Origin of the sequence: Streptomyces sp. NPDC102490 (genome assembly GCF_044765285.1) — a bacterium.
In the GTDB taxonomy this organism is placed as follows: Bacteria; Actinomycetota; Actinomycetes; order Streptomycetales; family Streptomycetaceae; genus Streptomyces.
On sequence record NZ_JBIWJU010000002.1, the window covers coordinates 452,615 to 508,727 of the forward strand.

A 56,113-nucleotide genomic window follows, 5' to 3' on the forward strand; every position below is an offset into this window, starting at 1 on the left:
AGGACCGGGACCGGGCCGTGGACGCCCTGCGCGCCTGCGCCGTCCTCGGGGTGGTCCTCGGGCACTGGCTGGTGACGGCGCTGGTCGCCGACGGCGGCGGCCTGCACGCGGCCAGCCCGCTGCGGGGCCTGCCCTGGCTCGCCCCGGTCTCCTGGGCCTTCCAGACCCTCGCCGTGTTCTTCCTGGTCGGCGGTCATGTCGCCACGCGGGGGTACGCGTCGGCCCGGGCCCGCGGCGAGTCCTACGGCCGCTGGCTGACCGCCCGGCTGTCCCGGCTCTTCCGCCCAGTGCTGGCCGTCCTCGGTCTGTGGGCGGTGACGGCGGCGCTGCTGCTCCTGACGGGCGCGGACTTCGTGACCGTCCACACGCTGGTGAAGCTGGCGCTGTCCCCGATGTGGTTCCTGCTGGTCTTCGCCGCGCTGACCGCGGCGACGCCGTTGCTGACCCGGCTGCATCCGCTGTGGCCGCTGGTCGTCGTCCTCCACATAGACCTGCTGCGCTTCGGGTTCGGCGCCCCGGCCTGGCTCGGCTGGGTCAACCTCGCGGCCGGCTGGCTGGTCCCCTACACCCTGGGCGCCGCCTGGACCCGCGGTGAACTGGACCGGCGCCGATCCGGTTGGCTCCTGCTGACCGGCGGCATGGCGGCCACCGCGGCCCTCGTCGCCTGGGCGGGCTACCCGGCGTCGATGGTCGGTGTCCCCGGCGCGTCGGTGTCGAACCTCAACCCGCCCACCCTGGCCGCGGTCACCTTCGGCCTGGCCCAGTGCGGGCTCGCCCTGCTGCTGCGCGAGCGGCTGCGCCGTGCGATGCGGCGCCCGGTGGCCTGGGCCGGGGTCGCGCTGGTCAACCTCTCCGCGATGACGATCTTCCTCTGGCACCAGACGGCGCTGATGGCGACCACGGCCACCGGTCTCCTCGCGGGCCGTCTGCCCGGCCTGCACACAACCCCCGACGGCCTGGACTGGGTCGCGGCCCGGCTCGCCTGGCTTCCGGTGTTCGCGCTGGTCCTGGCCGGCTGCTGGGCCACGTTCCGCACCTTCGAGCAGCGCGGCCGCGGACGGCCACGCTCCCGGGTCGTGCGGGCGCACCGCCCGCGGCGCCGGGCGACCACGGCGGGTGCACGCCATGTCTAGGGTGGAGCCCGTGAGGCGATGGGGGAAGCGGCAGTGGGCCCGGTCACGGGCCCGGGCCGGGGGCATGCTGGGCGTGCTCCACGACGACCTGTGGACCTGGCGGGCCGATCCGCTGCCGCCGTCGGTGTGGTTGCGCTGGTTCCCGCACGGGATCGTGTGTCTGGCCGCGTTCGGCGTGCTGCTCGGCGACGCCGCCCAGCTCGGCGACAACGGCGGGGTCGAGCCGGGATTCGGGTTCCTCATCGCTCTCGCCCAGGCCGGGGCCATGGTGCTCGCGCTGTGGCGGCCGGTCGCGGCCTGGTGGCTGTCGATGGCGGGCATGCTGGTGGGGGCCTTCGCCGTGCGGGCCGAAATGACCCCGGGTGGCTACGAGTTCACCTGGCCCTGGACGGCCGCCGGGCTCATCGGGCACCTGTTCGTGATGCTGCTGCTCGCCCTGCGGGTCCGGACCCGGGTGTCCCTGGAAGCGCTGATCCTCACCGCCCTGCCCACCTACGTCGTGCAAGGCGTGGTGGGTGCCCCGGACTACCTCCCGACCGGCCAGCTCGCGGTCATCCTGTTCGCGGTCGTCGTCGTGCTCGGCATCGCCCTGCGGGGCCGCCGCGAGGCGCGCTCGGAACTCGCCCAGCAGACCTCGCTCACCGCCGAGGAGCGGGCCCGGCGGACGCTGCTGGAGGAGCGCGGCCGCATCGCGCGCGAGCTGCACGACGTGGTCGCCCACCACATGTCGGTGATCTCCATCCAGGCCCAGGTCGCGCCCCTCCTCGTCAAGGACCCGCCGGACGAGCTGAAGGAGAACCTCGACGGCATCCGGCAGAACGCGCTGGAGGCGCTCACCGAGCTGCGCCGGGTGCTGGGCGTGCTGCGCTCCGAGCACCCGGACGCGCTGGACGCGCCGCCCGACGGCGCCGCCCCGCACGCCCCGCAGCCCACCCTCGACCGGCTCGACGCGCTGGTGGAGAACACCCGGGCCGCCGGGCTGGCCGTCACCACCGATACGAGCGGGACGCGCAGACCACTGCCGCCCGGCGTGGAGCTGTCGGCCTACCGGATCGTGCAGGAGGCGCTCAGCAACGTGCTGCGGCACGCGCCGGGTGCCAGCGCCCAGGTCCACCTCATCCACCTCCCGATCGGGCTGCGGGTGGTGGTCTCCAACACCCGGCCGACGCGCGCGCCCGCGCCGTCGCAGGGGACCGGGCACGGGCTGCTCGGCATGCGGGAGCGGGTGGCGATGCTCGACGGCACGCTGACGGCGCACGCGATGCCGGACGGCGGCTACCAGGTGGCGGCGTTCCTGCCGGTCGACGGCCCCGGCCTGCTCGCCGACCCTTCTCCCGACCCCGCTGATGATCCTCCCCCCGACTCTTTCTCCGGCCCTTTCTCTGACCCTTTCCCCGATCCATCCGCCGGCCCTTCCACCGAGGACGACACCCCATGACGACCAGCAGCAACGGCCGCGTGATCCGCGTGCTGATCGCCGACGACCAGCAGATGGTCCGGCAGGGTTTCACCGTGCTGCTCAACACCCAGCCCGACATCGAGGTGATCGGGCAGGCGGTGGACGGCCTGGACGCGGTGGCCAAGGTCGCCGAGCTGGCCCCGGAGGTCGTCCTGATGGACATCCGGATGCCCGAGCTGGGCGGCATCGAGGCCACCCGGCGCATCACCGGGGCGACCCCGGAGATCAAGGTGCTGGTGCTCACCACCTTCGACCTCGACGAGTACGTGTACGAGGCACTGCGGGCCGGGGCCTCCGGGTTCCTGCTGAAGGACGCGTCCGCCGACCAGCTCGCCGAGGCGGTCCGGGTGGTGGCCGCCGGTGACGCCCTGCTCGCGCCGGGGATCACGCGCCGGCTGATCGCGGAGTTCTCCCGGCTGGACGACCGCCCGCGCGCCCCGCTCAAGGCCCGTGTCGGCGAGCTGACCGAGCGGGAGACGGAGGTGCTCGCCCTCATCGCGCAGGGACTGTCGAACGCGGAGATCGCCCAGCGCCTGGTGGTCGCCGAGCAGACGGTGAAGACCCATGTGGGCAGGATCCTGGTGAAGCTGGGCCTCAGGGACCGCACCCAGGCGGCGGTGTTCGCGTACGAGTCGGGGCTGGTGCGCCCCGCGGGGTACTGAGGAGCGACGCCGAGTGGCCCCCGTAGTACTTGAGACGGATGCCCGGGAACCCCTCTCCACGGGGACGACCGGCCACCCCCGGTCGGCCTACCGTGTGAGCGTGACCGAGACGACGCACCAGCAGCACGAGGGCGGGACCCGCAGCCAGGAGTACCGGCTGGTCCGGACGTCCCTGCGGGGACTGCGCCAGGACCTGTTCCACGACCCCTTCGCCTACCGCGTCCTGCCGCCCCGGCACACGGACGGCCCGGTCGTCCGCCGGCTGCCCGGCAGGCTGCGCTCGGACGCGCGGTACCTCCCGCACGCGGTGGTCGGGGCGACCGCGTTCCTCGCCTTCGTCGTCGGCACGTTCTCGGGTGGCCTGCCCGGCGGTGACGCGGCGGCCCTGCTGACCGGCGTCCTGTGCGCCCTGCCGGTGCTCGCCACGCTGCTGCGGCCGATCGGCGCGTTCTGGCTGTCCCTCGCCGTGACCCCGCTGGTCGCGCTGATCAACGGCTCCGGGTGGGACTGGCCGTGGATACCCGGCGCGTTCGTGTGCCACCTCGCGGTGCTGATCGTCGTGGCGCTGCGCACCCGGCCCCGCACCGCCGTCTGGATGTGGGTCCTGACCTGCGGGTACGCCTTCCTCTCGGACGTCTTCTTCGGCGGGACGCACTCCTACACGAACAGCGGGCCCATGATGGTGACGTCCGCGTTCGCCCTGCTCGTGGTCTGTCTCTGGCACATACGGCAGGCCGCCCGCAGAGAGGTGACCGCCCAGCAGACGGTCACCGCGCACGAGCGGTCCCGGCGGACCCTGCTGGAGGAGCGCACCACCATCGCCCGCGAGCTGCACGACGTGGTCGCGCACCACATGTCGGTGGTGGCCATCCAGGCGGAGGCCGCGCCCTACCGGGTGGAGAATCCGCCGGAGGAGCTGGAGCGGGCCTTCGCCACCATCCGGGAGAACGCGGTGGCGGCCCTCACCGAACTGCGCCGCGTCCTCGGAGTCGTCCGCGCCGAGGACTACGAGGCTCCGGACGCCCCGCAGCCGACGCTCGCCGACCTGGACGCCCTGCTCGCCAATGTGCGCGAGGCGGGCCTGGCCGTGGACAAGGCGGTGACCGGCGCGGTGCGCGAGCTGCCGCCCGGTGTGGAGCTGTCGGCGTACCGGATCGTGCAGGAGGCGCTCAGCAACAGCCTGCGCCACGCGCCCGGCGCGACGGCCCGCGTCGAGGTCTCCTACGTCCTGGGCGGCCTGGGCCTGCGCGTGGTCAACACCGCCGTCCCGCACAACACCCTGGTCAAGCCGTCGCCCGGCGCCGGACACGGCATCACCGGCATGCGCGAACGCGTCTCGATGCTGAACGGCGAGATGACGGCGGGACCGACGGACGACGGCGGGTACGAGGTGGCGGTCTTCCTGCCGGTCACCGTGCAGACCGAAGGTGAAGCATGACGATCCGCGTACTGATCGCCGACGACCAGATGATGGTCCGCGAGGGCTTCTCGGTCCTGTTGAACGCCATGCCGGACATCGAGGTCGCCGGCGAGGCGGTCAACGGCCGGGAGGCGGTGGCGAAGGTCCGCGAGCTGGCCCCGGACGTCGTCCTGATGGACATCCGCATGCCCGAGCTGAACGGCATCGAGGCGACGCGGGAGATCGTGGCGGCGGACGGCACCTCGAAGGTGCTGGTCCTCACCACCTTCGACCTGGACGAGTACGTGTACCAGGCGCTGCGCGCGGGCGCGTCCGGCTTCCTCCTCAAGGACGCCTCGGCCCGCCAGCTCGCGGACGGCGTCCGGGTGGTGGCGGCCGGCGAGGCCCTCCTCGCACCCTCGATCACCAAGCGCCTGATCACCGAGTTCTCCAAGCTCTCCGACGCCCCGCGCCTGATGCCCTCGGCCCAGGCGGCCTACGGCGACCTGACCGAACGCGAGACGGAGGTCCTGGTCCTGATCGCGCAGGGCCTGTCCAACGCGGAGATCGCCGAACGCCTGATGGTCGCCGAGTCGACGATCAAGACCCACGTCAGCCGCATCCTGGTGAAGCTGGGCCTGCGCGACCGCACCCAGGCCGCGGTCTTCGCCTACGAGGCCCGCCTGGTCACCCCGGGCTAGGGCCCGTCCCCTTCCGCAGACGGCTCGTCGTTGCCTATCGTCCGTCCATGACGGCTGCCTCCGCTGAAGCTCGTGCGTCCGGCCCTGCGTTCGACCCGTGGGACCCCGCCTTCGTCGCCGACCCGTACCCCGCCTTCGCCGAGCTGCGGGCCCGGGGGCGCGTGCTCTACTACGAGCCGAGCGACCAATGGCTGGTCCCGCACCACGCGGACGTCTCGGCGCTGCTGCGCGACCGCCGGCTCGGCCGGACCTACCGGCACCGTTTCACGCACGAGGACTTCGGCCGCACCCCGCCCCCGCCGGAGCAGGAGCCCTTCCACACGCTCAACGACCACGGCATGCTCGACCTGGAGCCGCCGGACCACACCCGCATCCGGCGTCTGGTGTCGAAGGCGTTCACCCCGCGCACCGTGGAGCGGCTGAGGCCGTATGTGCACGGGCTGGCGGACGACCTGGTGTCCCGGCTGGTCGCGGCGGGCGGCGGCGATCTGCTCACCGACGTGGCCGAGCCGCTGCCGGTCGCCGTGATCGCCGAGATGCTGGGCATCCCGGAGTCCGACCGGGCCCCGCTGCGCCCCTGGTCGGCGGACATCTGCGGGATGTACGAGCTGAACCCGTCCGAGGAGACGGCGGCGAGGGCCGTCCGGGCCTCCCTCGACTTCTCCGAGTACCTGCGCACACTGATCGCGGCCCGGCGCAAGGAGCCCGGCGACGACCTGATCTCGGGCCTGATCGCGGCGCACGACGAGGACGACCGCCTCACCGAGCAGGAGATGATCTCGACCTGCGTCCTGCTCCTGAACGCCGGTCACGAGGCCACGGTGAACGCGACCACCAACGGCTGGCTGGCGCTCTTCCGCCACCCGGACCAGCTGGCGGCCCTGCGCGCCGACCACTCCCTGGTCCCGTCCGCCGTGGAGGAGCTGATGCGCTACGACACCCCGCTCCAGCTCTTCGAACGCTGGGTCCTGGACGAGATCGAGATCGACGGGACGACCCTGCCGCGCGGCGCGGAGGTGGCGATGCTGTTCGGCTCGGCCAACCACGACCCGGCGGCCTTCACCGACCCGGAGCGCCTCGACCTCACCCGCCGGGACAACCCCCACATCTCCTTCAGCGCCGGCATCCACTACTGCATCGGCGCCCCGCTGGCCCGCATCGAACTGGCGGCGTCCATGACGTCCCTGCTGGAGCGGGCCCCGGGGCTGCGCCTGGCGGCGGAACCGGAACGCAGGCCGAACTTCGTGATGCGCGGGCTGACGGGGCTACGCGTGGAGATCTGAGGCCCCCGAGGACGCCGACCGCCGTCGCCGCCGCCCCAGCAGCCAGGCGCCGAGCCCCCAGAGCACGGCGGGCACGACGGCCCCGGCGAGGAAGACCAACGGCAGCTCGGTGAGGACGGCCCCGAAGTCCTGCCCGTTGTTCTCGAACTCCTTGCCGAGGTGTCGCTGGGTGCGTGCGGTCTGCCACCAGACGACCACCGCACCCACGGCCCCGGCCAAGGAGACCGCACAGCCACCACCCGTCACCGCGTCCCGACCCATACCTGCCCCGACGCTCCCACCCGCCCGGCCGGTTTCACCTCAGGTCGTCAGGTCCCGCCGCCGCAGTCCCGCGAGCCCCACGCCGACCAGCGCCACCGCGATCAGGAGCAGCACCAGCACCGGCGACCAGCCCATCTCCCCGCCGGGCAGCTTCGGCAGGTGCCCGTACGGGGACACGTCCAGGACGCTCTGCGGCACGTCCAGCGCCGGTCCGACCCACCCGAGCAGCAGCACCCCGCCCGCGACCGCCCACGCGGCCACCGCGGCCCGGGGCAGCAGCCCGTGCAGCAGCACCGCGGCCCCGCCGATCACCCAGATCGCCGGCAACTGCACCAGACACGCGCCCAGGATCGGCCCGAAGTCCTGCCCGTACCCGGCCGCGAAACCGAGCCCGGCGAGCAGCATGATGAGCGCCGCGCCGCCGAAGGCGATCACCAGGTGGCCCGCGGCCCACCGCAGCCGGCCCACCGCGCCCGCGAGCACCGGTTCCGCCCGCCCGGAGGTCTCCTCGCCGCTGAGCCGCAGCACCGACGCCACGACGTACAGCGCGGCGATCAGCCCGAGCATCCCGACCATCGCCGACACGAACGCGTCGGTGAGCCCGGCCTGTCCGCCCATCCGCTCGATGATCCGGCGGGCCTGCTCGTTGTCCCCGACCAGGTCGGCCGCGCCCTCCGTCATCCCGCCGTAGACGAGACCGGCGAGGAAGAAGCCGATGCTCCAGCCGAGGACGCCGCCGCGTTGCAGGCGCCAGGCCAGCGCACCTGCCGTCCGCAGGCGCCCGGCGGCCGGTCCCGGCCGGGTCGGCAGGAAGCTCATGCCGAGGTCCCGGCGTCCGGCGAGACCGTAGGCCACGGCTCCCTGCGCCACCGTCGCGCCCGCGATCAGCAGCAGGGCCCACCAGCGCTCACCGGCGAAGGCTCGCAGGTTCTCCAGCCAGCCGAGCGGCGACACCCAGGTCAGGACCGAGGACCCGTCGTCCGTCACCGAGTCGCCCGCCGCCCGCAGCACGAAGGCCCCGCCCAGCACCGCCGCGGTCAGGCCCCGGGCCAGCCGCGCGCTCTCGGTGAGCTGGGCGACGATCGCCGCCATCGTCGCGAAGAGCATCCCGATGCCCGCGACCCCGAGCCCGAGGGCCAGCGCACCGACCGCCCCCTGCCCGGCCAGTCCGGCGGCGATCAGCAGGGCCAGGACGGCGTTGGCGACCGCCGCCGCGAGCAGCGCCGCCGTCAGCGGGGCTCGGCGGCCGACCATTCCGGAGGCGACGACCTCCTGCCGTCCGCTCTCCTCCTCGTCCCGGGTGTGCCGTACGACGATCAGCAGGCTCATCACGGCGGCGAGCGCACCGGCGTACAGGCCGACGCGCCAAGCGGTGAGCGCGCCGAGACCGTCGTCGAAGACGGGGCCGACCAGGGCGCGCAGCGAGGGGTTGGTCTCCATCTGCCGCATCAGGTCGGCGCGTTCGGCCGCGGTGCCGTACAGGCCCTTGATGGTGCCCGGCATGGACAGCACCATGAGCGTGTTCACCGCGACCCAGACCGGGATCAGCACCCGGTCGCGGCGCAGGGCGAAGCGCAGCAGCGTGCCGGTGCCGGCCAGGTGGCGCGTGCTTCCGGACCGGGCCGCGAAGGCGGTGGCGGGGGCGTCGGCGGTGGCGGTCATCGTGCCGTCACCTCCGCCCCGGACTCCGCGCCCTCGGCGTCCCCGGCGTCTTCGGCGTCCTCGGCCTGGTAGTGCCGCAGGAACAGCTCCTCCAGCGTCGGCGGCGTCGACGTCAGCGAGCGCACGCCGGTCTCGCTCAGCGACCTGAGCACGGCGTCCAGCTTGTCGGTGTCGACCTGGAGCCGGACCCGGTGGCCCTGGACGTCGAGGTCGTGGACGCCCGGCAGGTGGGCGAGGCCGTTCGGGGTGCCCGCGAGTTCGGCGGTGACGCTGGTGCGGGTCAGGTGGCGCAGGTCGGCGAGCGAGCCGCTCTCGACGGTCCGCCCCTTGCGGATGATGCTGACCCGGTCGCACAGCTCCTCGACCTCGCTGAGGATGTGGGAGGAGAGCAGCACCGTCCGGCCGCGCTCGCGCTCCTCCTCCACGCACTTCTGGAAGACCTCCTCCATCAGCGGGTCGAGACCGGAGGTGGGTTCGTCGAGGATCAGCAGGTCGACGTCCGAGGCGAAGGCGGCCACCAGGGCCACCTTCTGCCGGTTGCCCTTGGAGTACGTGCGGCCCTTCTTGGTCGGGTCGAGTTCGAACCGCTCGACCAGCTCCGCGCGCCGCCGGGTGTCCAGTCCGCCGCGCAGCCGGCCGTAGAGGTCGATGACCTCGCCGCCGGAGAGGTTGCGCCACAGCGTCACGTCACCGGGGACGTACGCGATCCGCCGGTGTGCCTCCACCGCGTCCGCCCACGGGTCGCGGCCCAGCACCTGCGCGGCGCCGGAGTCCGCGCGCAGCAGGCCGAGCAGGACGCGGATGGTGGTGGACTTGCCGGCTCCGTTCGGCCCGAGGAAGCCGTGGACCTCGCCGGTCTCGACCTCCAGGTCGAGCCCGTCCAGAGCGTGCGTGCGTCCGAACGACTTGTGGAGTCCGGAGACACTGATTGCCTTCGTCATGCTTCGGAAAGTACGCTACTTTCAGAAACTTGTGAAGTTAAGAAACCGTCAGGATGGTGAGCGGCGCAGGGTGAGAGATGATCGACGGATGACGAAGGAACGGGCGGAAGCGGCCGAGGCGGGGCGCGACCCCGAGGCGGTGTCCAAGTTCGTGGAGGGTTTCGCGGCCCAGCTGGTCGAGGCCGGGATGCAGCGCATGCCGGCCCGGGTCTTCGCCGCGCTGCTGGCCTCCGACTCCGGTTCGCTGACCTCCGCGGAACTGGGCGAGCGCCTCCAGGTCAGCCCGGCCGCCGTGTCCGGCGCCGTGCGCTACCTCGCGCAGCAGCACATGGTCGCGCGCGAGCGCGAACCCGGCTCCCGCCGGGAGCGCTACCGGGTGCACAGCAACCAGTGGTACGAGGCGCTCACCAACCGCGAGACCATCATCAAGCGCTGGGAGAGCGCGCTGCGCGAGGGCGTCACCAGCCTCGGCGCCGGCACCCCGGCCGGCCGGCGCATGGCCGAGACGCTCGCCTTCTTCGAGTTCGTCGACGGCGAGATCATGGCCATGATGGAACGCTGGCGCGTGCACCGGGAGGAGCGGTTCGGCCGGGGGTGAACGACGGACGATGAACGACGGACGACGCCCCTACCCCGCCGGCAGCGTCAGCCCCCACGCCCCCTCGCGCGCCACCCACGTCCGGGTGCCCACCGGCCCGCACACCACCGCGTCGGCCCGGTAGCGGAAGTGCGCCCCCGACACGGTCACCGTCCGCCCGCTCGCCGTCAGCGGCGCCGCCTGCGCGTCCGCCGGCAGAGGCCGCACCTCCACCACGGCCACCCCGCCGGCGCCCGGCATCACCGTCACCGCCGCCACCGGCCGGTCCAGGTCCACCAGCGTCGTCCCGTCGACCTCCACCCGCAGCCGGGCCGGGCCGGCCGCTCCCGGCGCGACGGCGGTCCGGGCCGGACGCGAGGCCGCCAGCGTCCGGACCAGCGACTGACAGGTCCGCAGCCAGGGACGGACCGGCCCCGGCCCGTCCGGCTCCGTTCCGTGCCCGGCCCCCGCGTGTGTCTCCGCCCGCTCCCGCACCGGCACCGGCACGGGAGGCGGCGGAATCCCCACCGCACCCAGGACCACCCCGTCACTGTCGTCGACGAGCAGGTCAAGGCGCCGTTCCGCGCCGTCGAGCACGGCCCGCGCCGCCGCCACCGCCCCCGTCGGCAGCCCCAGGGACCGGGCGAGGCCGAGCGCCGACCCCACCGGCACCACGGACAGCGCGCAGCCCGCCAGCTCCCGCCGCCGGTGCAGCAGGGCCACCGTCCGCAGCAGCGCGCTGTCGTCGCCGATCACCACCGGGCGCCGCGAGCCGCGCCGCCCGAGCGCCCGCGCGAACTCCTCCGGGCTGTCCGGCAGACACACCTTCGTATGCGCCGCGCCCGCGCTGAGCACGTCTTTCGCGATCCTGACCGACTCCCCGTCCAGCCGTCGGGCGACCGGATCGACGACCACCAGAAGCTGATCGGACCTCGCGGAAGAGTGCGCGGAAGAGCTCATGGAAGTCGCCACCTCGGCCATGCCTCGCTTCCTCGGGTAGCATCTTTGTGCAAGAGCCCCTTGCGCTGTTGCGCCAGGGGCTTCGTCTATTCCGGGGCACCCGGTCCGACGGTTGGCGGCCAACGACGGTCGCGGTGTACGTGGCGGAAACCCGTCGCATACGCCCTCGACCATGGACATGCCCCGCCCGGAAGGGGTGTACGCGCGTGCCCGCACTTGTGCTGCTCGGTGCTCAGTGGGGTGACGAAGGCAAGGGAAAGGCGACGGACCTGCTCGGTGGTTCCGTCGACTATGTGGTGCGCTACCAGGGCGGCAACAACGCCGGCCACACGGTAGTCGTGGGCGACCAGAAGTACGCCCTGCACCTGCTCCCTTCCGGGATTCTCTCCCCCGGCTGCACGCCGGTCATCGGCAACGGCGTCGTCGTCGACCCGTCGGTCCTGTTCTCCGAGCTGAGCGGGCTGAACGAGCGCGGCGTCGACACGTCCAAGCTCCTGATCAGCGGCAACGCTCACATCATCACGCCGTACAACGTCACCGTCGACAAGGTGACGGAACGCTTCCTCGGCAAGCGCAAGATCGGCACCACCGGGCGCGGCATCGGCCCCACCTACGCCGACAAGATCAACCGCGTGGGCATCCGGGTCCAGGACCTCTACGACGAGTCGATCCTCACCCAGAAGGTCGAGGCGGCGCTCGACGTCAAGAACCAGATGCTCACCAAGCTCTACAACCGCCGTGCCATCGCCACCGGCCAGGTCGTCGAGGAGCTGCTGGGCTACGCCGACAAGCTCGCGCCGTACGTCGCCGACACCGTTCTGGTCCTCAACCAGGCGCTCGACGACGACAAGGTGGTCCTCTTCGAGGGCGGCCAGGGCACGCTCCTGGACATCGACCACGGCACGTACCCCTTCGTCACCTCGTCGAACCCGACCGCGGGCGGCGCCTGCACCGGCGCCGGCGTGGGTCCGACGAAGATCAGCCGGGTCATCGGCATCCTCAAGGCGTACACCACCCGCGTCGGCGCGGGACCCTTCCCGACCGAGCTGTTCGACGAGGACGGCGAGGCCCTGCGCCGCATCGGCGGCGAGCGCGGCGTCACCACCGGCCGCGACCGGCGCTGCGGCTGGTTCGACGCGGTGATCGCCCGCTACGCCACCCGCGTCAACGGCCTCACCGACTTCTTCCTCACCAAGCTCGACGTCCTCACCGGCTGGGAGCAGATCCCGGTCTGCGTGGCCTACGAGATCGACGGCAAGCGCGTCGAGGAGCTGCCGTACTCGCAGTCCGACTTCCACCACGCCAAGCCGGTCTACGAGACGCTGCCCGGCTGGAGCGAGGACATCACCAAGGCGAAGTCGTTCTCCGACCTGCCGAAGAACGCCCAGGCGTACGTCAAGGCCCTGGAGGAGATGTCCGGCGCCCCGATCTCCGCGATCGGCGTCGGCCCGGGCCGGGACGAGACGATCGAGATCAACTCGTTCCTGTAGGCACCCCGCGCGCGCCGACGGCCGGGACCCCGCACGGGGCCCCGGCCGTCGGCGTCGGGACGGCGGTTACGCTGGCCGCAGCCGCGGACCCTCATGGCCTTTCGGCGGACGGACAGCACGGACAGCACGGAGCGAGCGGAAGATGCGGAAGCCCACCACCCGGACGTGGATCTGGCTGACCGTGGCGGTCGTCGCCGTGACCGGCGGTGCCTTCTACGTCGACGGCCACCGCGTGTCCGCGGCCCCGCACGCCGACGACCCCAAGTGCGACCGGGTGATCTCCCGCCTCCCGGACGACATACCCGGCGCCTCGCGCGACTGGGCCCTGGGGACCGCGGTCGCCTCCTGGGGCGGCCAGAAGGCGGTGTTCCGCTGCGGCGCCGAAGAGCTGCAGCCCAACGTCAACCTCTGCGTCACCGCCGACGGCGTCGACTGGGTCCTGGACGAGGCCCGGCTCAAGCGCGACGGCGTGAGCGTCCTGCGGACCTACGGCCGCTCACCGGCCGTGGAGTTCACGTACTCCGGTCCGCGCGAGGAGGTGGGCGGCATCCTCACCGCCCTGGACCCGGCCGTGAAGTGGCTCCCGCAGCAGCGCGAGTGCATCGGCCTCGACGACGCCGCCACCGCCCTGTAACCCTTCGTTCGGCCCCCTTGGCCGGGCGCCGGCACGCTCCGTGGTGTCGGATCGGGGGCATGACCGACCGCTCCAGCGCCGCTTCCTGCCAGGGCCCGTACGGCGGCGGGACCGGGCCCGGCGACTGCGGGGACCCGGCGCGCTTCGAGGTCGCCCGGCACCTGCGGGCGCCGCTGCGGGTGTGCCCCGTCCATCTGGGGCCGTCCCTGCTGCTGGCCGACGGGGTGCTGTGGCCGCCGGGGATCACACTGGTGCGCTGAGAGCCCTCGCGGGGCCGGGTTACGCCGGATGGTTGACTTGGGGGCCCCGCCCTCCAGGGCCGGTGGACGCGGAAGGAACCGTACGGTGCCCGGACGACCCGATGACATGGCCCGCCAGTTCGAGCGGGACCGGCCCCGGCTGCGGGCGGTCGCGTACCGGATCCTCGGTTCGCTCGGCGAGGCGGACGACGCGCTCCAAGAGGCCTGGCTGCGGGCCGACCGGGCGGACACCTCCGAGGTGGCCAATCCCTCGGGCTGGCTCACCACGGTCGTGGCGCGGGTCTGCCTCAACCTGCTCCGTGCCCGGGACACCCGCCGCGAGGAGTCGCTGGACGACGGCGCGCGCAGGCAACCGGCTGTCACCGGCGCCGGCGCGGACCCGGCCGAGGAGGTGCAGCTCGCCGACGAGGTCGGGATCGCGCTGCTCATCGTCATGGACACCCTCGGGCCCGCCGAGCGGCTCGCGTTCGTCCTGCACGACATGTTCGACGTGCCCTTCGACGACATCGCCGCCATGCTCGACAAGACTCCCGCCGCCACCCGCCAGCTGGCCAGCCGCGCCCGCCGCCGGGTCCGGGGCGTGCCCGCGCCCGACGCCGACCTGCCGCGCCGGCGCCGCGCGGTCGACGCCTACCTGGCGGCCACCCGTGGCGGCGACTTCGACGCGCTGGTGGCCCTGCTCCACCCGGACGTCGTCCTGCGCGCCGACGCGGCGGTCGTGCCGACGCCCGAGCCCGTCACCGTCAGCGGTGTGGAGCGGGTGGCCAGGGGCGCGATGGCCTCGATGGGCCGGGCCAGGGCCGCCGCCGTCGTTCTCGTCGACGGCCGGGCGGGCCTGGCGACGGCCGAGCACGGCAGGCTGCGCGTCGTGCTCCGCTTCGACTTCGCCGCCGACGGCCGCATCACCGGCATCGACGTGATCGCGGAACCGGCTCGCCTGAACGAACTGGACATCACGGGCATAAGCTGAATGAGTACACGTCGCGTCGGCAGAAGAAGGTGAGTGCGATGCGCGTGCTGCTCAAGGCCACGCTGGACACCGAGAAGGCGAACGAGGTGATCCGCAGCGGCAGGATGGAGGCCCTGATCAAGGAGACCGTCGACCACCTCAAGCCGGAGGCCGCCTACTTCGGCACCCTCGGCGGACGGCGGACCGCCCTGCTGGTCTTCGACATGCAGGACAGCTCGCAGATGCCGCCGATCGGGGAGCCGTTCCTCATGGAACTGAACGCCGAGGTCGACCTCTGCCCGATCATGAACGGCGACGACCTGGCGAAGGGCCTCTCCCAGCTGGGCTGACGGCGCCTCAGCTGAAGACGATCATCGACCCCTGCGCCAGGCTCCGCGTCGCCGCCGCGTGCAGCCCCAGCCACACGTGCCGCTCCCGGGCGAACGGACTGGAGTCGTACGGGGCGGGCACCGCCGGTTCCTCCAGCTCGGTCGGGGCGAGCGGCGGCCGCGGCGGGGCCGGGGGGTTGGCCGGGTCGATGCCGAGAGCCGGGGCGACGGCCTCCAGTTCCCGCAGCAGGGTGTGCGAGGAGCCCAAGGGGCCGCCGCCCGCCAGGAGTTCGTCATTGGAGAGCGGGTGCGGGAAGTCGACCGGGACGTACGCGCCCGCGTGGTCGTAGTGCCAGACCAGGTGGGACTGCTGCGCCGTCGCCTCGAACATCTCCAGCAACTGCTCGTAGTCGCCGCCGAGTTCGTCCACCGGCGTCACCGGGAGGCCGCACACCTGGAGCAGGTGGGCCCGGCGCAGGAAGTGCAGCGCGTCGTAGTCGAAGCCGGCCACCGGCGCGACCTCGCCGGAGAGCCCCGGCATGTACTGGTACACCGGCACCGGCGGCAGCCCTGCCTCGGCCAGCACCTTGTCGTATTGCGCGAGTTCCTCGGCGAACGGGTTGTCCGGCGTGTGGCACAAGACGTCGACGAGAGGTACCAGCCACAGGTCACAGGCCAAAAGAGGGCTCCTCACACAGCACGGTGGATCAGGGCAGCGTAGTCGGTGCGCGCCGGTGCGCGCCCGCGTGCAGGTCCCTTACCCATCCGGGGCCGGACCCGACACGTCCGGCGGTGCTCATCCGGCGGCGAGCCCCTCGATGAGGGCCAGCGAGTGGGTGTTGTACGCGTCGACGAGCGCCCGCGCGCCCGGGACGTCGCGCCGGGCCAGGGCGTCGACCAGTTCGGTGTGCCCGGACCACAGCACGCCGCGCAGTGCGCTGAGCCGGCGCAGGTGCTGCACCGTGCACACCCAGCTCTGCACGCGCAGCCGGTGCAGGAAGTCGCAGAGGTAGGGGTTGCCGAAGAGGGTGGCCAGCTCGCGCCAGTAGCGCAGGTCGTAGCCGATCAGGACGGTCAGGTCCCCGGCCGCGGCGGCGCGCTGGGCCTCCTCGCCGCGCCGGCGGACCCCGGCGAGGGCGGCGGCGATGCGCGGGTCGGCCGGGTCGGGGCCGCCCGGCAGATCCGCGGCGAGGGCCAGGAACATCCCGTCGGTCACGAGGCTGCGGGCCTCGATCATGCCGCGGAAGTCGTCGACCGAGTACGCGTGGACGCGGAAGCCGCGGTGGTGGTCGGCGTCCAGGAGCCCCTGCGCGGACAGGTCGACCAGGGCCTCGCGCACCGGCGTCGCGGAGACCCCGTACTGCTCGGCGATCTCCTTGACCGTGAACTCCTGCCCCGGCTGGAGCCGCCCGGCCAGCACCTCGTCGCGGAGCGCGTCGGCGATCTGCTGCCGCAGGGTGCTGCGCGTGACGGCACCGGTGCCGCTGGGGCCGGGCATGGGCGGGCGTCTCCTCGTCGCGTGCGGGGGCGTACTCGTACACATGTCTACCGCGTACGAGCACGCAACCCTACGCGCTCGGACCCACCGCCCCGTGCCGTCTACTCCGTGTACTCGTCCGCCACGGACAGTGCCGTGTCCAGGACCGCGAGGCCCTCCTTCAGCTCCGCCTCGGAGACGTTGCACGGCGGGACCACGTGGGTCCGGTTCATGTTCACGAACGGCCACACGCCGTGCGCCTTGGCGGAGGCGGCGAACGCGGACATGGGCACGGCCGCCTGCCCGGTCGCGTTGTAGGGCACCAGCGGCTCCCGGGTCTCCCGGTTCCGCACCAGCTCCAGCGCCCAGAACATGCCGGTGCCGCGCACCTCGCCCACGCTCGGGTGGCGCTCGGCCAGCTCCCGCAGCGCCGGTTCCACGACCTCGCCGCCGAGCCGCGCGGCGTGCTCGACGACGCCCTCCTCCGCCATCACGTTCAGCGTGGCGACGGCGGCGGCACAGGCCAGCGGGTGCCCGGAGTACGTCAGTCCGCCGGGGTAGGGCCGCTCGGCGAAGGTCGCGGCGATCTCGCCGGAGATCGCGACGCCGCCCAGCGGCACATAGCCGGAGTTCACGCCCTTGGCGAAGGTCATCAGGTCGGGGACGACGTCGTACAGGTCGGCCGCGAACCAGGTGCCGGTGCGTCCGAAACCGGCCATGACCTCGTCGAGCACGAAGACGATGCCGTACTTGTCGCAGAGCGCGCGCACCCCGGCCAGGTAACCGGCCGGCGGCATCATGATCCCCGCGGTGCCCGGGATCGTCTCCAGGATGATCGCGGCGATCGTCCCCGGGCCCTCGAAGGCGATCGTCGTCTCCAGGTGCTCCAGCGCCCGGGCGCACTCCTGCTCCTCGGTCTCGGCGTAGAAGCGCGAGCGGTACAGGAACGGCGCCCAGAAGCGCACGACACCGGCCGTGCCGCTGTCGGAGGCCCAGCGGCGCGGGTCACCGGTGACGTTGACCGCCTGCTGGGTGCCGCCGTGGTACGAGCGGTAGGCGGAGAGCACCTTGGGGCGGCCGGTGTGCAGCCGGGCCATGCGCAGGGCGTGCTCGACGGCGTCGGCGCCGCCGTTGGTGAAGAAGATCTTGTCCAGGTCGCCGGGCGTGCGCTCGGCGATCAGCCGCGCGGCCTCCGAGCGCGCCTCGACGGCGAACGCGGGCGCGAACGTCGTCATCCTCGCCGCCTGCTCCTGGATCGCGGCGACGACCTTGGGGTGCTGGTAGCCGATGTTGGTGTAGACGAGTCCGCTGGAGAAGTCGAGGTAGCGCTTGCCTTCGTAGTCCCAGAAGTACGACCCCTCGGCGCGGGCGACGGCGAGCGGGTCGATCAGCTCTTGCGCTGACCAGGAGTGGAAGACGTGCGCGCGGTCCGCGGCCTTCACGGCGGCGCCGGCCTGGGGATTCGGCTGAGGGGTCATGCGGCCGAGGGTAGATGTCCGCGATGCGGAAACGGAATCGGCGTCCTGTCTGCGGTCGGGGGCTTTCCACGACAGGGTGTCGACGCGTCGTCGCCGCGTTGTCGACGCGGGGGAGCGGCTCCGTTACGGAACCGTGGACAAGCGGCGACTCACCGCGGGGCCGCTCCGCACTATCCTCGCCCTGTTGCTCACGTTCGGGGGAAGGCGGCGCAGCATGCGGAGTCTGGGGGACGGGGACCCACCACACATCGGGGTCTATCGGCTCTTGGGCCGGCTGGGCGCGGGCGGCATGGGCCACGTCTATCTGGCCCGCTCGGACCGCGGGCGCACGGTCGCCGTGAAGCTGGTGCGCGCGGAGTTGGCCGCGCTGGAGGAGTTCCGCGAGCGGTTCCGGCAGGAGGTCGAGTCCGCGCGCCGGGTCGGCGGGTACTGGACGGCGCCCGTACTGGACGCGGACACCGAGGCCGCCGTGCCGTGGGTGGCCACCGGGTACGTCGCGGGGCCCAGCCTCCAGCAGGTCGTCGGGCACGACCACGGCGCGCTGCCGGAACGCTCGGTCCGCACGCTGGGCGCCGGTCTGGCGCACGCGCTCCAGGACATCCACGCCGCCGGGATCATCCACCGCGACCTCAAGCCGTCCAACATCCTGGTCACCATCGACGGCCCCCGCGTCATCGACTTCGGCATCGCCCGCGCCTTGCAGACGGTGTCCGACGGCGGCCTCACCCGCACCGGCGCGCTCGTCGGCTCGCCCGGCTTCATGGCGCCCGAGCAGGTGCGCGGCGACCGTGTCACGCCCGCGTGCGACGTCTTCTGCCTCGGCTCGGTCCTCGCCTACGCGGCCACGGGTCGGCTGCCCTTCGGCGCCGCGAACAGCGGCGTGCACGCCCTGATGTTCCGCATCGCGCAGGAGGAGCCCGACCTGGAGGGCGTGCCCGAGGGCATCGCCGACCTCGTACGCGACTGCCTGCGGAAGGACCCCGCCGCGCGGCCGGGTCTCGCCGAGGTCCTGGAGCGCACGGGCGCGCAGGACACGGTCACCTACGGCCGCTCCCGCGACCCATGGCTGCCCAGCGCCCTGGTGGCCCAACTCGGCCGCCACGCGATCCGCCTACTGGACACGGAAAACCCGGAATCCCCGGACCCCGCGAGCACCCCGCAACCGCAGGGCGCGGCCGGGGCCGCGGCGGCGGGCTCCGGTGCGGCGGGAGCCGGGGGTGTGGGCTCGGGTGCGGCGGGATCCGGCGGTGTGGGGCCCCGCGGTGCGGTGTCCGGCGGCGCGGACCCCGGTGGTGCGGGCACTGGTGGTGCAGTGTCCGACGGTGGGCGGCCCGGCGGCGCGGGCCCTGGTGGTGCGGGGCATCACGGCGCGGCCCCCGGTGGTGCGTGGCATGACGGTGTGGTGCCCGGTGGTGCGGCGCCCGGTAGTGCCGGGCCTGACGGTACGGGCCCGAGCGATGAGAGCCCGAGCGGTGGGGGCCCCGGCGGCGCGGGGCCCGGTAGTGCGGGCCTCGGCGCCGTGGCTGCTGCTTCGGGCGGCGACCCGGCGTCCGGTGGCCCGGGCTCCGGTGGTTTCGCGTCCGGTGGCCCTGGCCCCGGCTCCGGTGGTTGCGGCTCCGGTGGTTCCGCGTCCCGCGGTCCCGGGCCCGAGGACCCCAGGGCCGGCGGCTCCGCGTTCGACGGGCCGCCGCCCCCGCGTGAGCCGGGGAGTGGCGGGGGGACTCCGGTGGACCACCTGCCCACCCTGGTCGCGGGTCAGCATCCGCCGACGCCTCCGCCCACGGCCCACGGTCACACCGGGCCGCCCGTCCCCGGGTGCGCCCCGGCCCCGGGCTGGCACGCCTCGCAGCCCGGGTACCAGCATCCGTACGGCGGCGGTCTCGGACCCACCCCGCCCCAGGGGCCACCGCCCCCGTACGGGCCGCCGTACGGGCCGCCGCACGAGCCGGTCAGGACCGCCCGTTCCACCGCGCTGCTGATCGTCGTCGCCCTGGTCGTCGCGCTGGGCGCGGGCGGCACGGTCTACGCCCTGATGCGCGGGGACGGCGACGACCGGGCGGGCGGCGACCCCACGCCCGCGCAGTCCACCGGCGCGCCGCGGGACCCGGGGTCGGGCTCACCGACGGCGGGCCGGTCGCCCTCGACCGGTTCGACCGCCCCGGCCGCCGACGAGGGCACCGTCCCGACCGGCTACGTGGGCGACTGGGCGACCACCATCGACAACGCCTCCGGCACGCACCCCCGGAAGCTGACCATCGCGCAGGGCGAGGTCGGCGACACGGTGATGACCCTCGTGGCGGACGGGCCGACGGACACCGGCACCTACCACTGCGTGTTCGACGCCGCCCTCACCGCGGAGCCGGGCGCCGACGGACCGCTGCGGCTCGGCCCGTCCCAGGTCAGGACCGGCCCCTCCGGCAGCTGCGCCCCGGGCGGGTCCACCACGGTCACCCTGCTGCCCGACGGCAGCCTGGAACGCACCAACGACGACACCGGCGAGGCCCTGGTCTACACCCGCCAGTGACGGGACCTGATCCCGCTACCGGTGGTCACCGGGGCTCCGGCGGGCGCTGGCGGGGCATGTTCGGACGCGTGCCGTTCTGCGGGGGGACGGCGAAGCGCCCGGTGCCCCCCGCGCCCCCGCTCTCCGGCCGGGGCCCGTCGGCCGCCGCCGCGGCGTGCGGCCCCAGCGGCGCAGGACCCGGGCGGAAGCCCACCATCCAGTCCGCCGTCTCCGCCCGCACCAGCTCCGCCACGTCCTCCGAGAACCGCCGCAGCACCAGCAGGCACCGCTCCGCCGCCTCGCTCGCCGTGCCGTCCGCCGGCCCCAGCACCTCACGCACGCTCTCCGACGCCCAGTCGAACTGGAGCGCCTGGAGCCGCCGCTGCACCGCCTGTGCCGTGGCCACGTCCCGCATCCACCCGGACGTGACCCCGAAGTACCGGTCGCCCACCACACACGCCACCGCCCACAGCAGCGCCAGATACCCCCAGGGCGCGACCCCGCCCACCGCCCCGGACACGTCGAGCAGCGGCAGCGCCGCCCCGGCGGCCGCCCCCACCGCGGCCCCGCCCCGCAGCAGCACGGCGGCCCGCCGCTTCCACACCCGGTCCGCGAGATACCAGGCCGCCGTGTCCAGCGCGCCCCGCTCCACCCACCGGTACAGCTCGTCCAGCCGCTCGGCGGGCAGCGCCCAGTCGCCGAGGGGAAACGCCCGCCCGGTCAGGTCGCCCGGCCGCGTCCCGGCCGCCCCCTCGCCGCCTCCACCGTCCCGCGCCGGCCCCTCGGGCTGCATCTCCGGCTGACCCACCCGGCACTCCCTACTGCTCGCCACTGCTCGCCGTACCGCTCGCCGTCCGCGAGGACTCATACGCCGGAACCCTGCGCCGGAACCCTTCCTACCGCCCAATGGGTGGCGAAGAGCCCGGTTCCGCCGGTTTTCCGCCCGGAAGAGGGCGTTGATCAGGTATAGGGCTCCCGCCGTATCACTCGAAAGAGTGCTGGGGCGAGGGCCGCCCGGACCACGTAGGCTCGTGCCGAACGGCAAAACCTTCGTGACCGGACTTGATGGGAGCTGAACGTGATCCCCGGTGGTGGCCAGCCCAACATGCAGCAGCTGCTCCAGCAGGCCCAGAAGATGCAGCAGGACCTGGCGAAGGCCCAGGAGGAACTGGCGCAGACCGAGGTCGACGGCCAGGCGGGCGGCGGCCTGGTGAAGGCGACGGTCACCGGCTCCGGCGAGCTGCGCGGCCTGAAGATCGACCCGAAGGCGGTGGACCCCGAGGACACCGAGACCCTCGCCGACCTCATCGTCGCGGCCGTCCAGGCGGCCAACGAGAACGCGCAGAACCTCCAGCAGCAGAAGCTCGGCCCGCTCGCCCAGGGGCTGGGCGGCGGCAGCGGCATCCCCGGCCTGCCGTTCTGAACCGTCTCCCCGGTTCGCCTTTCTCAGACCGGCCGGAGCCATCTACCGTACGTAGTGCACGAACCTCAGGAAGGACGGCAGTCCGTTGTACGAAGGCGTGGTCCAGGACCTCATCGACGAACTCGGGCGGCTGCCCGGCGTCGGTCCCAAGAGCGCGCAGCGGATCGCCTTCCACGTCCTGCAGGCCGAGCCGACCGACGTACGGCGGCTCGCCCAGGCCCTCATGGAAGTGAAGGCCAAGGTCCGCTTCTGCGCGACCTGCGGGAACATCGCGCAGGAGGAGCAGTGCACCATCTGCCGCGACACCCGGCGTGATCCTTCCGTCATCTGCGTGGTGGAGGAACCGAAGGACGTCGTCGCCATCGAGCGCACCCGCGAGTTCCGCGGGCACTACCACGTGCTCGGCGGCGCGATCAGCCCGATCGACGGGGTCGGCCCCGACGACCTCCGCATCCGTGAGCTGCTGGCCCGCCTGGCGGACGGCACGGTCACGGAACTGATCCTGGCCACGGACCCGAATCTGGAGGGCGAGGCCACGGCCACGTACCTCGCCCGCATGATCAAGCCCATGGGCCTCAAGGTCACCCGCCTGGCCAGCGGCCTCCCGGTGGGCGGCGACCTGGAATACGCGGACGAGGTGACCCTCGGACGCGCCTTCGAGGGGAGACGACTCCTAGATGTCTGACGCCACGCTGCACGCGACCAACCAGAACCCGGACGACTTCGCGGTCCAGATCGCCGACCAGATCGAGAGCTTCCTGGTGGCCGTCACCGAGGTGGCGAAGGGCGACGAGCCCGACTCGGCCGTCCCCTTCCTCCTCCTGGAGGTCTCCCAGCTGATGCTGGCCGGGGGCCGCCTGGGCGCCCACGAGGACATCGTCCCCGACGAGCGCTACGAGCCCGACCCGGGCCCGGAGCAGGACGTGGACCTGCTCCGCGAGAACCTGGCCCGCATCCTCGACCCGATCGACGTGTACTCCGAGGTCTTCGACCCCTACGAGCCGCGCAAGGCCCCGGTCCCGGCCCGTATCTCCGACGACCTCACGGACGTCATCACCGACCTCCGCCACGGCATGGTCCACTACAAGGCCGGCCGCACCACGGAGGCCCTGTGGTGGTGGCAGTTCTCCTACTTCTCCAACTGGGGCTCCACCGCCTCCGCGACCCTGCGCGCCCTCCAGTCGGTCGTCGCCCACGTCCGCCTGAACCAGCCCCTGGCGGAGCTGGACGGCCTCGACACCGACCAAGACCTCGGCGACGACGCCCTGGAGTCGGAGGCCGGCCGCGTCATGATCCAGGAGATCGCCCGCCCGCTGGGGCTGCGCCCGGTGAAGTAGCGGCGCCCTGCGGGGCGTCCGGGACGTCGATCAGACGGAGGAAGGCGGTCGCCGCGGGCGGGCGGCTGCCGGACGGCCAGACGACGTACTCGACGCGGGCCGGTGCATCGACGACCTCGAGTGTGGTCACGCCGCTGAGCTGGGGCACGTACGCGGAGGGCAGCATCGCCACGCCGAGGCCCTGTCCGACCAGCCGTGCCAGGAATTGCGTGTTCGTCACTTCGAAGGCGACGTCACGGCTGAGGCCGGCGGCGGAGAAGGCCAGATCGGACTGGGCACGGCCCGCGGTCTTCGCCGGCAGGTCCACGAACACCTCCTCGGCGAGCCGGCGCAGATCGACCGGCCCCCCGCCGGCGAGCGGGTGATCGGGGGAGACCACGGCGACGAGCCGGTCACGCCCGAGCACGTGGGCCTCGACCCCCTTGGGGCGCGCGGTGGTCGGAAGCCCGACGAAGGCCACCTGGACGTCCCCCTCCTTGACCCGTTCGACGAGTTCCTCGCTGGCGCCCACGCGCAGGCTGACGCGCACCTTGGGACACCGTCGGCGGAAGTCGCGCAGGGCGCGCGGGATGTCGACGGCGGCGACCGACGAGATCACGCCGACGCGGAGCTGCCCGCGGACTTCCCCGACGGCGGCGGCGACCTCGTCGGCCGCGCGCTCGGCGGCCGCCAGGCACTGGCGGGCCGCCGGCAAAAACGCCTCCCCGGCCGGCGTCAGCCGCACCCGGCGGGTGGTGCGCTCGAAGAGCTTGGCACCCAGCTCCTGTTCCAGCCGCGCGACCTGGTGGCTGAGGGCGGACTGCACGACGTGACACCGCTCGGCGGCCCGGGTGAAGCTCATGGTCTCGGCGACCGCGAGCACGTAGCGCATCTGCTGGAGCTCCATGAGATCCATCGTGGATCGCGATAAACGGGATGACAAACATGTGTTGGACTCATTGATCGGGCGGGAGAAGACTCCGTTGCCATGTCCGCACACGTGCAAGAGACCTCGTCCTCGTCGCTGAAGGGATGGCTGGGTGTCGCCGCCATCACGGCCAGTCTCTTCGTCTTCCTGACCACGGAGCTGATGCCCGTGGGCCTGCTCACTCCCTTGAGCGAGAGCCTGGGCATCTCCGTCGGCGTCGCCGGCCTCATGGTCACCGCCCAGGGCGTCGCGGCCGGCCTCGGCGTACCGTTCATCGTCGCCTGGACCAGGCGCGTCGACCGGCGCCCGCTGCTCACCACGCTGCTCGCGGTGCTCGCCCTGGGAAACCTCGTCACCGCCGTCTCCCCGAACTACGCGCTGATCCTCGCCACCCGGCTCTGCATGGGCTTCGCCAGCGGGGTCTTCTGGGCCATCGGCGTGAGCATGGCCATGCGGATGGTGCCCGAACGGCACGCGAACCGGGCCGCCGCGGTGGTGATGTCCGGCATCTCCATAGCCACCGTCGTCGGCATCCCGCTCGGCACCGTCATCGAGGCGCAGACCGACTGGCGGACCACCTTCGGCATCTGGGCCGGCCTCAGCGTGCTGGTCTTCGCCGCGGTCGCCGCCCTCGTCCCGTCGATGCCCTCGCGGAACGCGGTGTCCGTCCGCGAGGTCTTCGGCCTGCCGGCCAGGAACGGGCAGCTGCGCACCGTGCTGTTCATCGTCGTCTTCTTCGTGCTCGGACACTTCGGTGCCTACACGTTCGTGCGTCCCTACCTGGAGGACGCCGCCGACGCCTCGTCCGCCTTCGTCACCACCGTCCTGATCATCTTCGGCGTCGGCGGCGCGGTCGGGAACCTCGTCGCCGGCCACACGGTGAACAAGAACCTGCGCGGCACCTTCGTCATCGGCCTCACCGGGCTCCTGGCGGCCCTGTTGCTGCTGCGCTTCGTCGGGACCGGGGAACTCGGCGCCGTCGTCGCGCTGGTCCTGTGGGGACTCTCCTTCGGCGCCGTGCAGCTGTCCCAGATCAACATGACGCTCGCCTCCGCGCCCGACACCTTCGAGGCCGCCATGTCGCTCAACACCATGGCGTACAACACCTGCATCGCACTCGGCGCGCTCTTCGGCGGTCTGTTCGTCGACCACGTTGGCGTCACCAGCGTCATCTGGTTCGGCGTTGTCCTGGCCGCGGCCTCGCTGCTGCTGCGCCTCACCACCGGCCGGGAGACGAAGATCCCGGCCGACGCGCCCGAGGACGACCTCGCCCCCACAGCCCGATGAGACGCGCCTGCATTGCCGACGTGGCCGTTCACCCCGAGCACCAGGGGCGCGGGCTCGGCTTCCTCCGCATGACCCCAAGAGCCGGCGGACTGGGTTTCCACACGGCCGGAAGCCACTTGTGAACGTGTGACACGCCGCACTTTCCCGAGTGACCCGCGTCGCCCTGGGCATGAGCCAGCCTGAGCGAGTACCCGGGTCTCACCATGCGATACCGCAGGGGGGAAATCCGGACGCTCGGTAAAATGAGCCGACCGCAGTACATATACGTACGTGCGGAAACAGACGGATTGAGCGAGGAGCGCACGTGGGCCTTGTCGTGCAGAAGTACGGAGGCTCCTCCGTAGCCGATGCCGAGGGCATCAAGCGCGTCGCCAAGCGGATCGTGGAAGCGAAGAAGAACGGCAACCAGGTGGTCGCCGTCGTTTCCGCGATGGGCGACACGACGGACGAGCTGATCGATCTCGCCGAGCAGGTATCCCCGATCCCTGCCGGGCGCGAACTCGACATGCTGCTGACCGCCGGAGAGCGCATCTCCATGGCGCTGCTGGCCATGGCGATCAAAAACCTGGGGCACGAGGCCCAGTCGTTCACCGGCAGCCAGGCCGGAGTCATCACCGACTCGGTCCACAACAAGGCCCGGATCATCGACGTCACGCCGGGTCGCATCCGCACCTCGGTGGACGAGGGCAACGTCGCCATCGTGGCCGGCTTCCAGGGCGTCAGCCAGGACAGCAAGGACATCACCACGCTGGGCCGCGGCGGGTCCGACACCACGGCCGTCGCCCTCGCCGCCGCGCTCGACGCGGACGTCTGCGAGATCTACACGGACGTCGACGGCGTGTTCACCGCCGACCCGCGCGTGGTGCCGAAGGCGAAGAAGATCGACTGGATCTCCTTCGAGGACATGCTGGAGCTCGCTGCCTCCGGCTCCAAGGTGCTGCTCCACCGTTGCGTGGAGTACGCCCGCCGGTACAACATCCCGATCCACGTGCGGTCCAGCTTCAGCGGACTGCAGGGCACGTGGGTGAGCAGCGAGCCGATCAAGCAAGGGGAAAAGCACGTGGAGCAGGCCCTCATCTCCGGAGTCGCGCACGACACCTCCGAGGCCAAGGTCACGGTCGTCGGGGTGCCCGACAAGCCGGGCGAGGCGGCCGCGATCTTCCGCGCCATCGCCGACGCCCAGGTCAACATCGACATGGTCGTGCAGAACGTGTCCGCCGCCTCCACCGGCCTGACGGACATCTCGTTCACGCTCCCCAAGAGCGAGGGCCGCAAGGCCATCGACGCGCTGGAGAAGAACCGCCCGGGCATCGGCTTCGACTCGCTGCGCTACGACGACCAGATCGGCAAGATCTCCCTGGTCGGCGCGGGGATGAAGAGCAACCCCGGCGTCACCGCCGACTTCTTCACCGCGCTCTCCGACGCCGGCGTGAACATCGAGCTGATCTCGACCTCCGAGATCCGCATCTCGGTCGTCACCCGCAAGGACGACGTGAACGAGGCCGTGCGCGCCGTGCACACCGCCTTCGGGCTCGACTCCGACCGCGACGAGGCCGTCGTCTACGGGGGCACCGGACGCTGATGTCCGCCGCCCGAGACACCGACCCGGGCGGCGGCCGTACCGGCAGGCCCGCGCTCGCCGTCGTGGGCGCGACCGGCGCCGTCGGCTCGGTCATGCTCCAGATCCTGTCCCAGCACGCGGACGTCTGGGGCGACATCCGCCTGATCGCCTCCCCCCGCTCGGCCGGCCGCAAGCTGGCCGTGCGCGGGGAGGAGGTCGAGGTCGTCGCGCTGAGCGAAGAGGCCTTCGACGGGATCGACGTCGCCATGTTCGACGTGCCCGACGAGGTCTCCGCGCAGTGGGCGCCGATCGCCGCCGCCAAGGGCGTGGTGGTGGTCGACAACTCCGGCGCGTTCCGGATGGACCCGGACGTGCCGCTCGTCGTGCCCGAGGTCAATCCGCACGCGGTGCGGATGCGGCCGCGCGGCATCGTCGCCAACCCGAACTGCACGACGCTGTCCATGATCGTGGCGCTGGGCGCGCTGCACGCCGAGTTCGGGCTGCGCGAGCTGGTCGTCTCCTCGTACCAGGCGGTCAGCGGGGCCGGGCGGGACGGGGTGGACACGCTGCGCCGCCAGCTGTCGCTGGTGGCCGGGACGGAGCTGGGGACGCACCCCGGTGACGTACGGCGGGCCGTCGGCGACGACACCGGGCCCTTCCCGGAGCCGGTCGCGCTGAACGTCGTGCCGTGGGCCGGGTCGCTGCGGGAGGACGGCTGGTCGTCGGAGGAGATGAAGGTGCGGGACGAGTCCCGCAAGATCCTCGGACTGCCCCGGCTGCCGGTCGCCGTGACCTGCGTACGGGTCCCCGTGGTGACCACGCATTCCCTGACCGTGCACGCCCGCTTCGAGAGCGACGTCACCGTCGAGGGGGCCCGGGAGATCCTGGCCACCGCGCCGGGCGTGGTCCTCTTCGACAACCCGGCCGCGGGGGAGTTCCCGACGCCCGCCGACGCGGTCGGCACCGACCCGACCTGGGTCGGCCGGGTGCGCCGGGCCCTGGACGATCCGACCGCGCTCGAACTCTTCGTGTGCGGGGACAATCTGCGCAAGGGCGCCGCCCTGAACACCGCGCAGATCGCCGAACTGGTGGCGGCCGAGTTCGGCTGAAGCGGCATCAGCTGGGCAAAGCCCTCCGGGCGCTGTGGGTTTCGTTTGTAGAATCCCTGCACGAGATGTGATCCGGAAGTTGGTCCGGACTACTTGTACCGGGCACCCGTGCCATCAGAGGATTTCCTCCCCGCCCTCCGCAACCGCGCGAGCGGCGGGGAGCGTCTTTGCGGTCACCCATTCAGGGCGCGGGGCGTGGTTCGGCGCGGGGGCGCCGAGGACGGGCGTGGGGACGCCCGTTCACACGGACACAGGGGAAGAGCGGACGATGAGGGCCTATGACGCACCGTCAGCCGGGTGGCCGCCCAGACGGCTGTCCGACGGACACCGGAACGTGACGCCCGGCACGTACAACCCTCACGGGGTCGCGCGTGTCCAACTGGCGTGGCAGAGGTTCTCGAATTCACCGCAGGCACGCGGGGCGCGGCTCTGCGTCCCCCCGTCCGGTCCGTCCGTCCCCGTGTGGCCGGCCCGGCCGGTGGCATGCCGGTGATCGCGCCGATGCCCGCAGCGCGGCCGGCCCGCATATCGAACCAGCGCGACGGCGCGGAAGAGGACGTGGCGGCGGCGGGCACCACCGTCGACCACCTCACCGAGACCTACCGGGCGCACTACCGCTCGCTGCTCGGCCTCGCCGCCCTCCTCCTCGACGACACGGCCTCGTGCGAGGACGTGGTCCAGGAGGCCTTCATCCGGGTGCACTCGGCCCGCAAACGCGTCCGCGACCCGGAGAAGACCCTGGCGTACCTGCGCCAGACGGTCGTCAACCTCTCGCGCTCGGCGCTGCGCCGCCGCATCCTCGGCCTCAAGCTCCTCTCCAAGCCCATGCCGGACATGGCGAGCGCGGAGGAGGGCGCCTACGACCAGCTGGAGCGCGACTCCCTGATCAAGGCGATGAAGGGGCTCCAGCGCCGGCAGCGCGAGGTGCTGGTCCTGCGCTACTTCGCCGACATGACGGAGGCCCAGGTCGCCGAGACGCTCGGCATATCCCTGGGTTCGGTCAAGGCGTACGGCTCGCGCGGGATCGCGGCGCTCAGGGTGGCCATGGAGGCCCCGGCATGAGCGACGGCCACGACGCGCGCCCGGACGCCCGGGACGAGCACGACCCGCGCCCGGACGCTCCCCGCGAAAGGCAGGACGTCCGAGAGGGCCGGGACGCGCGACCGGACGTCCGCGAACGGCACGGTCCCCGACCGGACGCCGGTGAAGGGCACGACCCGCGACCGGACGCCGGTGAAGGGCAGGACGCGCGACCGGACGCCGGTGAAGGGCACGATCCGCGACCGGACGCCGGTGAAGGGCAGGACCCGCGACCGGACGCCGGTGAAGGGAACGATCCGCGACCGGACGCCCGGGAAGGGCACGATCCGCGACCGGATGCCCGTGAAGGGCAGGACGCGCCCGCCGGAGCGGTCGGGCGAGAGCAGCACACACACACGCACGCTGGGAACGGAACTGTGAACCACGGCCCCGCCGCACAGGGCCCCGACGAACCGGGGGCCGACGGGCCCACCACCGACGAGGCCGTCCTGCGCGCGATGTTGCACCGGGCGGTCGGCGAGATGGAGCCGAGCGACGGCACCCTGGAGCACCTGCGGCGCGCGGTGCCCGCCCGGCGGGCCCGCAAGCGCCAGGCGGTCGTCGGCGTCGCGGCCGCCGCCCTCTTCCTCGGCACGGCGGTCCCGGCCCTCGTGCACGTCTCCAACTCCCCCGGCGCGGGCGCCGACCCGTCCGTCGCGGGCAACGCCTCACAGGCCCAGGGCGGCGCCTCCCAGGGCAAGGACCCGGCCGGCGGCCAGAGCGGCGTCGCCGGCGCCGGGGACACCGCCGAGGGCAAGGACAAGGCCGACCCCGAGGAAACGCCCGGCGGCAAGGAGTCCGGCGCCGCGACGGGCTCGGCCCCCTCGGGCGTCCCCAGCGCCAGCAGCCCCGCCGACATCCCCGCGTGCACGCCCGGGTCGCTCGGCCCGGCCGTGGCGAGCAGCGCGGCCCCCGACTCCACGGGCGTGGTCTACGGCTCCTTCCGGGTCACCAACGTCTCCTCGGGCGGCTGTACCGTCACGGGCCCCGGCAGCGTGGTCGTCGCCTCGCTGGGCGCCGCCGACGCCGCCCGGGTCGGCACCGCGCGGCATGCCGCCGGGGACGCCGCGGCCGGACTGCCCGACCCGTCGCTGGAGGCCGCCTCGCTGACCCTGGCGCCGGGCGCCGCGTACGAGGTGCAGTTCGCCTGGGTGCCCTCCGAGACCTGCCCCACCACCGGCGGCACCACGGGGGGCGGCACCGGCGGGCCCTCGGCCGAACCCTCGCCCACCGGGGACACGACCGCCGCGGGCGGCACCTCCGAGGGCGGCGGCGAGGCCGGGCCCACGGCCCAGCTGGCCACCGAGGACGGCCCGGCCGAGGGAAGCGTGTCGGTGACCTACACCCCGCAGGGCGGTTCCGGCTCGGCGACGGCCACGGTGTCCGACGCGTGCGTGGGGACCGTCTACTGGACGGGCCTGCTCGCGGACTCGGGCTCGGGGGCGTAGCCCCGGGCGGGCGGCCCGGCGGTCAGGAGACCAGCCCGGCCCTGTCCCCGTCGGCCTTCGCCCCGTCGGCCCTGTCCCCGGACTCTCCGGTCGCCCCGCCCGCGTCGCCCGCCTCGTCCGCGTCGTCCTGCTCGACCAGGCCCAGCTCGGCGTCGCGGGCGAGTTCGACCTCGCGGCGCAGCAGACGGAACCACATGAAGATCACGAAGCCGACGAAGGCGAACCACTCGGCGGTGTAGCCCAGGTTCTGGAACGCCTTCAGGTCGAGCCCCGTGTTCTGCGGCGCGCTCACGGGCACCGCCCGCATCCCGGAGTCCCCCTTGTTCAGCGTGACCCAGGCGTCGTACACGTCGTACGGCACCAGGTTCAGCAGCGTCGCCGCGCTGATCGCGCCGGTCTGCCCGGCGGGCCAGCCGGAGCGGCCGCTGACGCCGTTTGCGCCGGGGGACTCGGCGGCCTGGAGCGCCCCGGTGACGGTGACCTCGCCGGTGGGCGGGGCCGGGGCCTTCGCCGGGTCGGGTTCGCCGGGCAGCCAGCCGCGCACGACCGGCAGGGCCTTGCCGCCGTCGGTGCGCAGCAGGGTGAGGACGTAGAAGCCCTCCCGGTCGTCCAGCTTCCGCTCCGGGACCAGCAGCTGATCGTCGTAGCGGCCGGTGACGGTGGTCTGCTTGCCGACCGTCTCCTTGTCCACCGGCAGCAGCTCGGTCAGCGGGCGCGCCGCTTCCCGGCGGGCCGACTCGTGCTGCGTGGTGGCGGCCTCGTGGTCCTGCACCCGGTCCTCGAACCGGCCGAGCTGCCAGGAACCCATGAAGATGCAGAAGGGGATGGCCAGGACGACGAAGACGTTGATCCCCCACCATCGGGGCGTCAGCAGAAACCGGTACACGCCCTCCACGGTACGGTGCGCGCCCGGCGCCCCCGCAGCGGGGCTGTGGAAAACAGGGGCGCGCGGGAGCGGCCGGGGAGAGGTTGTCCACAGGCTGGGGATCTCTTCTGCGCGCTGTCGCCCGGTCGGGGCAGTATGGGGCCATGACTGAGAGCAACGGGTTGCGGCAGACGCAGGGCGAGCAGGCGCCCGACTGGGAGAAGCGGTTCCGGGCGCCGAGGGTGTCGCTGCCCGACTGGGCCGAGGACGCCCCGGACCGCTCCCTGTTCGTGTCGAACGCGACGGGGACGTACGAGCTGTACGCCTGGGACCGGTCGAGCGGCGAGCAGCGCCAGGTCACGGACCGGCCCAACGGCACGACGGACGGGGTGCTCGCGCCGGACGGCGAGTGGATCTGGTGGTTCGACGACAAGGACGGCGACGAGTTCGGCGTCTGGCGCCGCCAGCCCTTCGCGGGCGGCGCGGACGAGGAGGCCGTGCCGGGCCTCGACCCGTCCTACCCGGCGGGCCTCGCCCTCGGCCGGGACGGCCGCACGGCGGTGATCGGCCGCTCGACGGACGAGGACGGCACGACCGTCCACCTCGCGCGCGGGGACGGCGCCGCCCCGGTGGAGATCTACCGGCACCGCGAGTCCGCGGGCGTCGGCGACCTCTCCCACGACGGCTCTCTGATCGCGATCGAGCACACCGAGCACGGCGACGCCATGCACTCGGCGCTGCGCGTCCTGCGCCCCGACGGCAGCACGGTCGCCGAGCTGGACGACACCGAGGGCGGTGAGCGGGAGCTGGGCCTGGAGGTCCTGGGCTTCGCGCCGGTCGACGGCGACACCCGCCTGCTCATCGGCCACCAGCGCCGGGGCCGCTGGGAGCCCTTGGTGTGGGACGTGGCGACGGGGGAGCAGACCGACCTCGCGCTGGAGCTGCCGGGCGACGTGAGCGCGGAGTGGTATCCGGACGGTTCCGCCCTGCTGATCGTGCACGGCTTCGAGGCCCGCAGCGAGCTGTTCCGCTACGACTTCGCCGAGCGCGGCCTGACGGAGATCGACACCCCCGCGGGCACCGTCTCCGGGGCCACCGCCCGCCCGGACGGCAGCGTGGAGTACCTGTGGTCCTCGGCCGCCGAGCCGTCGGCCGTCCGCTCCACCACCGGCCGCGTCGTCCTGGACCCGCCGGGCATGAAGTCGCCCCGCTCGGTGCCGGTGGAGGACGTGTGGGTGGAGGGGCCCGGAGGCCGCATCCACGCCCTGGTCCAGAAGCCGGCCGGGGCGGCCGGTCCGCTCCCGACGGTCTTCGACATCCACGGCGGCCCGACCTGGCACGACAGCGACTCCTTCGCCGCGGGCCCGGCCGCCTGGGTCGACCACGGGTACGCGGTGGTCCGCGTCAACTACCGGGGCTCCACCGGGTACGGCCGCGCCTGGACCGACGCCCTCAAGCACCGGGTGGGCCTGATCGAGCTGGAGGACATCGCGGCGGTGCGGGAATGGGCGGTCGCCTCGGGCCTCGCGGACCCCGAGCGCCTGATCCTCACCGGCGGCTCCTGGGGCGGCTACCTCACCCTCCTCGGCGTCGGCACCCAGCCCGAGGCGTGGACGCTGGGCATCGCGGCCGTGCCGGTCGCCGACTACGTCACCGCGTACCACGACGAGATGGAGGGCCTGAAGGCCCTGGACCGCACCCTGCTGGGCGGCACCCCCGAGGAGGTCCCCGAGCGCTTCGAGGCGTCCTCCCCGCTGACCTACGTCGACCAGGTCAAGGCCCCGGTCTACATCTCGGCGGGCGTCAACGACCCGCGCTGCCCGATCCGCCAGGTCGAGAACTACGTCAAGCGCCTGGAGGCCAGGGGCGCCGTCCACGAGGTCTACCGCTACGACGCGGGCCACGGCTCCCTGGTCGTCGACGAACGCATCAAGCAGGTCGCCCTGGAACTGGACTTCGCGAGGAGGCACTTGCCGAGCGCATGACTGCGGGCAGTCGTGCCGCGGGGGCGGCACGGGTGGGCGCAGGCGGCACCCCGCTGACGCGGGAGAGTGCTCCCCACCCCCCCAGGGACGGGCAGCGGTCACCTGCTACCCAGGGGACCGCTGCCGCGCCCGCCGCCCGAGCAACTCCGCCAGCCCCCGCCGGGTCGCCGCCAGCACCACCCGGTCCGAGCCCCGCAGGACGTACGTGTCGGGCAGCTCCCACACCAGCCGCGACTCCCGCGCTCCCTCGCGCGTTCCCTCCCGTCCTCCCTCTCGCGCCCCCTCCGGGGCAACGCCCTCCACCCGCTCACCGCCGGAGACCTCGAGCGCCAGCACCCGCCACGCCCCCGCCCGGAACGCCTCCCCGACCGTCTTGCCCTCCAGCTGCGGATGCCCCGCCACCTCCACCGCCGCGAACAGCAGCACCCTCCGCTCCACGGGGATCGCCCCCAGCACCTGGCGGCCCATCATCGCCCCGGCGAAGGACGGCGCCGCCAGGTGCGTCACGCTCCGGCTCCGGGTCTGCGCGCGGGGGTGCGCGGCACGCAGCGTGCGGTACACGGCGGTGGCGAAGTCGTCGTCGTACAGGCGCAGCACCACCCGCAGCCGCGACCGTACGGAGCGGGCGTACAGCACCGCCTCCAGGTTGGTCGTGTCGACGCTGGTCAGTGCGAGCAGCGAGTGCGCACGGTGGATCTTGGCGGCCTCCAGGACGCCCTCCTGGGTGACGTCCCCGAGCACCACCGGCACCCGCAGCCGCCGCGCCGTCGCCATGCCGCGCGCCTCGGGGTCGGCCTCGACGCACACCACGGGGATGTCCATCTCCCGCAGCCGGGTCAGGACCCGCGTGCCGATCTTGCCGAGACCCAGCAGGACGACGTGCCCGCCGAGCCCGCGCGGCGGTTTGCGCAGTGCCGTGGCGCTGCGGAAGGTCCCGAGCGCCTCCAGCACCGCCGCCAGCAGGACGGGCAGCAGCAGCAGTCCGACGAACCCGGAGAGGAGCTGGAGGATCTGACGGCCGGTGTCCTTGTTGTGCGCGGGCTCGTTGATGGAGAACAGGTCGAGCAGCGTCACGTACGTGGCGTGCAGCGGATGGTCGCCGGTGACCACCATCAGCGCCACGGCGAGGGCCACCACGCACGCCGCCAGACCGGCCAGCGACCACCGCAGCCGCCGCGAGAACAGCTCCCGGAAGGCGGGCACCCCGGCCCGCCCGGCGGGCAGCGGCGGCCCGGAGTACGACACCTGCTCCAGGACCACGGTCCCGCGTCCGGTGGCCGCCCGCACCGCCGCCTCGTCGGGCAGCAGCCGCGGCCCCTGCTCACCGCTGCTCTCCGAACCGTCGGCCCCGGCCGGGTCGTTGCTCGTCGCCGACAGCAGCGCGAGGGTGCACAGCCCCGGGTCGGCCACCTCGCCGGGCCCGGGCGGATTGCGTTCGACGGCGCGCAGCAGCAGGCCGTCCGTCTCGACGATCTTGCTGGTGCCGACGAGAGCGGTGGCCGCCAGCGCGGGCGCGGCGGTGTCGGCGTCGGACAGCACGGTGGTGGACCCGGTCCCGGAGCCGGGGCCGCCGCCGGTGGCCAGCGCGGCGCTCTGGTCGAGGAGCGCCTCGATGTGCTGGCCCAGACGCCGGTTGTACAGGCGCAGGACCAGCCGCAGCCGGGGGTTGAGCCGGCGCGCGGTCAGGGCGGCGCGGATGTTCGTCTCGTCGTCGTCGTACACGAGCGCCAGCGCGGTGGCCCGCTCGACACCGGCCTCCGCGAGCACGTCCTCGGTGGGCTCGGTGGCCTCCAGTTCGCGGCCGGCGCCACCCGGGTCGCCGTTGCCCGTCCGGTTCACCGCCGCGTTGACCATGTCCAGCAGGGCCGCCGAGGCCGCGCGGGCCCGCCCGACCACCGGTTGACGCACCCGGCGCACGGAGGGCGGGACGACGAGGGTGACCTGTTCGCCGTAGACGCCGCGCAGTTCGGCGGCCAGCCGGTGGGCCAGCCCGTCGTCCCCGCACACCACCATGTGCGCGTAACCGTCGTCCCGCGGAACCTGGTTCGGAACGCTCCCCGTATGAGTCCCCATGGGGAGAGGACAGTACAGGCGGCGCGTGCGGTTGCGGCAGCGCCGGAACGGACCGAGGGCGGCATCAAAGACGCGTAAAGATTGCCGGAACACGGCAATGACCCGCTGTCGCGCCGCGTGTGACGATGCATCGCACCGAAGCTCAGCGACGGGCGAGAGGGGGACGGCACGCATGGCCTGGTTTCTCGGGCTGGGTATCACGGGGGTCGTGCTGCTCGCCCTGTCGCTGGTCTTCGACGGAGTGCTGGAAGGCGCGTTCGGGGGAGCGCCGGCCGGCCTCCTGGAGGGGTGGCTGTCGCTGCCGGTCGTCGCCGGGTTCACGGCGATGACCGGCTTCGCCGGCGCCATCGCCCTCGGCACCGGCTGGACCGGTCCCGCGGGGGCCGCCGGGGCCGGCGCTCTCGCCGGAGTGGGGGCCGGCTGGCTGACGTACCGCTTCAGCCAGGCCCTGATGCGCGACCAGACCGCCGTCACGCCCCGGACCGACGACCTCCTCGGCACGTCCGGCAAGGTCGTGACCGCCATCCCGGCGGACGGCTACGGCGAGGTGCTGCTCCGGCTCGCCGGCCAGCCGCTGAAGTGCGCGGCGCGCAGCGCGGTGCCGGTGGCGCGGGGCGCCGAGGTGTGGGTCGAGGCGGCGCCGACCGGGACGTCGGTCGTGGTCCGCCCGGTGGACCGCTGAACGGCCCCGCCAGCCCTTCCCTCCCTTCCTCCTGTTCTTGTTCTTGTTCGTCCGTACCTCTCTGTGAATCGGGGGCGTTGCCATGAGTCCTGTCGTCATCGCGGTGCTGGGGGTCGTCGTACTCCTGGTGCTGCTCGCGCTGGTGGTGGTCAGCCGGTACAAGGTGGCCGGTCCGAGTGAGGCGTTCATCGTCACGGGGCGGCGCGGCAAGAAGTCCACCGATCCGGAGACGGGCCGCGTCTTCACCGACAACAGCGGCCAGAAGGTCGTGGTGGGCGGCGGCGTGTTCGTTGTGCCGTTCGTGCAGCAGCGGTTCACCCTGGACCTCTCCTCGCGGCACATCCCGGTCGCCGTGCGCGGCGCGGTGACGCTGCGCGGGGTGAAGGCCCACCTGGAGGGGGTCGCGATCGTCAAGGTCGGGGGCACGGAGGACGCGATCCGCGCCGCCGCCCAGCGGTTCCTGATGCAGCAGGACGGCATCGTCGGCTTCACCCAGGAGGTGCTGTCCGGCGCGCTGCGCGCGATCGTCGGCCGGATGTCCGTGGAGGACGTCATCCGGGACCGGGCCGCGTTCGCCGGCCAGGTCGCCGAGGAGGCGGAGGCGAGCCTGTCCGGGCAGGGCCTGGTGCTCGACGCCTTCCAGATCCAGGACATCACCACCGAGGGTTCCTACCTGGAGGACCTCGGCCGTCCCGAGGCGGCCCGCGCGAAGCAGGAGGCCGACATCGCGGAGGCGGTGGCCCGGCGGGCGGCCGAGCAGGCGCGGCTGAAGGCCGAGGAGGAGATCGCGGTCGCGCAGCGGACCCTCTACCTGAAGCAGGCCGAGATCAAGGCCGAGACCGACCAGGCCGCGGCCCGCGCCAACGCCTCGGGCCCGCTCGCGGAGGCGGCCCGGCAGCAGGACATCCTCGCCGAGCAGGAGAAGGTCGCCGAGCGGCAGGCCGCGCTGAAGGACCGCCAGCTGGACACCGAGGTCCGCAAGCCCGCCGACGCCAAGCGGTACGAGGCGGAACAGGAGGCCGAGGCCCGCCGGGTGGCCCGGGTGAAGCAGGCCGAGGCCGAGCGCGCCGCCGGTATCGCCGCGGCCCAGGCCGAGGCCGAGCGGGCCCGGCTCACCGGTGAGGGCGAGAAGCAGCGGCGCAGCGCGCTGGCCGAGGCGGAGGCCATCGAGGGCCTCAAGCAGGGTGAGGCCGAGCGCTCCCGGCGTGCGGCGATCGCCGAGGCCGTACGGCTCGAGGGCGACGCGGAGGCCGCCGCGATCGGCGCCAAGGGCGCGGCCGAGGCCGAGGCGATGGAGAAGAAGGCCGACGCCTTCGACCGGTACGGCGACGCCGCCGTGCTCCAGATGCTGGTCGAGGTGCTGCCGCAGGTGGTGGCGAAGGCGTCCGAGCCGCTGTCGGCCGTGGACAAGATGACGGTCATCTCGACGGACGGCGCGAGCCGGCTGTCCCGCACGGTCGCCGACAACGTGGCGCAGGGCATGGAACTGCTCGGCTCCACCACGGGCGTCGACCTGGCGGCCCTGCTGAAGAACATCACGGCGAAGGGCGCTGCGGAGCCGGAGGGCGGCCCCGACCGGCGCAACGGCAAGGTCGAGATCTCCGGCTGACCCGAGGCGCGGACGGCCCCGGTGGCCCGGTCAGATCTCCTGGTCGGGCCACCCCAGCAGCCGGGCTCCGATGACCGCGGTCTGCAAGGTGTAGCGGTGCACCGGGTCGGAGGCGTTCGCCCCGGTCAGCTGGTGGATGCGGTCCAGCCGGTAGGTGAGCGCCCGCACGCTGAGCGTGAGCCGCCGGGCGGCCTCGGCCGCGGTGCAGCCCGCGTCGAAGTACGCCTCCAGGGTCCGCAGCAGCGGCCCGGCACCGCCGCGGGCCTCGCGCAGCGGGCCCAGCACGCTCAGCACCAGGTCGGCCATCGCCTGCCGGTCCCGGGCGAGCACCGGGTAGACCAGCATGTCGGCGGCGCGCACCACGGGCTCCTCCAGGCCCAGCCGGTCGGCGAGTTCGAGGGTGCTGAGCGCCTCCTCGTAGCTGTGCACCACGCCGCCCGCGCCGCTCTGCGGGCGTCCGACGGCGACCCGGCTGCCGTCCGTGGCGGCGTATGCCTGCTTGGCGAAGAAGGACAGGACGTCGTCCTGGTCACCGGGCGCGATGCAGATCAACTGCCCGTTCTTGGTGGTGATCAGGACCCGCCGGTCGCCGAAACGGGAGATGAGCGCGCTCTCCACGACCCGGGTGACCGGGGCGGTGTCGTCGTACGCCTCGGGCCCCTCGGCCACCGCGACGGCGTGGGCGCGGGAGAGGACGAGGCCGAAGCGCTCGGCCCGCTCGGCGAGACGGCCGAGATCGCTGCGCCCGTAGAGCAGGTCGTCGATGAACTCCCGCCGCGCGGCCTCCTCCTGGCGTACGGCGAGCCGCTGCGCGCGTTCGTAGCCCTCCGCGAAGGCGTCCACGGCCTGGGCGACGGCGGCGAGCACGGTGCCGGTGACGTCCGGGCCGGAGGCCGCCGGACCGCCGCCGACCGGCCAGGACGCGCGCGTGGCGTCCAGGTGCAGCCGTACGAGACTGCGCAGACTGTGTCCCGCCTCCGCGGCCTGCTCGCCGAAGAGCCGCCGCTCCTCCAGCTCGTCGCGGGTCAGCCGGCGCCCCGTGCCGGCGACCTTCGCCAGCATCTCGGCGTACCCGGCCAGGTACGTCTCCCGCTGGTCCGTCCGCAGGTCCGTCACCCCGCGCCTCCCTACGGCCGCTGGTACGGCTGCTGCTGACCCGACGGGCCGTACGCCTGGCCGCCGCTCTCCTGCGCCTGGAGCTGCTCCGCCTGCTCCTTGGTCACCTGCTGCTCGGCGCCGCAGAACGTGCACTGGGTCGCGTACTTGGTGGAGAAGGGGAACAGCGGCACGAAGAACAGGGTGAACTTCGTGACGCGCTTCCTGAGCGTGTGCGCGGCGGGGTTGCCGCACCGGCCGCACACCAGCGTCAGTATCGCGAGCTGGTAGAGGTATCCCTTGGTGCCGAAGATGATCACGAGCTGGGTCCTTCCCGGTGGGCCCCTGCGAGTGCGCAGGACACCCAGATCTTCCCCCGGACGGCACGCGTCTTCCCACGGGTCCCCCCGCACGTCTCCCCGCACATCCCCCTACAGGTCGCACGCCGCCGTATGTGGGTGCCGCCCCGGATGGCCCGGACCCGCCCGCGCGGGCGACGCTGGAGCCCACTCTCCGTACCCGGCCGCGCGGTCCCGGCCGGGGCCCCGCGTCGGGAGGAGGAGACCGTGCCCGTACCCGAAGACCGCAGGCTCACCGAGATCGAGTCCCGGTTGCACCGCGAGGACCCCGAGTTCGCCAGGGCCTTCGCCGACGGCCGCCCCCGCCGCCCGCGCGAGTACCGGTACCACCGGGCCTGGCTGCTGCTCACGGTCGCGCTGGGCGCGCTGGCCACCGGCATGTTCCTGTCCCATGGGCTGCTCGTCGCCGCCGGGCTGGTCTTCGCCGGTGTCGCCGGTGAACTCTTCGACCCGCACCGCCGCGAGCGCGGCACCCGGTGCCCGCCGTCCGGGACCTGACCCCGGCGGCCCCTGCTCGCCGTGGAGGAGCCCGAGGTCCGGGCCGTGATCCTCGGTATCCGGACCTCACGGTGACGGTCCTCCCTCCTCACCCAGCGCACGGGGCGGCGGCGCCCGCAGCCTCCGCGGCCACGCGGGCGGGCGGTTCGGCCGGCCCGCCGGGACCTGCGATGGGGAAGTCGAAGTAGGTGTCCGGGTGCGGTTCGTCCCTCAGCGTGTAATGCCACCATTCGCAGGCGTAGGAGTCGAAACCGCAGGCATCCATGAGCGAGCGCAGCAGCCGCCGGTTCGCCGCCTCGGCTTCCGGGACTCCCGGTGCGTCGTGATGCGAGACGGCGTCCATGAGGTCGTGGCCGCCGCCCATGGCGGCGAGTTCACCGGTGGCCAGGTGGTACAGCGTCAGGTCGACGGTGCTGCCCCGGCTGTGGCCCGACCTGGCGGCCACGTACCCCCGGTCGAACATCTCGGCCCTGTCGATGTTCGGATAGTGCCGCGCCTTCGTCCGGCCGTCCTCCGGCTGTCGGGACCAGCGCAGGAAGCAGTCCACGGCCCGCTGCGGGCGGTAGCCGTCCCACAGGAGCAGCCCGAACCCGAGGGACTCGGCCCGCTCCTCCGCCCTGCCCAGCGCCGCACACAGGGCCCGGGTGCCGACGATCCGGTTCGCCAGGTATCCGTCCACCGGCTTGCCGGTGAAGTTGTCCCAGGTGGCGTACTTGGCGTCCCACCGAATTCCGGGCACCAGCTCGTCCACGAAGGCGAAGTCCCCGGTCATCGCAGCTTCCCGGTCAGCGCCAAGGACACCGTCCGGTCGATCACTTCGGAGAGCGGCAGTCCGGCGGCCGCCATCATCCTCGGATAGCGGCTGTACGAGGTCAGGCCGGGCAGGGTGTTGACCTCGTTGAGGACGACTTCGCCGTCGTCCTTGAGGAACAGGTCCACCCGCGACAGCCCCCTGCATCCCAGGGCGCGGTACACGGCCTTCGCCGTCTCCCGGACGAGCGACCGCGCCTCGGCCGGGATGTCGGCGGGCACGATCGCCGTCGAGTTCTCCGAGCCGCTTTCGGGCTCCTCCTCCTGGTGGATCCGGAAGAACCCGTGGGAGAGCGCGATGCGGTCCACTTCACCCGCGACCAGGTCCAGGTCGTTCCCCAGCACGGCGCAGCCGATCTCGCTGCCGACGACGGCCTCTTCGATCAGCACCTTCGCGTCGTAGCGCCGGGCGCTCTCCACCGCCGCCGGCAGGTCCTCGGGCCGGGACACCTTGCTGACGCCGAACGACGACCCCGAACGGGCCGGCTTCACGAAGACGGGATACGTGAGCCGGCCGGGATCGACGCGCTCGTCCCCCGTCACGGTCCGGAAGGCGGGCGTGGCGATGCCCGCGCTCGCGGCCACGACGTACGCGAGGGACTTGTCCATGCACACGGCGGAACTCTGGACGTCGCAGCCCACGTACGGAATGCCGGAGAGCTCCAGCAGGCCCTGCGTCGCCCCGTCCTCGCCGAGGGTGCCGTGCAGGACGGGCAGGACGACGTCCAGGCGGATCGTCGTGTACCGCCCGTCCTCCAGCACGAGCAGCCCGTGGACGCTCCGGTCCGGCGACAGCACGGCCGGGCGGCAGTCGCCGTCCTCCCAGTCCGGTCCGGGACCGTCGCAGAGCTGCCACCCGCCGTCCCTCGTGATGCCCACGAAGAAGGGCTGGTACTTCTCGGTGTCGAGGTGGCGTGCGACCTCCTGGGCCGACTTGACGGAGACGGCGTGTTCTTCGGAAGAGCCTCCGAATATGATGCCGATCCGCACCTTGGCGGACTCGTCCGGCTTAGGCATGCTGTTTCCTGCTTTCGAATTCCAGGCAGTTGACGAGGGAGTTCTCGACCGTGTCCCTCAGGGCGTGGTCGGTGTAATAGGCGGTGTGCGGGCTGATGAGCACGTTCGGCATCTTCTGAAGCCGCGGCAGCAGGGTGCTTTCGAGGGGTCTGTGCCGGTGGTCGGCGTAGAAGACCCCCTCCTCGCCTTCCAGGACGTCCAGTGCCGCGCCGCTCAATCTGCCGCTTTCCAGCGCCGCGACCAGGGCCTCGGTGTCGATGAGCGGGCCGCGTCCGGTGTTGATGACGATCGCGCCCTCTTTCATCCTCCGAATGCGCCGCTCGTCGAGGAGGTGATGGGTATCCGCGCTCAGCGGAACGTGCAGTGTCACGATGTCGCTCGACCGCAGCAATGCGTCCAGGGGGACGTAATCGGCGGCGGTCCCGGACCGGCTTCCGTGCGCCAGGACGCGGCAGCCGAAACCCCGCAGCCTGGCCACGACCGCCGCGCCGATGCGCCCCGTGCCGACCACCCCGACGGTCAGATCGCGCAGCTCACGGCCCCGCACCTCGTGCAAGCGGTAGTCGTGCAGGTCTGTGCGGCGGACGGTGGCTTTCGCGTCGCGCACCGCCATCAGCATGAGCATCAGGGTGTAGTCGGCCACGCTGTCGGGGGAGTAGACGACGTTCCCGACGGATATGCCGATACGCGCCGCGTATTCCACGTCGATGTGGTTGCAGCCGATGCTCCGGGTGGATATGTACGTCACACCGGCCCGGCGGAGCGCGAGCAGGACGGCCGGCGTGACCGGCGTCTTGTGCCCCACGCTGACGCACCGGTTTCCGGAGGCCAGTTCGGCATTGCCCTCGGACACCGCGGCTTCCGTGAGGGTCGCCCTGACACCGAAACGGGGTGCCAGCTGCCGGAACAGGACGGCCTCGTCCTGCCCGCAGCCGTACACCGTGATGCCCGTCGTCGCCGGAACGGCCGAGGAGATCGACGGGGCCGAGGAGGCCGGGGATGCCGGGGAAAAGGTCATGTCCCCAGTCAAGGCGGTGCGGTGTTGCCGTCGCGTATGCGCTTTTCGATATCCCGGCAATACATTGCGCCTACGGGTAGATCCTGTAGATCCTCACCGTCCGCGTCGTCTCATGTAGAGGTCGAAGGTCCGGTAGACCAGCGGCCGCAGCGGCAGGTCCCACTCGCCCACGTACCGCACCGCCTGACCGCCGGTGCCGACCTTGAACTGGATCAGCCCGACGTGCGGGTCGTCGGCGTCGAGGGTCGGGGTGATGCCGCGCAGGTCATAGACGTCGCAGCCGGCGGCCAGCGCGTCGCGGATCATCGCCCACTGACAGGCGTTGGAGCCCCGCACCTCGCGCTTCTCGGTGGACGAGGCACCGTAGGCGTACACCGCGTGGGTGCCGACGCGGATCATGACGGTGGCGGCGACCAGGTCGCCCCGGTGCCGGGCGAGGTAGAGCCCGATCCGCTCGGGGTCCTCGGCGCCGAGCACCGCGAACATGGTCTCGAAGTAGCCCAGCGGCCGGGGCGTGAAGCGGTCGCGCTGGGCGGTGTGGACGTAGAGGTCGTGAAACGCCCGCACATCCTCCCGGCGGTCCACGCCCTGCCCACCCGCGTCCTGCCCACCCACGACGGGCCCGCCCGTGACCTCGACGCCCTCCTTGGCCGCCTTCCTGATGTTGCGCCGCCAGAGCTGGTTCATGCCCCTGAGCAGGTCGTCCTCGGTCCGGCCGGCCAGCGGGACCTCGTACTTGAACTGCGGATGCCCGACCCCGAAGCCGTCCGCCGGGCTCTGCGGCAGCCAGCCCGCGTCCCTGAGTCGACCGGTCACCCGGGCGCCGACCGGGTCGGTCCCGTGGGCGGGCACATCGGTGAGCCGCCGCGTGCCCGGATCGGCGATGCCGTTCTTGACCTGGTCGGCGCTCCAGACGTCCGTGCGCACCGGCGGACCGAGCCGGATCGCGAACGCGCCGTGTGCCTTGAGGTGGGCGGCCAGCGGGTCGAGCCACGCGTCGAGGTCGCCGGTCCAGTCGATGACCGGGCCCTCGGGCAGATAGGCCAGGGTGAAGCGTTCGAGCCGCGGCACCGGCCGGTGCAGGACGAGCCCGGCGCCGACCAGGCGCGGGCCGTCGTACCAACCGAGGGACTCGCTGCGCCACTCGGTCTTGACGCGCCCCCAGGCCGGGGTCTGTAGGAAGCTGACCGAGCGCTGGGCCCGCACGAACGCCAGGTGCTCGGCGGCGCTGATCGGCCGGACGGTCAGGTTCGCGCCCGCCGCCCCGGACGGATACCGCCGGGTCCGGGACGCTGGTCGTGCTGGTTCGCTGGAGGACATGCCGCCAGTCAAGGCGGCGCGGTGTTGCCGGCACGTATGCGGTTTTCGATACGCCGGCGATACGTTCCGGCGAGGTCGGGCACGTCTGCCCCCCCGTCCGGTCAGGCGGCGCTCACCAGCTGACCCCGGCCGCCACCGGCAGATGGTCGCTGCCGGTGGCGGGCAGCACCCACGAACCGGTCGGCTCCACGCCGCGCACCAGGATCTGGTCGATCCGCGCCACCGGGAACGTCGCCGGCCAGGTGAAGCCGAAGCCGTCCCCGGCCGCGTCCTGGGCCGAGCGCAGCCGCGAGGTGATGCCCGACAGCGCCCGGTCGTCCAGGGTGCCGTTCAGGTCGCCGAGCAGCATCACCCGCTCACTCCGGTCGGCGGCGAGGACCTCGCCCAGCGCCTGTGCGTTCCGGTCGCGGGAGCCCGTCCAGAAGCCATCGCGGGGAGTGAGCCGTACGGAGCCCAGATGGGCCACGTACACCACCAGGGGACCCCGGTCCGTGGCCACCGTGGTGCGCAGCGCCCGGTTGCCGGCCAGCTGGACGTCGGCCGGTTTGGTGTCCGCGAGCGGCCCGTAGTCCGTCGCGATGTCGACCGGCCGGGTGTCCGACAGCGGCAGCCTGCTCCACAGCCCGACCGTGCCCTGCACCGTGTGATGGGGGTACGCCCCCGCCAGCTCCTTCTCGTACACCGCCCGGTCGTCCTCGGCGATCTCCTCCAGGGCCAGCACGTCCACCCCGGAGGCGATCAGGTCGTGGGCGGTGCCGACCGGGTCCGGATTGTCGGCGCCGACGTTGTGGGTGGCCACGGTGAGGTCGCCGCCCGACGCGGACTTGTCGCCGAGCAGCCCGCCGAAGAGGCTCAGCCACACCGTGACCGGCAGCACCAGCGCGATCACCGCGGAGGCGGACCGGCGCCACAGCGCCCCGGCCGCCAGTACGGGGACGAAGAGCCCGAACCACGGCAGGAAGGTCTCCACCAGACTGCCGAGGGACCCGAGCCGGTTCGGGATCTGGGCGTGCAGCAGCATGACCAGACCCAGCAGCAGCGCGGCCCCCGTGAGCACTGGCCCCCGCTTCCACACGCCCGACCGCACAGCACGGCGGAACACGGCACGCGGCAGCCGGCTCGGCGCGGTGGCCGTTTCTCTCGTTGCTTCCGGCTGTGCCGCTGCTTCGGTCGCCGTTTCCGTTGCCGGAGGTGTCACCGGCGGTGAGATGGGACGCATAGGGTCAGTGAACGCGGCGCGGTGTTACCGGCACGTATGCGGTTTTCGATATGCCGACGATATGCGCCCACTCGTAACCTCGACGGCATGCGTGTGCTGATTGTCGAGGACGAGCCCTACCTGGCGGAGGCGATCCGCGACGGCCTGCGTCTGGAGGCGATCGCGGCCGACATCGCGGGGGACGGCGACACCGCGCTGGCGCTGCTGAGCATCAACGCCTACGACATCGCCGTCCTCGACCGCGACATCCCCGGCCCGTCCGGCGACGAGGTCGCCGCACGCATCGTCGCCTCCGGCAGCGGCATGCCGATCCTCATGCTCACCGCGGCCGACCGCCTCGACGACAAGGCATCCGGCTTCGGACTCGGCGCCGACGACTACCTCACCAAGCCGTTCGAGATGCAGGAGCTCGCGCTCAGGCTCCGAGCACTCGACCGCAGGCGCGCCCACAGCAGGCCGCCCGTGCGCGAGATCGCGGGCCTGCGCGTGGACCCGTTCCGCAGGGAGGTCTACCGGGACGGCCGCTATGTCGCGCTGACCAGGAAGCAGTTCGCGGTACTCGAAGTGCTGGTGGCCGCGGAGGGCGGTGTCGTCAGCGCCGAGGAACTCCTGGAACGGGCGTGGGACGAGAACGCCGACCCCTTCACCAACGCCGTCCGCATCACCGTCTCGGCGCTGCGCAAGCGCCTGGGCGAACCGTGGATCATCGCCACCGTGCCGGGCGTCGGCTACCGCATCGACACGGGGACCGCCACCGGGCACGGGCATGACGGCGGTGACCGTGCCTAGACGGCCCGGCCTGAGCGTCCGCCTCAAACTCACCCTCAGCTACGCCGGCTTCCTCATGCTCGCGGGCGCTCTGCTGCTCGTGGCCGTGGGCGTGTTCCTCGTGCGGCAGGGGTGGCTGATCACCAATGAGTGGGGGTCGGTGCGAGCGACTCCGGGCACGATCTTCCTCCGCAGTTTCGCCCCGACGGCAGCCGCGCTCATGGTGTTCCTCCTGGTGTTCGGCCTCCTGGGCGGATGGTTCCTCGCCGGGCGGATGCTCGCCCCGCTGGACCGCATCACCCACGCCACCCGCACGGCCGAGGCCGGATCGCTGTCCCACCGGATCCGGCTGCCGGGCCGCAAGGACGAGTTCCGCGAACTGGCCGACGCCTTCGACACGATGCTCGCCCGCCTCGAAGCCCACGTGGCCGAGCAGCAGCGCTTCGCGGCCAACGCCTCGCACGAGCTGCGCACCCCGCTGGCCGTCTCGAAGGCCCTCCTGGACGTGGCCCGCACCGACCCGGACCAGGACACCGACGAGATCATCGACCGCCTTCACACCGTGAACACCCGGGCGATCGACCTCACCGAGGCCCTGCTCCTGCTCAGCCGCGCCGGTCAGCGCTCCTTCACCCGGGAACACGTCGACCTCTCCCTCCTCGCGGAAGAGGCCACCGAAACCCTCCTGCCCCTCGCGGAGCGACACGGCATCACCCTCGAAACCGGCGGCGAGGTGACCCCCGCCCTCGGTTCCCCGACCCTCCTGCTGCAACTGACCACGAACCTCGTCCACAACGCGATCGTCCACAACCTCCCCGACGGGGGCAGCGTCCGGGTCCACACCACCCCCGGCCCCCGCACCGCGCTGCTCACCGTCGAGAACACCGGCGAACGGATCAGCCCCCATCAGGCGTCGACCCTCACGGAACCCTTCCAACGCGGCACGGAACGCGTACACACCGACCACCCCGGCGTCGGCCTCGGCCTCGCCATCGTCCACACCATCACCCAGGCCCACGACGGCACCCTCACCCTCACCCCCCGCCCGGCCGGCGGCCTCCGCATCACCGTGGAACTCCCGACGAACCACCCCGGGGTGTAGAAGCCGTGGCAGGGAACGCGTCCGGTGGACTACGGTGCGGCCATGACTACCGGGACGGCCTCGCGCCACACACGGACGGGTGACCCGGTGCCCTCCTGAGCGCCGTACGGGCGGGCGCGGGCCCGCGGTTCGACCGGGGACCCTGCGCCGCCGCTCGGTCTCCGCCTCCGTCGTGTGTTGATCACAGCCTCGGCACATCAACCACGACAGGAGAACCCATGCCCACCAAGACGCTGCGGATCCCCACCCCGGACGGCGTGGCCGACGCCTTCGCCGCCTTCCCCGACGACGGCGGGCGGCACCCGGGCGTGCTCATGTACGCGGACGCCTTCGGCATCCGCCCCGCGCTGCGGGACATGGCCCGCGAACTGGCCGGTCACGGCTACTACGTACTCGTCCCCAACTTCTTCTACCGGCACGGCCCGACACCAGTGGTCGACCTCCCCGAGCACATCGGAGAAGAGGCCCGCATCGCGCTCGTCGCCCGGCTGATGCCCCTGATCGAGGCGCACACCGCCGAACGCGTGGTGAGCGACGCCGACGCCTGCCTCCGGTTCCTCACCGCCCAGCCCGAGGTCGGCTCCGGACCGGTCGCGGTGACCGGCTACTGCATCGGCGGCCTCCTGGCCGTACGCACCGCCGTGGCCCACCCCCGCCAGGTGGCCGCCCTCGCCGCGTTCCACGGCCCCGTGGGAGCGGACGGGCCCGAAGCCCTGGCGGGCCTCACCGCCCGGGTCCACTTCGGCCATGCCGAAACCGACCTGTCGCCCGAGGCCCTCGGTGAGCTCAACGCGACCCTGGACGCCGCGGGCGTCGACTACACCTCGGAGATCTACCCCGGCACCGTCCACGGCTTCACCATGCCCGACACCGACTCCTTCGACGCGGCCGCACAACGCCTCCACTGGGCCCGCCTGCTCCCCCTGCTCGCCCGCACCCTGGTCGACGACGGGGACGGCCGTGCTTCCGTCGGAGGCGGCCGAGTCGGCCGTTGAAGCCGACGGGAGGCAGTGATGCGCAACGATGTCGGCTGCCGACGGCTCACTCAGGCGGTGGTGAGGGAGTCAGGAGGTCGACGCCGCACAGGGCTGCGAGTTCCTCGGCGACGGCGGCGAGCGGTCCGCGCAGCTCGGCCAGCTCCGCACGCATGTCGGGGGAGCGTTTCCAGTGCCTCTCGTGCTCGACGGGACTGACGTCCGGCGGTCGGGTCGCTTCGTGTTCTTGGAGCGCCGGGTGCCACGTGGTGAGGAAGTGCCGCAGATGGGTGTTGGTCAGCCGCGCGGCGATGCCGGGGAGGGCCAGCGGCGTGGCCGTCTCGGCAGCGACCCGGTGGAGCATCACGCAGATAGACACGCACAAAGCAGATCGCCCAGGCTACTCACGTGAGTAGCCTGGGCGATCTGGTGTTTCTCTGTCGGGGTGGCGGGATTTGAACCCACGACCTCTTCGTCCCGAATGAGGTTCGGGTGGGAACGGCACCAGTCGGTTTGCTGTTTTGCCTGTTCAGGGCGTTGGGGTGCGGTGGTCTCGGGTGCTCTGGAAGGGGCTTGGGGAGTGGGTTGGCTCCCCGATGGCTCCCAGCGGGACATCAGCCAAGGGCGAGTCCATCTGTTCCGCCGCATCGGCGCACACGGAATCCTTGGCGCCGCGGCGCTTGACCAGCGAGCTCAGATCACCGTTGAGGGCGCGTGCCGCCCTGACCGGCTCACGTAGCTGTCTGGGTCGCTTGGCCGCGCCAATCGGTCACAGTGCATCCGGGCGGACGAGGCCCCACACTACTCGGCTGGACGCCACCGTCGACATGAGCCGCGGCAAGAAAGCCTGTTCCAGGGGGCGCCCCCTAGCATAATTACGCGACCAACAGGTGTGGAATCAAAAGATTATGAGCGGGTGTCACCCCTGCTGCTAGCGTTTTTCGGGCAGTCACATCAGCGAACTCAAGCTCCTCACCTTCGCCATTGGGCGGTGGGCGGCAACGCCGGCAGTCGAAGCCGGTACGTCTCGGAAGTGCGGTCGAGCGTGCTGATGCCGTCTTGGACACATCGGGTCTTGCCCGGGCGAGCCGAGGGGGAGAACGGGAAACAGCGTGACCGATCTCCTTGGACGACCACGGCGTCCAGGTGCGTACCTGGATGGACACCGGGACGAAGATCGGAGAACACCTGATGGAGCCATCATCGGGCGCGGGCGAGACCGTGCTGCCCCGCCCCGTCGAAGCGCTGCCCCTGCCTGCCTTGGCGGCCGCAACACGGAAGCTCGCTGACAAACTCATCGAACACTTCACCATGGGCGAGCCCGCCGCATTGGCCCTCGCGCAGGCTGTCGTCGACCCATCTGCCGCCCGCCGGGCGGCAGAGTCCCCGGAGCGGCTGCGGGTGCCCGGCGGCGTGATCCTGGCCATCCGGGCTGACGTATGGGCGCGCTATATCATCCCGGACCCGCGAAACCCGCGGATCGGTCCGTCGCGCCGACACCCGGCCTCGAACCTGATCGGCACTGGCGAGAGCACGCGCTTCCGTCCGTTGGCCGAGCCGATCGCGGCGTCAGGGAGTCGCCCGGAACTCGTGCAGAGGCTCGCGAACCAGGAACACCTCGCGTGGGCGGCACAACTGTCCAAGGAGTACGTGCTCGACCACAACGACTGGCGCGAGTCCCTCCGCCACCAGGGAGTGATGACAGAGGTGTGGCTGGCCGCGACGGCCTTCCAGCACGAGGACAGCACACCCGGGGTAACGGTTCCGGTCACCGTCGAGGGGTCGAGCCGCGTGACGTGCGCCCACGACCTGCTCGCCCTCAGGTCTGCCGACGTTCCCTACATCCGGGACACAGCGAAGCTGCGGTCCCACATTCGCAAGCTCAATGAGGCGATCACGACAGCGGGCGACCCGGCGCAGGTCGACCCCGAAGTGGCGGTCACCGTGCGCTGCGAACGGCTTCCGGCGCTGCTGCTCGTCGGTTTCGAGCCGCACGACGGCACCACCGCTGACTTCGGCGTCGCCGTGAAGTCGTTGGTTGCGCTCCGGCACGTCGATTCCCCCAAGCCGTGGGGTGAAGCCGCGGAGAACGAGGCCCTCGCCGACGCCGTGGTGGACGAGATCGAGCGGCGGACACTGATCACTCCCACTAAGGCTGACTGGCTGCGTGGTGCCCTCACTCCCGACCAGGCAAAGGCCGCCGGCTTCAACGACGACCCGTCCGTCCGGGCGGCTGCGATCGTCCGGCTCTTCGCCGAACGCGATCAGTCGATTCATGCCGCTGTGCGGGTCGCCATCACCGGACAGAGCACCCGCAAGAACATCACCACCAAGCTGCTGCTCGACGTAGCTTCCTCTCTAGTCATGCGTTCGGTTTCGGAGGAGGACTCCCGCAGGCGCGAGCGGATGCGGAAGTACCTGAAGTCGGCATTCCCGGGCGAACTGGCCAAGGACTGGGAGGCCACGTTCCGCGGAACGGAGGAGCTTGCCCAAGCCGCACTTGCGGAGGTGACAAAGGGGGAGCCAGGCGTGGCGACCCGAGAACTTGCGGCCCGCAGCGCCTATCCCCTGGTGATCAACGGCCAGCTCACGGGTGACCGTGGCACGAAAAACAACGATCAACCCGACCGTCGGCACCCAGGCGAGGTCATCGACCGCATGCGCAGTACCCCGCACGGCGTGCACCAGCTGAAGCAGACACTCCTCGACTCTGCGGCGGGCCGCAGGACCCGCAAGGTTGACGAGACGGGCCAGATCACTCAGAACGATGACGGCCGCGACATTCTCGTCACCGACGCAGACCTCCGTCGCACCTTCCCACCCGCTGGCGAAGGCCCATCACCGACACCGGCTCCCCGAAACGCGGCTGAGATTCTCGGGAACGCCCTGCACGACTTGGCCACTTCGATCCAGGCGGTCGAGGGGGCGGTCAAGGTCGTGGAGGCGGTCAGGGCCGACGACGGGACCCGTGCTATCGATTCGCTGGGCGCCGACCGAGCCGACTGTGAGGCGTGGCGGAACATCCTGCAGGACGTGCTATTCAAGTTGCCCGTCTGGCAACAGCGGAGCGTCCAGCGACACGGGATCATCGCCGAGGACCCGTACGACCTCGACACGGACCGTGACGACGAGGAAGGCGAGGAACCGGACGACGAGTTCGACGGTCAGCCGACTGACGAAGACACCCCACCTCAGGACTAGGTCGCCTGAATCGCTCGTGCCGCCCGGGTTCTCCGGACAGGCATAACAACCCGGCCGCGGGCCGGGAACGCGACGCGGATAAACGGTGAGGCCCACCCACCCGACCAGGGCGAGGGCGGCAACGTCGGCCTTCCGGGCTTGAGCCCGGGAAGCCGGTAAACCTCGGGGCCGAACCGCGATCCGCTGCCGCTTGCCGTCACACCGGGCGTGCCCCCGGAAGACATCAAGTGGGTGCGCCGGGCAGTTCCCAGCTCACCCTAGTTATTCATTGTGGACCGGATATGGTCACGAGCTGGAGCACCCGATGGACAGCCTGCACTTTCTCGTCGGCCGCGAACAGGAGCTTCGCGATCTGATCCAATCGCCTCAGCGCTGGGACTCAGTCCGTGCGGCATGCAGGGACATGGACGTGAGTCTCTACCATCCGGAGGATGGGGAGCGGCCCGCCGAGGGTTCCTTGGCCGTATGCATTGGATGCAGGGGCCGCTTGGAGTGCCTAGCCCTGGCGTTGCGGGCGGAGGACCCGGAAGCCCGGCACGGCTGGTATGGCGGCCTCGGCCCGGTAGACCGCGACCGCATCGCAGCAATGCTTCGGCTTGCCAAGGGGACAATGCCCCTGCCGGACCGGGCTCTCAGGGCCATCCGTCTGGGCCGAGACGGATGGCGGGTCAACGACATCGCGCAAGTGCTTGGTTGCTCCAGACGGACCGTGCAGCGCTACCTCGGTGCCGTGCGCTGACACAAAGCCGTATGTGCATGGGGTGGTCACCGCGCTGCCGAGACCGACTCGCAGAAGACACAGTCGGTGACACAGAGAGCACGGTGCAGGTGGTTAACCCCTTGGCGCGACTGACGAAAGGCGAGGTATGCAAGGTCGGGCGTGATGCAGGTCTCACTACGTCCGACCTGGAGTCTACCTTGAGTTGCGGCAAGCCGCCATCCCGCCGAAGTGGCGGCCCTCCTATCGCCAACTGTGGTGTCTGCTTCCCGTGCCTCGTGCGCCGCTCCGGGCTGCTCCACGCTAACGGCACCGACGGCACCCGGTACGAGGCATTGCCATGGGCGGATGACCTACCTCTTGACCGTAGTGCCGACTGGCGCGCACTGCAGCGGTGGCTTGGTCGGTACACCCTTACGGACGTCCTCACCGATCCCCCGCTGCCGCCCGACATGGATCCGGTGGTTGCCTTCGACTTGATCAGGCACGGGCGGAAGGAGCTGGAGCGCCTGCTTCGGATCGCGGCTGTCGCTGAGGCCGCTGACGCAGCGTAGTTGGCAGCGTGAGGTGCGCATCAACGGCGCGAGTCTAAGGTCCAGTTGGGACGTATTCTTCTCTCCGGGCTGAGAGTCGCGGCAGGAGTGACGGTTCCGTATCCGTCTCTTGCCGTGAGCATCGGGCAGCAGAGGTAACAGGGGGGAGACGTCGTGGAGATTCAGATCACGGTCGATACGCAGGGCGACGACGCGGCGACACATGATCTGTACTACTGGCTGCGGCAGGATCGCGAACTCCGGCGTTACATGGAGTTCGAACTGGCACGAGCCTCCGAAGCCTCTGACCGCATGAGCGCGGGCGAGATCATCAACATGTTCGTCAGCAATGGAATTGCCGCGGCAAGCTTGCTGGTGAACGTCGTGGTCGCCTGGCGAGCAGCCCGCCCTTCGCAGCGCGGGGCCGTGACCTTCGAACGCGGCGGTATGACAGTGACCGTGCACGATACGTCGGGCGACACGTTGCGCCGCGTCGCAGAGCTGTTGGCTTCCGAGCCTCACGGCGGAGACCCGGAGGCCACTGGTGCGGGCCAGCAGTCGGCTCCGTCGGGCTCCGGGAATCGGTGATGGGTCTGCCCAACCCCGACAAAACCCGTGTGGTGCTGATCGGCGCGGACGAGTACCAGAACTTTCCGGGCCTGCCGGCAGTGCACAACAACCTCGTCAGGCTGGCAGAGCTGTTCACGTCTCCGCAGGCTGGAGGCCTGCCTACTGGTCATTGCGTGACAGTGTGTAACCCCGCTGACCGTAAGGACGTGCTCGATGCCGTATACCAGGCGGCGAGCGAGGCGACAGACACGCTGGTGGTGTACTTCGCCGGCCACGGTATGCCGTCACCCGATGGCTCTCTCTACCTTGCACTGGGACATTCCGAGCAAGGGCGCAAGTTGTACGAGTCAGTGGCGTACAGCGACCTCCGCGCTGAAGTGCTGGAAAGCGCGGCGCCCAGAAAGGTCGTGATCCTCGACTGTTGCTACAGCGGTGCCGCGCTGGAGGGGTACATGGGCGGGTCGGATGAGTTCGCGGCCCAGACTGCCATCGAGGGCACCTATGTCATGACCGCCTCAGCCGCGACGCAGGCGGCCATGGCTCCCGTGGGTGCGCCCTTCACCGCGTTCACCGGTGAACTCGTACGAGCCGTTTCCGAGGGCATTCCAGAGGTGTCGGACCCACTCGACATGGACTCTCTCTACCGGCACGTCCGCCGTGAACTGGCCGCAAAGAGCATGCCGGTACCGCGGCAACGGGCCGGTGACCAGGGGCACGCCATCGCGCTGTTCCGGAACAAGTGGAAGCGGCCTCGGGAGAAGCCCACGCTCGCGGCTCTGCGAGAGGAATGGTTCCGCGCCATCCAGGAAGGGCTGCTCTGGCATGTGCGGGAGGTTCCGGCACTTGGCAAGGGACGGCTGCGCACCGACTTCGGTGATCACGGGCTCATCGGCTCCCTGCTGATTGCGCGGATCGCCGTCCGGCTCGCCCGGGGCGAGAGCAGGGCGAGGATCTGTGACTGGCTCGCCGCCAGTCCGTTCTTCACCTCGCCCGCCCCTGACGGCGATGAGCTCAACGAACTCATCGCCAAGGTCCAGTTCGGGTTCGAGCACGACGGGCTGGCCACCACCGTTGTGGTTCTCGACGGCCTGGGGCTGCTCTCCTGGAGCCCGGAGAGCACGGATATGCTCCTCACCGAGTACTGGGCAGCCCAACGAGGCCGCACAATGCCTCGCACACGTGTGGAACACGAACTCAAGGAGCTGTGGCACAGCACGGACTCTCGTGTCCACGCGGCCCTCTCGGCGCTGCCGTCCTCTCCACTGGAGGCATACCCCGACGTGTGGAAGAGGCTGAAGGGCGAGCCGGACTTCCGTGTCGGCAACGTCGGAGCCATGGCGCTTGGCCGGCTTGGGGGCGACCGTGCCTGGGACCGGTGGATGTCCACCCGCCCCTGGAGCATCCTCAAGGCGCGTCACCTGGTGAGCCTCGGCGGAGATCTCGCCCGCTGCCAGGCCGCGCAGCGTGCTCTGGGTCGTCTCCTCGATCAAGCACCTCCCGGCGACGAGTTTCGCGGTGTACTTGAGCGTGCCGCAGAGATCATCCAAGAGCAGTTGGAGCAGATCGCCCTGGCTGTAGAGGGCATGAGCGCTGTCGAATACGAGCTGCTGCGCGAGCGCAGCCGGGACGAACACTTCCAGGACAGTTGCCTCGTCACCTTCCAGCAGCATCTGCTGGAGCGGCGGTACCAGTTGTTCACCCCTTTCCCTGAGCACGCGGCGACGCACGGCACCTGGGGACCGCTTCCATGGTGGTCGATCGCCCTGCACGACGAACGCGAACAACGGGCAGCGCAGGAACTGCTCGCCCGCGGCGGTATGCAGCTGGGCGTCACCGCCAAGAGCCGAGACGCCGACGAGCTCGTCATCACCTGCCGGAGGCCCGGGCCCGGGCCCTCGCGCATCACAGCCCGTCTCCACTTTGATCTCCACGACGCCGTGCACGCCTGCGAGCTGCTCCTTCTTGCCCGTCGGCAGAAGGTGACGGTGGACTTCCTCTCGGAACACATCGACGAGTGGGACGATCGCGAGGTCAACCTCATCGGCACGTTTCCCATCGACCTGGGCGGCGACCTCGGAGCCACCCTTGCCGACATCGCGACCCACGCGCTGCGCCGACTCATGCCGGGCGCATCGGGATCAGCCTTCCACAACGAAGGGGTCGCGTCGCTCGACATGCTCCTGAAGTCGTCACGGCTCCCGCAGATCTGCCGTCATCCGAGGTAGAGGCTGTTGCACGCGTCGTGGCCGACTGCGTGTGCCGCGCCGGGTGTGAGACGTCGCCGGTGCCCGGCGAAGACGGCACGTATCCGAGCCGGACGGCCGCTCGGTCTCCATCCACAAACCGGTTTCGGCCGCTCCCCCTCGCGATAGGCTCGACCAGGCACTTTTATACGTGGTCCGTGAGGAAAGCCTGGGGAGGCCGGACGGTGACAGCTCAGTCAGGCACGTGGGCACCGAGGCCCGGTGCGCCCAAGCCGGGCCCGCCGCGTCCCGCCCGGCAGTGGTTCCAGGAGCGCCCCTCGCCGTACCCGTGGGAGCAGGACGCGCTGGACCATGTGCGGGGACTCATGCCGCAGGCCGAGCCGTTCCGCGCCTGGGCCACGTTCTCCTTCACTGCGATGTCCGGCCGTGTCAACGAGTGCGATCTGCTGGTCGCCGTTCCCGCTGGCCTCTTCCTCGTCGAGATCAAGGGGCATCCGGGGCAGCTCCGCAACACCGGGTCGACCTGGAACTTCCAGGGCCCCGACCGCATGCGGACCATCAACAACCCCCTGCACCTGACCGACCTGAAGTCCAAGGAGCTGAAGAGCCAGCTTCAGTGGGCGGCCCGCAGACTGGGCCTCTCCGAGCGAGTCGTCCCGCGGGTCGAACCTGCCGTGTTTCTCTCGTCACCCGACCTGGAAAGCCACCTGGACGAGGTCCAGCAGATCAAGGTCTACGGCCGTGACGACGGCGGCAGCGGCCTGAAGCGGATCTGGCAGGACTTCCTCGGTCTGCCCCCCGACCGTCCCGACCGGCGCATCACGCCGGAGTTCTCGCGGCACACCCTGCCACAGCTGCTCAAGGCGATCGGGATCCGTCAGTCCACGGCCCACCTCCGCTTCGGCGACGCCTGGAAGATGGAGTCGCACCCGCTGGATGCCGGGCCCTCCTGGGAGGACCGCCTGACCACCCGGGACGACGGCCTCGTCCAGGAGGAGGGCCGGGTCCGCATCTATCTGGTGAGCCAGATGGCGACGGAGGCGGCCCGCAGGGCCACCGAACGGGCCGCGCGCCGCGAGTACCAGGTGCTGCAGGGAATCACCCACCGCGGCATCGTCGACGCGCTCGACTACCGTGAGCACCAGGGCGGACCGGCGATCCTCTTCCGCCATCGCCACGGTGA

The 56,113-nt window shown here is 72.0% G+C and carries 53 protein-coding genes (2 of these 53 cut by a window edge); 34 read left to right on the forward strand and 19 right to left on the reverse strand.

Going from position 1 to position 56,113, the window contains the following annotated elements:
• The 6 genes in view from ACIRGB_RS05535 to ACIRGB_RS05560 are tightly spaced (at most 47 nt apart) and all read left to right on the forward strand, a layout consistent with a single transcriptional unit that may run on beyond the window.
• Positions 1-1,133: the 3' portion of an acyltransferase gene (locus ACIRGB_RS05535; RefSeq protein WP_403858903.1), read on the forward strand. Its footprint begins 76 nt before the window's first position; the window shows 1,133 of its 1,209 coding nt (coding positions 77-1,209); its start codon lies off the left edge, out of view; the stop codon is at positions 1,131-1,133.
• Positions 1,126-2,571, forward strand: coding sequence for a sensor histidine kinase (locus ACIRGB_RS05540; RefSeq protein ID WP_403858905.1), 1,446 nt, complete (start codon positions 1,126-1,128; stop codon positions 2,569-2,571). The genes ACIRGB_RS05535 and ACIRGB_RS05540 overlap by 8 nt, the downstream gene beginning before the upstream one ends.
• Positions 2,568-3,254 (forward strand): response regulator, encoded by a 687-nt coding sequence (locus ACIRGB_RS05545; RefSeq protein ID WP_403858907.1) that lies wholly within the window; start codon positions 2,568-2,570, stop codon positions 3,252-3,254. Before ACIRGB_RS05540 ends, ACIRGB_RS05545 begins: the two co-directional genes overlap by 4 nt.
• A gap of 13 nt (positions 3,255-3,267) precedes the next feature.
• Positions 3,268-4,692 carry a sensor histidine kinase gene (locus tag ACIRGB_RS05550; RefSeq protein ID WP_403858909.1) on the forward strand — a complete coding sequence of 475 codons (1,425 nt, stop codon included), beginning with the start codon at positions 3,268-3,270 and terminating at the stop codon, positions 4,690-4,692.
• Positions 4,689-5,354: a response regulator gene (locus tag ACIRGB_RS05555; protein WP_403858911.1), complete on the forward strand. Its 666-nt coding sequence runs from the start codon at positions 4,689-4,691 to the stop codon at positions 5,352-5,354. Before ACIRGB_RS05550 ends, ACIRGB_RS05555 begins: the two co-directional genes overlap by 4 nt.
• A 47-nt stretch (positions 5,355-5,401) precedes the next feature.
• Positions 5,402-6,637 carry a cytochrome P450 gene (locus ACIRGB_RS05560; RefSeq protein ID WP_403858913.1) on the forward strand — a complete coding sequence of 412 codons (1,236 nt, stop codon included), beginning with the start codon at positions 5,402-5,404 and terminating at the stop codon, positions 6,635-6,637.
• On the opposite strand, the gene ACIRGB_RS05565 is transcribed toward ACIRGB_RS05560, so the two are convergent.
• The 3 genes from ACIRGB_RS05565 to ACIRGB_RS05575 are packed head-to-tail and all read right to left on the reverse strand — an operon-like array spanning position 6,620 to position 9,501.
• A complete protein-coding gene (locus ACIRGB_RS05565; protein ID WP_403858915.1) occupies positions 6,620-6,898 on the reverse strand; it encodes a hypothetical protein in 279 nt (92 codons plus the stop codon). The genes ACIRGB_RS05560 and ACIRGB_RS05565 overlap by 18 nt on opposite strands.
• 39 nt (positions 6,899-6,937) lie before the next feature.
• Positions 6,938-8,560 carry an ABC transporter permease gene (locus tag ACIRGB_RS05570; RefSeq protein ID WP_403858917.1) on the reverse strand — a complete coding sequence of 541 codons (1,623 nt, stop codon included), beginning with the start codon at positions 8,558-8,560 and terminating at the stop codon, positions 6,938-6,940.
• Positions 8,557-9,501: an ATP-binding cassette domain-containing protein gene (locus ACIRGB_RS05575; protein WP_403858919.1), complete on the reverse strand. Its 945-nt coding sequence runs from the start codon at positions 9,499-9,501 to the stop codon at positions 8,557-8,559. Before ACIRGB_RS05575 ends, ACIRGB_RS05570 begins: the two co-directional genes overlap by 4 nt.
• Before the next feature lie 88 nt (positions 9,502-9,589).
• Between ACIRGB_RS05575 and ACIRGB_RS05580 the strand changes: the two genes are divergently transcribed.
• Entirely contained in the window at positions 9,590-10,099 is a 510-nt protein-coding gene (locus ACIRGB_RS05580; RefSeq protein ID WP_403858921.1) for a GbsR/MarR family transcriptional regulator, read from the forward strand.
• Positions 10,100-10,129: 30 nt separating this feature from the next.
• On the opposite strand, the gene ACIRGB_RS05585 is transcribed toward ACIRGB_RS05580, so the two are convergent.
• Positions 10,130-11,059: a diacylglycerol kinase family protein gene (locus ACIRGB_RS05585; protein ID WP_403858923.1), complete on the reverse strand. Its 930-nt coding sequence runs from the start codon at positions 11,057-11,059 to the stop codon at positions 10,130-10,132.
• A gap of 185 nt (positions 11,060-11,244) precedes the next feature.
• Between ACIRGB_RS05585 and ACIRGB_RS05590 the strand changes: the two genes are divergently transcribed.
• From ACIRGB_RS05590 to ACIRGB_RS05610, 5 genes are all read left to right on the forward strand, one after another.
• Positions 11,245-12,528 carry an adenylosuccinate synthase gene (locus ACIRGB_RS05590; protein WP_003975310.1) on the forward strand — a complete coding sequence of 428 codons (1,284 nt, stop codon included), beginning with the start codon at positions 11,245-11,247 and terminating at the stop codon, positions 12,526-12,528.
• Between the two features lie 142 nt (positions 12,529-12,670).
• On the forward strand, positions 12,671-13,162 hold the full coding sequence (locus ACIRGB_RS05595; protein ID WP_403858926.1) for a DUF3515 family protein: 492 nt from the start codon (positions 12,671-12,673) through the stop codon (positions 13,160-13,162).
• 59 nt (positions 13,163-13,221) lie between these two features.
• Positions 13,222-13,422: a hypothetical protein gene (locus ACIRGB_RS05600; protein WP_403858928.1), complete on the forward strand. Its 201-nt coding sequence runs from the start codon at positions 13,222-13,224 to the stop codon at positions 13,420-13,422.
• An 85-nt stretch (positions 13,423-13,507) separates the two neighbouring features.
• Positions 13,508-14,392 (forward strand): sigma-70 family RNA polymerase sigma factor, encoded by an 885-nt coding sequence (locus ACIRGB_RS05605; protein WP_403858930.1) that lies wholly within the window; start codon positions 13,508-13,510, stop codon positions 14,390-14,392.
• Positions 14,393-14,430: 38 nt separating this feature from the next.
• Positions 14,431-14,721, forward strand: coding sequence for a hypothetical protein (locus ACIRGB_RS05610; RefSeq protein WP_403858932.1), 291 nt, complete (start codon positions 14,431-14,433; stop codon positions 14,719-14,721).
• A gap of 7 nt (positions 14,722-14,728) precedes the next feature.
• Here the strand turns inward: ACIRGB_RS05610 and ACIRGB_RS05615 are convergent, their stop codons facing one another.
• The 3 genes from ACIRGB_RS05615 to ACIRGB_RS05625 form a co-directional block, all read right to left on the reverse strand.
• Complete coding sequence (locus ACIRGB_RS05615; RefSeq protein WP_403858934.1) at positions 14,729-15,379, reverse strand: hypothetical protein; 651 nt, start codon at positions 15,377-15,379, stop codon at positions 14,729-14,731.
• A 117-nt stretch (positions 15,380-15,496) separates the two neighbouring features.
• A complete protein-coding gene (locus ACIRGB_RS05620; RefSeq protein WP_403858936.1) occupies positions 15,497-16,198 on the reverse strand; it encodes a GntR family transcriptional regulator in 702 nt (233 codons plus the stop codon).
• 101 nt (positions 16,199-16,299) lie between these two features.
• Complete coding sequence (locus ACIRGB_RS05625) at positions 16,300-17,655, reverse strand: aspartate aminotransferase family protein (RefSeq protein WP_403858938.1); 1,356 nt, start codon at positions 17,653-17,655, stop codon at positions 16,300-16,302.
• Between the two features lie 214 nt (positions 17,656-17,869).
• On the opposite strand from ACIRGB_RS05625, the gene ACIRGB_RS05630 reads away from it, so the two are divergent.
• The gene (locus tag ACIRGB_RS05630) at positions 17,870-20,179 is read left to right on the forward strand and encodes a serine/threonine-protein kinase (RefSeq protein ID WP_403858940.1); all 2,310 of its coding nucleotides are present in this window, start codon (positions 17,870-17,872) and stop codon (positions 20,177-20,179) included.
• A 25-nt stretch (positions 20,180-20,204) separates the two neighbouring features.
• Here ACIRGB_RS05630 and ACIRGB_RS05635 read toward each other — a convergent pair whose 3' ends face one another.
• Complete coding sequence (locus ACIRGB_RS05635; protein WP_403858942.1) at positions 20,205-20,966, reverse strand: SLATT domain-containing protein; 762 nt, start codon at positions 20,964-20,966, stop codon at positions 20,205-20,207.
• 270 nt (positions 20,967-21,236) lie between these two features.
• Between ACIRGB_RS05635 and ACIRGB_RS05640 the strand changes: the two genes are divergently transcribed.
• The 3 genes from ACIRGB_RS05640 to ACIRGB_RS05650 all read left to right on the forward strand — a co-directional run bounded on the left by ACIRGB_RS05640 (position 21,237) and on the right by ACIRGB_RS05650 (position 22,918).
• Positions 21,237-21,581 (forward strand): YbaB/EbfC family nucleoid-associated protein, encoded by a 345-nt coding sequence (locus ACIRGB_RS05640; RefSeq protein WP_403858944.1) that lies wholly within the window; start codon positions 21,237-21,239, stop codon positions 21,579-21,581.
• 85 nt (positions 21,582-21,666) lie between these two features.
• A complete protein-coding gene (gene recR / locus ACIRGB_RS05645; RefSeq protein ID WP_403858946.1) occupies positions 21,667-22,266 on the forward strand; it encodes a recombination mediator RecR in 600 nt (199 codons plus the stop codon).
• Complete coding sequence (locus ACIRGB_RS05650) at positions 22,259-22,918, forward strand: DUF5063 domain-containing protein (RefSeq protein ID WP_403858948.1); 660 nt, start codon at positions 22,259-22,261, stop codon at positions 22,916-22,918. Before recR ends, ACIRGB_RS05650 begins: the two co-directional genes overlap by 8 nt.
• Here ACIRGB_RS05650 and ACIRGB_RS05655 read toward each other — a convergent pair.
• Positions 22,869-23,804: a LysR family transcriptional regulator gene (locus ACIRGB_RS05655; RefSeq protein ID WP_403858950.1), complete on the reverse strand. Its 936-nt coding sequence runs from the start codon at positions 23,802-23,804 to the stop codon at positions 22,869-22,871. The genes ACIRGB_RS05650 and ACIRGB_RS05655 overlap by 50 nt on opposite strands.
• A gap of 81 nt (positions 23,805-23,885) precedes the next feature.
• Between ACIRGB_RS05655 and ACIRGB_RS05660 the strand changes: the two genes are divergently transcribed.
• The 5 genes from ACIRGB_RS05660 (at position 23,886) to ACIRGB_RS05680 (ending at position 30,310) form a co-directional block, all read left to right on the forward strand.
• Entirely contained in the window at positions 23,886-25,112 is a 1,227-nt protein-coding gene (locus tag ACIRGB_RS05660) for an MFS transporter (RefSeq protein ID WP_403858952.1), read from the forward strand.
• Positions 25,113-25,416: 304 nt separating this feature from the next.
• On the forward strand, positions 25,417-26,694 hold the full coding sequence (locus tag ACIRGB_RS05665) for an aspartate kinase (RefSeq protein WP_031042983.1): 1,278 nt from the start codon (positions 25,417-25,419) through the stop codon (positions 26,692-26,694).
• The gene (locus tag ACIRGB_RS05670; RefSeq protein WP_403858954.1) at positions 26,694-27,782 is read left to right on the forward strand and encodes an aspartate-semialdehyde dehydrogenase; all 1,089 of its coding nucleotides are present in this window, start codon (positions 26,694-26,696) and stop codon (positions 27,780-27,782) included. Before ACIRGB_RS05665 ends, ACIRGB_RS05670 begins: the two co-directional genes overlap by 1 nt.
• A gap of 483 nt (positions 27,783-28,265) precedes the next feature.
• Positions 28,266-28,844, forward strand: a complete 579-nt coding sequence (locus ACIRGB_RS05675; RefSeq protein ID WP_059301735.1) for a SigE family RNA polymerase sigma factor — start codon at positions 28,266-28,268, stop codon at positions 28,842-28,844.
• A gap of 395 nt (positions 28,845-29,239) precedes the next feature.
• A complete protein-coding gene (locus ACIRGB_RS05680; RefSeq protein ID WP_403858956.1) occupies positions 29,240-30,310 on the forward strand; it encodes a hypothetical protein in 1,071 nt (356 codons plus the stop codon).
• A gap of 22 nt (positions 30,311-30,332) precedes the next feature.
• On the opposite strand, the gene ACIRGB_RS05685 is transcribed toward ACIRGB_RS05680, so the two are convergent.
• A complete protein-coding gene (locus ACIRGB_RS05685) occupies positions 30,333-31,196 on the reverse strand; it encodes an SURF1 family protein (RefSeq protein WP_403858958.1) in 864 nt (287 codons plus the stop codon).
• Positions 31,197-31,339: 143 nt separating this feature from the next.
• Between ACIRGB_RS05685 and ACIRGB_RS05690 the strand changes: the two genes are divergently transcribed.
• The gene (locus ACIRGB_RS05690; RefSeq protein WP_403858960.1) at positions 31,340-33,160 is read left to right on the forward strand and encodes a prolyl oligopeptidase family serine peptidase; all 1,821 of its coding nucleotides are present in this window, start codon (positions 31,340-31,342) and stop codon (positions 33,158-33,160) included.
• Positions 33,161-33,265: 105 nt separating this feature from the next.
• On the opposite strand, the gene ACIRGB_RS05695 is transcribed toward ACIRGB_RS05690, so the two are convergent.
• Positions 33,266-35,173 carry an NAD-binding protein gene (locus tag ACIRGB_RS05695; RefSeq protein WP_403859310.1) on the reverse strand — a complete coding sequence of 636 codons (1,908 nt, stop codon included), beginning with the start codon at positions 35,171-35,173 and terminating at the stop codon, positions 33,266-33,268.
• A gap of 232 nt (positions 35,174-35,405) precedes the next feature.
• Between ACIRGB_RS05695 and ACIRGB_RS05700 the strand changes: the two genes are divergently transcribed.
• The gene (locus ACIRGB_RS05700; RefSeq protein ID WP_403858962.1) at positions 35,406-35,915 is read left to right on the forward strand and encodes a hypothetical protein; all 510 of its coding nucleotides are present in this window, start codon (positions 35,406-35,408) and stop codon (positions 35,913-35,915) included.
• A gap of 82 nt (positions 35,916-35,997) precedes the next feature.
• Entirely contained in the window at positions 35,998-37,524 is a 1,527-nt protein-coding gene (locus ACIRGB_RS05705) for a flotillin family protein (protein ID WP_403858964.1), read from the forward strand.
• Between the two features lie 30 nt (positions 37,525-37,554).
• Here the strand turns inward: ACIRGB_RS05705 and ACIRGB_RS05710 are convergent, their stop codons facing one another.
• Both ACIRGB_RS05710 and ACIRGB_RS05715 read right to left on the reverse strand, forming a co-directional pair.
• Positions 37,555-38,640, reverse strand: a complete 1,086-nt coding sequence (locus ACIRGB_RS05710; RefSeq protein ID WP_403858966.1) for a PucR family transcriptional regulator — start codon at positions 38,638-38,640, stop codon at positions 37,555-37,557.
• Positions 38,641-38,651: 11 nt separating this feature from the next.
• Positions 38,652-38,939 (reverse strand): zinc-ribbon domain-containing protein, encoded by a 288-nt coding sequence (locus ACIRGB_RS05715; RefSeq protein ID WP_358743304.1) that lies wholly within the window; start codon positions 38,937-38,939, stop codon positions 38,652-38,654.
• A gap of 246 nt (positions 38,940-39,185) precedes the next feature.
• Between ACIRGB_RS05715 and ACIRGB_RS05720 the strand changes: the two genes are divergently transcribed.
• Complete coding sequence (locus tag ACIRGB_RS05720; protein ID WP_403858968.1) at positions 39,186-39,476, forward strand: DUF3040 domain-containing protein; 291 nt, start codon at positions 39,186-39,188, stop codon at positions 39,474-39,476.
• An 88-nt stretch (positions 39,477-39,564) separates the two neighbouring features.
• Here the strand turns inward: ACIRGB_RS05720 and vanX are convergent, their stop codons facing one another.
• From vanX to ACIRGB_RS05745, 5 genes are all read right to left on the reverse strand, one after another.
• Positions 39,565-40,248, reverse strand: a complete 684-nt coding sequence (vanX, locus tag ACIRGB_RS05725; RefSeq protein ID WP_403858970.1) for a D-Ala-D-Ala dipeptidase VanX — start codon at positions 40,246-40,248, stop codon at positions 39,565-39,567.
• Positions 40,245-41,303, reverse strand: coding sequence for a D-alanine--(R)-lactate ligase VanA-Sc (gene vanA-Sc, locus ACIRGB_RS05730; RefSeq protein WP_403858972.1), 1,059 nt, complete (start codon positions 41,301-41,303; stop codon positions 40,245-40,247). Before vanA-Sc ends, vanX begins: the two co-directional genes overlap by 4 nt.
• On the reverse strand, positions 41,296-42,321 hold the full coding sequence (gene vanH, locus ACIRGB_RS05735; protein WP_403859312.1) for a D-lactate dehydrogenase VanH: 1,026 nt from the start codon (positions 42,319-42,321) through the stop codon (positions 41,296-41,298). The genes vanA-Sc and vanH overlap by 8 nt, the downstream gene beginning before the upstream one ends.
• A gap of 93 nt (positions 42,322-42,414) precedes the next feature.
• Positions 42,415-43,641 carry a lipid II:glycine glycyltransferase FemX gene (locus ACIRGB_RS05740; RefSeq protein WP_403858974.1) on the reverse strand — a complete coding sequence of 409 codons (1,227 nt, stop codon included), beginning with the start codon at positions 43,639-43,641 and terminating at the stop codon, positions 42,415-42,417.
• A 112-nt stretch (positions 43,642-43,753) separates the two neighbouring features.
• Complete coding sequence (locus tag ACIRGB_RS05745; RefSeq protein ID WP_403858976.1) at positions 43,754-44,860, reverse strand: endonuclease/exonuclease/phosphatase family protein; 1,107 nt, start codon at positions 44,858-44,860, stop codon at positions 43,754-43,756.
• A gap of 87 nt (positions 44,861-44,947) precedes the next feature.
• Between ACIRGB_RS05745 and ACIRGB_RS05750 the strand changes: the two genes are divergently transcribed.
• From ACIRGB_RS05750 to ACIRGB_RS05760, 3 genes are all read left to right on the forward strand, one after another.
• Positions 44,948-45,649 carry a response regulator transcription factor gene (locus ACIRGB_RS05750; RefSeq protein ID WP_403858978.1) on the forward strand — a complete coding sequence of 234 codons (702 nt, stop codon included), beginning with the start codon at positions 44,948-44,950 and terminating at the stop codon, positions 45,647-45,649.
• Positions 45,642-46,730 carry a sensor histidine kinase gene (locus ACIRGB_RS05755; protein WP_403859314.1) on the forward strand — a complete coding sequence of 363 codons (1,089 nt, stop codon included), beginning with the start codon at positions 45,642-45,644 and terminating at the stop codon, positions 46,728-46,730. Before ACIRGB_RS05750 ends, ACIRGB_RS05755 begins: the two co-directional genes overlap by 8 nt.
• A 218-nt stretch (positions 46,731-46,948) precedes the next feature.
• Positions 46,949-47,725 carry a dienelactone hydrolase family protein gene (locus ACIRGB_RS05760; protein ID WP_403858980.1) on the forward strand — a complete coding sequence of 259 codons (777 nt, stop codon included), beginning with the start codon at positions 46,949-46,951 and terminating at the stop codon, positions 47,723-47,725.
• A gap of 46 nt (positions 47,726-47,771) precedes the next feature.
• Here the strand turns inward: ACIRGB_RS05760 and ACIRGB_RS05765 are convergent, their stop codons facing one another.
• Positions 47,772-48,083: a hypothetical protein gene (locus tag ACIRGB_RS05765; RefSeq protein ID WP_403858982.1), complete on the reverse strand. Its 312-nt coding sequence runs from the start codon at positions 48,081-48,083 to the stop codon at positions 47,772-47,774.
• 779 nt (positions 48,084-48,862) lie between these two features.
• Between ACIRGB_RS05765 and ACIRGB_RS05770 the strand changes: the two genes are divergently transcribed.
• The 6 genes from ACIRGB_RS05770 to pglW form a co-directional block, all read left to right on the forward strand.
• Positions 48,863-50,905 (forward strand): hypothetical protein, encoded by a 2,043-nt coding sequence (locus tag ACIRGB_RS05770; protein WP_403858984.1) that lies wholly within the window; start codon positions 48,863-48,865, stop codon positions 50,903-50,905.
• Between the two features lie 304 nt (positions 50,906-51,209).
• On the forward strand, positions 51,210-51,644 hold the full coding sequence (locus ACIRGB_RS05775; protein WP_403858986.1) for a helix-turn-helix domain-containing protein: 435 nt from the start codon (positions 51,210-51,212) through the stop codon (positions 51,642-51,644).
• 17 nt (positions 51,645-51,661) lie between these two features.
• A complete protein-coding gene (locus ACIRGB_RS05780) occupies positions 51,662-52,177 on the forward strand; it encodes a 7-cyano-7-deazaguanine synthase (RefSeq protein ID WP_403858988.1) in 516 nt (171 codons plus the stop codon).
• Positions 52,178-52,330: 153 nt separating this feature from the next.
• On the forward strand, positions 52,331-52,744 hold the full coding sequence (locus ACIRGB_RS05785) for a hypothetical protein (RefSeq protein ID WP_403858990.1): 414 nt from the start codon (positions 52,331-52,333) through the stop codon (positions 52,742-52,744).
• Positions 52,744-54,951 (forward strand): caspase domain-containing protein, encoded by a 2,208-nt coding sequence (locus ACIRGB_RS05790; protein WP_403858992.1) that lies wholly within the window; start codon positions 52,744-52,746, stop codon positions 54,949-54,951. Before ACIRGB_RS05785 ends, ACIRGB_RS05790 begins: the two co-directional genes overlap by 1 nt.
• 203 nt (positions 54,952-55,154) lie before the next feature.
• A protein-coding gene (gene pglW, locus ACIRGB_RS05795) for a BREX system serine/threonine kinase PglW (protein ID WP_403858994.1) crosses the window boundary here: on the forward strand, positions 55,155-56,113 show its start. 3,484 nt of this gene lie beyond the right edge of the window; the window shows 959 of its 4,443 coding nt (coding positions 1-959); its start codon is at positions 55,155-55,157; its stop codon lies off the right edge, out of view.

Coding starts and splice junctions, on each gene's coding strand:
- ACIRGB_RS05700 (WP_403858962.1), top strand. CDS start 35,406: ATGGCCTGGTTTCTCGGGCTGGGTATCACGGGGGTCGTGCTGCTCGCC.
- ACIRGB_RS05650 (WP_403858948.1), top strand. CDS start 22,259: ATGTCTGACGCCACGCTGCACGCGACCAACCAGAACCCGGACGACTTC.
- ACIRGB_RS05695 (WP_403859310.1), bottom strand. CDS start 35,173: ATGGTGGTGTGCGGGGACGACGGGCTGGCCCACCGGCTGGCCGCCGAA.
- ACIRGB_RS05690 (WP_403858960.1), top strand. CDS start 31,340: ATGACTGAGAGCAACGGGTTGCGGCAGACGCAGGGCGAGCAGGCGCCC.
- ACIRGB_RS05600 (WP_403858928.1), top strand. CDS start 13,222: ATGACCGACCGCTCCAGCGCCGCTTCCTGCCAGGGCCCGTACGGCGGC.
- ACIRGB_RS05580 (WP_403858921.1), top strand. CDS start 9,590: ATGACGAAGGAACGGGCGGAAGCGGCCGAGGCGGGGCGCGACCCCGAG.
- ACIRGB_RS05630 (WP_403858940.1), top strand. CDS start 17,870: ATGCGGAGTCTGGGGGACGGGGACCCACCACACATCGGGGTCTATCGG.
- ACIRGB_RS05790 (WP_403858992.1), top strand. CDS start 52,744: ATGGGTCTGCCCAACCCCGACAAAACCCGTGTGGTGCTGATCGGCGCG.
- ACIRGB_RS05740 (WP_403858974.1), bottom strand. CDS start 43,641: ATGTCCTCCAGCGAACCAGCACGACCAGCGTCCCGGACCCGGCGGTAT.
- ACIRGB_RS05670 (WP_403858954.1), top strand. CDS start 26,694: ATGTCCGCCGCCCGAGACACCGACCCGGGCGGCGGCCGTACCGGCAGG.
- vanH (WP_403859312.1), bottom strand. CDS start 42,321: ATGACCTTTTCCCCGGCATCCCCGGCCTCCTCGGCCCCGTCGATCTCC.
- ACIRGB_RS05595 (WP_403858926.1), top strand. CDS start 12,671: ATGCGGAAGCCCACCACCCGGACGTGGATCTGGCTGACCGTGGCGGTC.
- ACIRGB_RS05585 (WP_403858923.1), bottom strand. CDS start 11,059: ATGGCCGAGGTGGCGACTTCCATGAGCTCTTCCGCGCACTCTTCCGCG.
- ACIRGB_RS05660 (WP_403858952.1), top strand. CDS start 23,886: ATGTCCGCACACGTGCAAGAGACCTCGTCCTCGTCGCTGAAGGGATGG.
- ACIRGB_RS05775 (WP_403858986.1), top strand. CDS start 51,210: ATGGACAGCCTGCACTTTCTCGTCGGCCGCGAACAGGAGCTTCGCGAT.
- ACIRGB_RS05675 (WP_059301735.1), top strand. CDS start 28,266: ATGCCGGTGATCGCGCCGATGCCCGCAGCGCGGCCGGCCCGCATATCG.
- ACIRGB_RS05620 (WP_403858936.1), bottom strand. CDS start 16,198: ATGCCCGGCCCCAGCGGCACCGGTGCCGTCACGCGCAGCACCCTGCGG.
- ACIRGB_RS05770 (WP_403858984.1), top strand. CDS start 48,863: ATGGACACCGGGACGAAGATCGGAGAACACCTGATGGAGCCATCATCG.
- ACIRGB_RS05545 (WP_403858907.1), top strand. CDS start 2,568: ATGACGACCAGCAGCAACGGCCGCGTGATCCGCGTGCTGATCGCCGAC.
- ACIRGB_RS05575 (WP_403858919.1), bottom strand. CDS start 9,501: ATGACGAAGGCAATCAGTGTCTCCGGACTCCACAAGTCGTTCGGACGC.
- ACIRGB_RS05625 (WP_403858938.1), bottom strand. CDS start 17,655: ATGACCCCTCAGCCGAATCCCCAGGCCGGCGCCGCCGTGAAGGCCGCG.
- ACIRGB_RS05705 (WP_403858964.1), top strand. CDS start 35,998: ATGAGTCCTGTCGTCATCGCGGTGCTGGGGGTCGTCGTACTCCTGGTG.
- ACIRGB_RS05540 (WP_403858905.1), top strand. CDS start 1,126: ATGTCTAGGGTGGAGCCCGTGAGGCGATGGGGGAAGCGGCAGTGGGCC.
- vanA-Sc (WP_403858972.1), bottom strand. CDS start 41,303: ATGCCTAAGCCGGACGAGTCCGCCAAGGTGCGGATCGGCATCATATTC.
- ACIRGB_RS05655 (WP_403858950.1), bottom strand. CDS start 23,804: ATGGAGCTCCAGCAGATGCGCTACGTGCTCGCGGTCGCCGAGACCATG.
- ACIRGB_RS05780 (WP_403858988.1), top strand. CDS start 51,662: ATGGGGTGGTCACCGCGCTGCCGAGACCGACTCGCAGAAGACACAGTC.
- vanX (WP_403858970.1), bottom strand. CDS start 40,248: ATGACCGGGGACTTCGCCTTCGTGGACGAGCTGGTGCCCGGAATTCGG.
- ACIRGB_RS05555 (WP_403858911.1), top strand. CDS start 4,689: ATGACGATCCGCGTACTGATCGCCGACGACCAGATGATGGTCCGCGAG.
- ACIRGB_RS05750 (WP_403858978.1), top strand. CDS start 44,948: ATGCGTGTGCTGATTGTCGAGGACGAGCCCTACCTGGCGGAGGCGATC.
- ACIRGB_RS05570 (WP_403858917.1), bottom strand. CDS start 8,560: ATGACCGCCACCGCCGACGCCCCCGCCACCGCCTTCGCGGCCCGGTCC.
- ACIRGB_RS05565 (WP_403858915.1), bottom strand. CDS start 6,898: ATGGGTCGGGACGCGGTGACGGGTGGTGGCTGTGCGGTCTCCTTGGCC.
- ACIRGB_RS05610 (WP_403858932.1), top strand. CDS start 14,431: ATGCGCGTGCTGCTCAAGGCCACGCTGGACACCGAGAAGGCGAACGAG.
- ACIRGB_RS05560 (WP_403858913.1), top strand. CDS start 5,402: ATGACGGCTGCCTCCGCTGAAGCTCGTGCGTCCGGCCCTGCGTTCGAC.
- ACIRGB_RS05745 (WP_403858976.1), bottom strand. CDS start 44,860: ATGCGTCCCATCTCACCGCCGGTGACACCTCCGGCAACGGAAACGGCG.
- ACIRGB_RS05760 (WP_403858980.1), top strand. CDS start 46,949: ATGCCCACCAAGACGCTGCGGATCCCCACCCCGGACGGCGTGGCCGAC.